46 protein-coding genes (2 of these 46 cut by a window edge) are annotated in these 57,671 nt (G+C 72.1%); 32 read left to right on the top strand and 14 right to left on the bottom strand.

What is annotated here, in order from left to right; genetic code table 11:
- Both sigJ and ACH34R_RS23690 read right to left on the bottom strand, forming a co-directional pair.
- A protein-coding gene (sigJ, locus tag ACH34R_RS23685) for an RNA polymerase sigma factor SigJ (protein ID WP_397563691.1) crosses the window boundary here: on the bottom strand, positions 1 to 64 show its start. It extends 899 nt beyond the left edge of the window; 64 of the gene's 963 nt are visible here — the first part of the coding sequence; it begins with the start codon at positions 62 to 64; its stop codon lies beyond the left edge, outside the window.
- Between the two features lie 369 nt (positions 65 to 433).
- Positions 434 to 1,585 (bottom strand): PucR family transcriptional regulator, encoded by a 1,152-nt coding sequence (locus tag ACH34R_RS23690; protein WP_397563692.1) that lies wholly within the window; start codon positions 1,583 to 1,585, stop codon positions 434 to 436.
- Positions 1,586 to 2,122: 537 nt separating this feature from the next.
- Here ACH34R_RS23690 and ACH34R_RS23695 point away from each other — a divergent pair.
- Positions 2,123 to 3,028 carry a DUF4394 domain-containing protein gene (locus ACH34R_RS23695; protein ID WP_397563693.1) on the top strand — a complete coding sequence of 302 codons (906 nt, stop codon included), beginning with the start codon at positions 2,123 to 2,125 and terminating at the stop codon, positions 3,026 to 3,028.
- A gap of 53 nt (positions 3,029 to 3,081) precedes the next feature.
- On the opposite strand, the gene ACH34R_RS23700 is transcribed toward ACH34R_RS23695, so the two are convergent.
- Positions 3,082 to 3,594 (bottom strand): hypothetical protein, encoded by a 513-nt coding sequence (locus tag ACH34R_RS23700; protein ID WP_397563694.1) that lies wholly within the window; start codon positions 3,592 to 3,594, stop codon positions 3,082 to 3,084.
- 65 nt (positions 3,595 to 3,659) lie between these two features.
- Here ACH34R_RS23700 and ACH34R_RS23705 point away from each other — a divergent pair, with 65 nt between their 5' ends.
- Positions 3,660 to 5,219, top strand: a complete 1,560-nt coding sequence (locus tag ACH34R_RS23705) for a TIGR03086 family metal-binding protein (protein ID WP_397563695.1) — start codon at positions 3,660 to 3,662, stop codon at positions 5,217 to 5,219.
- A gap of 47 nt (positions 5,220 to 5,266) precedes the next feature.
- On the opposite strand, the gene ACH34R_RS23710 is transcribed toward ACH34R_RS23705, so the two are convergent.
- Positions 5,267 to 6,211, bottom strand: a complete 945-nt coding sequence (locus ACH34R_RS23710) for an ABC transporter permease (RefSeq protein ID WP_397563696.1) — start codon at positions 6,209 to 6,211, stop codon at positions 5,267 to 5,269.
- Positions 6,212 to 6,339: 128 nt separating this feature from the next.
- Here ACH34R_RS23710 and ACH34R_RS23715 point away from each other — a divergent pair, with 128 nt between their 5' ends.
- Positions 6,340 to 6,708 (top strand): hypothetical protein, encoded by a 369-nt coding sequence (locus ACH34R_RS23715; RefSeq protein ID WP_397563697.1) that lies wholly within the window; start codon positions 6,340 to 6,342, stop codon positions 6,706 to 6,708.
- A gap of 10 nt (positions 6,709 to 6,718) precedes the next feature.
- Positions 6,719 to 6,904, top strand: coding sequence for a hypothetical protein (locus tag ACH34R_RS23720; RefSeq protein ID WP_397563698.1), 186 nt, complete (start codon positions 6,719 to 6,721; stop codon positions 6,902 to 6,904).
- 9 nt (positions 6,905 to 6,913) lie between these two features.
- Here ACH34R_RS23720 and ACH34R_RS23725 read toward each other — a convergent pair whose 3' ends face one another.
- Entirely contained in the window at positions 6,914 to 7,540 is a 627-nt protein-coding gene (locus ACH34R_RS23725) for a TetR/AcrR family transcriptional regulator (protein WP_397563699.1), read from the bottom strand.
- Between the two features lie 63 nt (positions 7,541 to 7,603).
- Here ACH34R_RS23725 and ACH34R_RS23730 point away from each other — a divergent pair, with 63 nt between their 5' ends.
- From ACH34R_RS23730 to ACH34R_RS23740, 3 genes are read left to right on the top strand one after another with little or no spacing between them, the layout of a single operon-like run.
- Positions 7,604 to 8,254 (top strand): hypothetical protein, encoded by a 651-nt coding sequence (locus ACH34R_RS23730; protein WP_397563700.1) that lies wholly within the window; start codon positions 7,604 to 7,606, stop codon positions 8,252 to 8,254.
- Between the two features lie 15 nt (positions 8,255 to 8,269).
- Entirely contained in the window at positions 8,270 to 9,109 is an 840-nt protein-coding gene (locus tag ACH34R_RS23735) for an NAD(P)H-binding protein (protein WP_397563701.1), read from the top strand.
- Between the two features lie 60 nt (positions 9,110 to 9,169).
- Positions 9,170 to 9,301: a nitroreductase/quinone reductase family protein gene (locus tag ACH34R_RS23740; protein WP_397563702.1), complete on the top strand. Its 132-nt coding sequence runs from the start codon at positions 9,170 to 9,172 to the stop codon at positions 9,299 to 9,301.
- 40 nt (positions 9,302 to 9,341) lie between these two features.
- Here ACH34R_RS23740 and ACH34R_RS23745 read toward each other — a convergent pair whose 3' ends face one another.
- Positions 9,342 to 10,805, bottom strand: coding sequence for an FAD-binding oxidoreductase (locus ACH34R_RS23745; RefSeq protein ID WP_397563703.1), 1,464 nt, complete (start codon positions 10,803 to 10,805; stop codon positions 9,342 to 9,344).
- 297 nt (positions 10,806 to 11,102) lie between these two features.
- Here ACH34R_RS23745 and prcB (ACH34R_RS23750) point away from each other — a divergent pair, with 297 nt between their 5' ends.
- The 7 genes from prcB (ACH34R_RS23750) to prcB (ACH34R_RS23780) all read left to right on the top strand — a co-directional run bounded on the left by prcB (ACH34R_RS23750) (position 11,103) and on the right by prcB (ACH34R_RS23780) (position 37,743).
- Complete coding sequence (gene prcB / locus ACH34R_RS23750; protein WP_397563704.1) at positions 11,103 to 11,939, top strand: proteasome subunit beta; 837 nt, start codon at positions 11,103 to 11,105, stop codon at positions 11,937 to 11,939.
- 534 nt (positions 11,940 to 12,473) lie between these two features.
- A complete protein-coding gene (locus tag ACH34R_RS23755) occupies positions 12,474 to 14,510 on the top strand; it encodes an acyl-CoA dehydrogenase family protein (RefSeq protein ID WP_397563705.1) in 2,037 nt (678 codons plus the stop codon).
- 66 nt (positions 14,511 to 14,576) lie between these two features.
- Positions 14,577 to 22,955 carry an amino acid adenylation domain-containing protein gene (locus ACH34R_RS23760; RefSeq protein WP_397563706.1) on the top strand — a complete coding sequence of 2,793 codons (8,379 nt, stop codon included), beginning with the start codon at positions 14,577 to 14,579 and terminating at the stop codon, positions 22,953 to 22,955.
- Positions 22,952 to 28,849 (top strand): type I polyketide synthase, encoded by a 5,898-nt coding sequence (locus ACH34R_RS23765; protein ID WP_397563707.1) that lies wholly within the window; start codon positions 22,952 to 22,954, stop codon positions 28,847 to 28,849. The genes ACH34R_RS23760 and ACH34R_RS23765 overlap by 4 nt, the downstream gene beginning before the upstream one ends.
- Positions 28,842 to 30,107, top strand: coding sequence for a cytochrome P450 (locus ACH34R_RS23770; RefSeq protein WP_397563708.1), 1,266 nt, complete (start codon positions 28,842 to 28,844; stop codon positions 30,105 to 30,107). The genes ACH34R_RS23765 and ACH34R_RS23770 overlap by 8 nt, the downstream gene beginning before the upstream one ends.
- Entirely contained in the window at positions 30,100 to 36,861 is a 6,762-nt protein-coding gene (locus ACH34R_RS23775) for an SDR family NAD(P)-dependent oxidoreductase (protein ID WP_397563709.1), read from the top strand. Before ACH34R_RS23770 ends, ACH34R_RS23775 begins: the two co-directional genes overlap by 8 nt.
- 45 nt (positions 36,862 to 36,906) lie before the next feature.
- Positions 36,907 to 37,743 (top strand): proteasome subunit beta, encoded by an 837-nt coding sequence (prcB, locus tag ACH34R_RS23780; protein WP_397563710.1) that lies wholly within the window; start codon positions 36,907 to 36,909, stop codon positions 37,741 to 37,743.
- A 133-nt stretch (positions 37,744 to 37,876) separates the two neighbouring features.
- Here the strand turns inward: prcB (ACH34R_RS23780) and ACH34R_RS23785 are convergent, their stop codons facing one another.
- A complete protein-coding gene (locus tag ACH34R_RS23785; protein ID WP_397563711.1) occupies positions 37,877 to 38,101 on the bottom strand; it encodes a hypothetical protein in 225 nt (74 codons plus the stop codon).
- Between the two features lie 134 nt (positions 38,102 to 38,235).
- On the opposite strand from ACH34R_RS23785, the gene ACH34R_RS23790 reads away from it, so the two are divergent.
- Genes ACH34R_RS23790 through ACH34R_RS23800 form a run of 3 tightly spaced genes read left to right on the top strand, consistent with a single transcriptional unit; the run spans position 38,236 to position 40,099 of the window.
- The gene (locus ACH34R_RS23790) at positions 38,236 to 39,360 is read left to right on the top strand and encodes a S1 family peptidase (protein ID WP_397563712.1); all 1,125 of its coding nucleotides are present in this window, start codon (positions 38,236 to 38,238) and stop codon (positions 39,358 to 39,360) included.
- Positions 39,361 to 39,410: 50 nt separating this feature from the next.
- The gene (locus ACH34R_RS23795; protein ID WP_397563713.1) at positions 39,411 to 39,806 is read left to right on the top strand and encodes a hypothetical protein; all 396 of its coding nucleotides are present in this window, start codon (positions 39,411 to 39,413) and stop codon (positions 39,804 to 39,806) included.
- 20 nt (positions 39,807 to 39,826) lie between these two features.
- On the top strand, positions 39,827 to 40,099 hold the full coding sequence (locus ACH34R_RS23800) for a hypothetical protein (protein ID WP_397563714.1): 273 nt from the start codon (positions 39,827 to 39,829) through the stop codon (positions 40,097 to 40,099).
- 7 nt (positions 40,100 to 40,106) lie between these two features.
- Here the strand turns inward: ACH34R_RS23800 and ACH34R_RS23805 are convergent, their stop codons facing one another.
- Positions 40,107 to 41,054: a helix-turn-helix domain-containing protein gene (locus ACH34R_RS23805; protein ID WP_397563715.1), complete on the bottom strand. Its 948-nt coding sequence runs from the start codon at positions 41,052 to 41,054 to the stop codon at positions 40,107 to 40,109.
- Between the two features lie 70 nt (positions 41,055 to 41,124).
- Here ACH34R_RS23805 and ACH34R_RS23810 point away from each other — a divergent pair, with 70 nt between their 5' ends.
- From ACH34R_RS23810 to ACH34R_RS23825, 4 genes are all read left to right on the top strand, one after another.
- The gene (locus tag ACH34R_RS23810) at positions 41,125 to 41,457 is read left to right on the top strand and encodes a cupin domain-containing protein (RefSeq protein WP_397563716.1); all 333 of its coding nucleotides are present in this window, start codon (positions 41,125 to 41,127) and stop codon (positions 41,455 to 41,457) included.
- Between the two features lie 81 nt (positions 41,458 to 41,538).
- A complete protein-coding gene (locus tag ACH34R_RS23815; RefSeq protein ID WP_397563717.1) occupies positions 41,539 to 42,018 on the top strand; it encodes a DUF6789 family protein in 480 nt (159 codons plus the stop codon).
- A 19-nt stretch (positions 42,019 to 42,037) separates the two neighbouring features.
- On the top strand, positions 42,038 to 42,883 hold the full coding sequence (locus ACH34R_RS23820) for a hypothetical protein (protein ID WP_397563718.1): 846 nt from the start codon (positions 42,038 to 42,040) through the stop codon (positions 42,881 to 42,883).
- A 71-nt stretch (positions 42,884 to 42,954) separates the two neighbouring features.
- Positions 42,955 to 43,638, top strand: coding sequence for a pentapeptide repeat-containing protein (locus tag ACH34R_RS23825; protein WP_397563719.1), 684 nt, complete (start codon positions 42,955 to 42,957; stop codon positions 43,636 to 43,638).
- A 20-nt stretch (positions 43,639 to 43,658) separates the two neighbouring features.
- Here ACH34R_RS23825 and ACH34R_RS23830 read toward each other — a convergent pair whose 3' ends face one another.
- The gene (locus ACH34R_RS23830) at positions 43,659 to 44,423 is read right to left on the bottom strand and encodes an ETEC_3214 domain-containing protein (RefSeq protein ID WP_397563720.1); all 765 of its coding nucleotides are present in this window, start codon (positions 44,421 to 44,423) and stop codon (positions 43,659 to 43,661) included.
- Between ACH34R_RS23830 and ACH34R_RS23835 the strand changes: the two genes are divergently transcribed.
- From ACH34R_RS23835 to ACH34R_RS23860, 6 genes are all read left to right on the top strand, one after another.
- Positions 44,416 to 44,661, top strand: coding sequence for a hypothetical protein (locus ACH34R_RS23835; protein ID WP_397563721.1), 246 nt, complete (start codon positions 44,416 to 44,418; stop codon positions 44,659 to 44,661). The two genes, ACH34R_RS23830 and ACH34R_RS23835, sit on opposite strands and share 8 nt — an antisense overlap.
- 459 nt (positions 44,662 to 45,120) lie before the next feature.
- A complete protein-coding gene (locus ACH34R_RS23840) occupies positions 45,121 to 45,261 on the top strand; it encodes a hypothetical protein (RefSeq protein WP_397563722.1) in 141 nt (46 codons plus the stop codon).
- Positions 45,258 to 46,499 (top strand): cation:proton antiporter, encoded by a 1,242-nt coding sequence (locus tag ACH34R_RS23845; protein ID WP_397563723.1) that lies wholly within the window; start codon positions 45,258 to 45,260, stop codon positions 46,497 to 46,499. The genes ACH34R_RS23840 and ACH34R_RS23845 overlap by 4 nt, the downstream gene beginning before the upstream one ends.
- Before the next feature lie 121 nt (positions 46,500 to 46,620).
- Complete coding sequence (locus ACH34R_RS23850; protein ID WP_397563724.1) at positions 46,621 to 46,968, top strand: hypothetical protein; 348 nt, start codon at positions 46,621 to 46,623, stop codon at positions 46,966 to 46,968.
- A gap of 36 nt (positions 46,969 to 47,004) precedes the next feature.
- Positions 47,005 to 47,688 (top strand): SRPBCC family protein, encoded by a 684-nt coding sequence (locus tag ACH34R_RS23855; RefSeq protein ID WP_397563725.1) that lies wholly within the window; start codon positions 47,005 to 47,007, stop codon positions 47,686 to 47,688.
- Between the two features lie 36 nt (positions 47,689 to 47,724).
- A complete protein-coding gene (locus ACH34R_RS23860; RefSeq protein ID WP_397563726.1) occupies positions 47,725 to 48,084 on the top strand; it encodes a hypothetical protein in 360 nt (119 codons plus the stop codon).
- A gap of 94 nt (positions 48,085 to 48,178) precedes the next feature.
- Here the strand turns inward: ACH34R_RS23860 and ACH34R_RS23865 are convergent, their stop codons facing one another.
- Positions 48,179 to 48,643, bottom strand: a complete 465-nt coding sequence (locus ACH34R_RS23865) for a lamin tail domain-containing protein (protein WP_397563727.1) — start codon at positions 48,641 to 48,643, stop codon at positions 48,179 to 48,181.
- Between the two features lie 305 nt (positions 48,644 to 48,948).
- Positions 48,949 to 49,803 carry a choice-of-anchor K domain-containing protein gene (locus tag ACH34R_RS23870; RefSeq protein ID WP_397563728.1) on the bottom strand — a complete coding sequence of 285 codons (855 nt, stop codon included), beginning with the start codon at positions 49,801 to 49,803 and terminating at the stop codon, positions 48,949 to 48,951.
- A 293-nt stretch (positions 49,804 to 50,096) separates the two neighbouring features.
- Here ACH34R_RS23870 and ACH34R_RS23875 point away from each other — a divergent pair, with 293 nt between their 5' ends.
- Positions 50,097 to 50,588 carry a pyridoxamine 5'-phosphate oxidase family protein gene (locus ACH34R_RS23875; RefSeq protein ID WP_397563729.1) on the top strand — a complete coding sequence of 164 codons (492 nt, stop codon included), beginning with the start codon at positions 50,097 to 50,099 and terminating at the stop codon, positions 50,586 to 50,588.
- Between the two features lie 623 nt (positions 50,589 to 51,211).
- On the opposite strand, the gene ACH34R_RS23880 is transcribed toward ACH34R_RS23875, so the two are convergent.
- Both ACH34R_RS23880 and ACH34R_RS23885 read right to left on the bottom strand, forming a co-directional pair.
- On the bottom strand, positions 51,212 to 52,009 hold the full coding sequence (locus tag ACH34R_RS23880) for an SAM-dependent methyltransferase (protein WP_397563730.1): 798 nt from the start codon (positions 52,007 to 52,009) through the stop codon (positions 51,212 to 51,214).
- Positions 52,010 to 52,098: 89 nt separating this feature from the next.
- The gene (locus ACH34R_RS23885; protein ID WP_397563731.1) at positions 52,099 to 53,007 is read right to left on the bottom strand and encodes an NADP-dependent oxidoreductase; all 909 of its coding nucleotides are present in this window, start codon (positions 53,005 to 53,007) and stop codon (positions 52,099 to 52,101) included.
- 135 nt (positions 53,008 to 53,142) lie between these two features.
- Here ACH34R_RS23885 and ACH34R_RS23890 point away from each other — a divergent pair, with 135 nt between their 5' ends.
- Positions 53,143 to 53,583: a winged helix-turn-helix transcriptional regulator gene (locus tag ACH34R_RS23890; protein ID WP_397563732.1), complete on the top strand. Its 441-nt coding sequence runs from the start codon at positions 53,143 to 53,145 to the stop codon at positions 53,581 to 53,583.
- 141 nt (positions 53,584 to 53,724) lie between these two features.
- Positions 53,725 to 55,164: a rifampin monooxygenase gene (rox, locus tag ACH34R_RS23895; protein WP_397563733.1), complete on the top strand. Its 1,440-nt coding sequence runs from the start codon at positions 53,725 to 53,727 to the stop codon at positions 55,162 to 55,164.
- A gap of 140 nt (positions 55,165 to 55,304) precedes the next feature.
- On the opposite strand, the gene ACH34R_RS23900 is transcribed toward rox, so the two are convergent.
- Positions 55,305 to 56,510, bottom strand: coding sequence for an oxygenase MpaB family protein (locus ACH34R_RS23900; RefSeq protein WP_397563734.1), 1,206 nt, complete (start codon positions 56,508 to 56,510; stop codon positions 55,305 to 55,307).
- 148 nt (positions 56,511 to 56,658) lie between these two features.
- Here ACH34R_RS23900 and ACH34R_RS23905 point away from each other — a divergent pair, with 148 nt between their 5' ends.
- Complete coding sequence (locus tag ACH34R_RS23905; protein ID WP_397563735.1) at positions 56,659 to 57,408, top strand: TetR/AcrR family transcriptional regulator; 750 nt, start codon at positions 56,659 to 56,661, stop codon at positions 57,406 to 57,408.
- A gap of 149 nt (positions 57,409 to 57,557) precedes the next feature.
- On the top strand, positions 57,558 to 57,671 hold the beginning of the coding sequence (gene rfbA, locus ACH34R_RS23910) for a glucose-1-phosphate thymidylyltransferase RfbA (RefSeq protein ID WP_397563736.1). The gene runs 762 nt beyond the window's last position; 114 of the gene's 876 nt are visible here — the first part of the coding sequence; its start codon is at positions 57,558 to 57,560; its stop codon lies off the right edge, out of view.

Below are 57,671 nucleotides of genomic sequence, written 5' to 3' on the forward strand. Positions count from 1 at the left end.
TCAGGTCCCTGTTGTTCTCGAAGTGCGCGACCGGCATGACCTCCGCATCCGCCGCTGCGGGCATATCGCCTCCTTGTCGTTCCCTTTGCTTATTTAGACGTTGGCGGCGATGGAGAAGTGACATTTGCACATGCGCACCGCCGCCCCCGCCGGAGCGTCCAGGAGGCGAATGGACGCAGTTGCGCCAAGGCCGGAAGCCGGTTGTGCAGACGATCTATTATGTGTCGTCGTGCCTGGTCAGAATGGGTGCGACAGAGGAGGGTGTACCCCAGTGCATACGCCGCGGCGATGTGGCGATACAATCTGTCGGCGAGCGGCGAGGATGGCAGCGCCGGGCTTTTCTCCCAGAGCGGTATATGACAACCGCCGATCACCGGATCCGGGCATGCCACCACATATTATCCGCCGATTTCACATATTCACTTTCACGTGTTCACGAGCCCTGGGATTCCTGGGCCCAGGCGCCGGACAGCACCCGGGTGATGGTGGTGCTCAGGATGCGGACGCCGCGGACGGTGGAGGGGTCGAGGCCGGACAGGGCGCGTACGCGCTGGAGGCGGTAGTCCAGGGTGCGCGGGTGGATGGTCAGCGCCGCCGCGGTGAGCAGGCGGTTCATGTCGGCGCGGTAGTAGGCGTCCAGGGTGGTCACCAGGTCGGGGCCGGTCGCCAGGCGGCGGGCGATCTCGCGTAGCCAGCGGTCGACCTCGGGGAGCTGGGCGGCGGCCAGTTCGGCGAACACGTCGGCGACTCCGGACAGGGTCCGTGGCGTGGTCTCCAGCGGGGCGACGTGGGCCACGCGGCGGGCCAGCTCCGCCGTACGGGCCAGGTCGCAGGCCGGGCCGGCCGCCGTACCGACCGCGCAGGGCCGGTCCATCCGTTCCACGATCTCGCGGACCAGGCGCAGCAGCCGGTCGCCGCACGAGGCCGTGGGCGGCGACGACCCGGGGGACACCAGTACCGAGCCGTCGTGCGGCACCAGCGCCAGCAGTTCGTCCGGACGCTGCCAGGACAGCGGCACGAGATGTTCCTTGAACACGCTCGCGATCAGCTCGTCCTGCGCCGCGCCGGTACGGCAGAGCGCCTGACCGGGCATCCTGACGATGACCACCAGGTAGTGGTCGTGCAGATCGACGCCCAGGCTGACGGCCAGGCCGGGGGCCGCCGCGTCGCCGGTGAGCAGCAACCGGGCCAGCGCGCGCACCCGCGTGGCCACCGAAAGGCGCAGGTGCCGCTCGTCCATGTGCGCCTGGAGGTAGGCCGCGGTGCCCCGGGTGCCCTGGGTGCCGAACCACGCCATCAGGTGCAGCAGCTCCTGCGCGTCCTGCCCGTCGGCGGCGTCGTAGATCTCCCTGAGCATCTGGTTGGCGTGCAGCGTCAGCACCCGCTGTGCCGTGTTCAGGGAGAAGCCCTGCCGGGCGCGCTGCCGGCCGATGCCCCCGATCAGGGACAGCTCTCCCGCGACCAGCGCCCGGTCCTCGCTGACGCACTCGATGGTGCGCCGCCGGAACCAGACGGCGTAGTCAAGGGTCTCCGCGTACACCCGCGGGTCGCTCGCCGCCTCACGGTAGTCTGCAAGCTCGCGCATATATACGCCCACTTCGGCACGCGCGTTGGCGTCGGACCTTTTCATCAACAAACGCAAAAGATCGCCCATGCTGCATCGGTCTTTCCCGTTCAGGTGAGCGGCTTTTCGCATGCCGCGCACGACCGAATATCCTGTGGACCTTGGACCGAATGCCGCCGGACCGGCAGAGCGCGCCGTCATGGTAACCCGCCGGCCCGGGCAAATAACCCCTGAATCCCGTCAGCATTCGTAACACTGCGCTATTGTCGCAGTAGGGGCGGCGTCGGTGCGCGGATCGGCGATTCGGCGAGTGCGTTTGTGAAAGTGGTATCGATTCCATCGGCAGCTTTGCTCAGCGTCCTGCTTTCGCGGGCGGCGCGGTTGCGGAGAATGACAATGCGCCCGCCCCCGTGGCGGGGTTTTTCCGCAAATATCACGACGACAGTGCCATCATCTCCCAGCCACGCTGTTACCGCTCACAACGTCGGTTATTCCGACGACAAGGGGAGAGCTGCCGGCTGAATCCGTCGCCGGCATGACTCGATGGAGGTCGAATCGATGCACGGACGCATCAAGAGGAGCATCGCCGTACTGATCGCACTGGCGACCACGGTGGCACTCACCGTGGGACCGGCGGGGACCGGTATGGCGGCGAGCAAGAAAGGTTCGACGGCGGTCCCGGAGCTGCGGGCGTACGGGATCACCGGTGACGGCAAGCTGATGGCCACGTTCCTCACCACCGACCCGGGGCGGCTCGACTGGGTCAGGCGGTTCAGCGGGCTGGTCGGCGACACGGCCGCGATCGGGCTCGATTTCCGCCCGAAGGACGGCAAGTTGTACGCCGTCGGCAACAAGGGCGGCATCTACACGATCACCATGCCGACGGGCGACCTGCCGGTGGTCGTCACGAAGGTCTCCCAGCTCACCGTGGGACTGCGCGGCACGTACTTCGGCGTGGACTTCAACCCCGCCGCCGACCGGCTGCGCGTGATCAGCGACGCCGGCCAGAACCTGCGGCACAACCTCGACGCCCACACGACGGACACCGACACCAACCTGAGCACCGGCACCTGCGACCCGGTGGCCACCGGGGTCACCGCCGCCGCCTACACCAACAACGACAACAACGCCGCCACCGCGACCACGCTGTTCGACGTCAACACCGCGACCAACCAGCTCGTCATCCAGTCACCGGCCAACCTCGGCCTGCTGGCCCCGGTCGGCGCCCTCGGCCTGACCGTCAACGTCAACGCGGGCCTGGACGTCTACAGCGACCTGACCGGCGGCAAGACCGTCGCCAACTCCGCCTTCGCCACCTTCATCATCACCAAGGAGGTGAACGGCGTGAAGGAGACGCTCAACACGCTCAACTCGGTCGACCTGCTCACCGGCGCCGCCACCCAGGTCGGTGAGCCGTTCCCGCTGGACATCACCGACATCGCCCTCGCCCCCGACACCCACTGACGACCCTTCCACCCACAGCACGATGAGCCCGCCCCGGCCCCGCCGGGGCGGGCTCACCCCGTCGGGCCGAGGTTCCAGGCGGCCGGCAGGGGCGCCGCGCAGGCGGCGCAGGCGAAGTGGTCGTCCTTCACGATGTTGTGCTGCCCGCACCGGGGGCAGCGGCGGAAGACGATGGGGCGGGTGAAGCCGCCGGGGTGCTCCAGGCCCGCGCGGTCCAGCGCCGCCGCGACCGCCGGCCACGAGGTGACATCGGGGCAGTAACCGGTGGATTGGTTGCCGACCTCGCACACCGACCAGCGCCCGCCGTCCCGGGCGAACTCGATCTCGCCCGCACTGAGCACGGGGCCGCCCGCGGCACAGACGAGGTGTTCGCTGCGCCGGGGGGCCAGACGCAGCGCCCCGCCGGTGTCGATGACGAACGTGAACGGCTCGTCCCGCTCATCCGCGGGCTGCTCCGCAAGCCAGGCGGCGAGATCGTCCGCCGAGGTGATCTCGCGTCCCGGCCGGCCGGGCCGGACCCGGTCGAGCAACTCGGCGGGGCCGACATAGGGGTAGCGCCGATCCACACGCCGATTCTGCCGTACGGCCCGGCGCTTGACTCTCCCAAGGTGGGAGACCTGAGACTGGTCGGGTGCGTGACGAGGGGATTCGCCTGCTGAGCATCGGTGAGCTGGCGGCACGGACCGGTATGCCGGTGAAGCTGATCCGGCACTGGTCCGACATCGGCGTGGTACCGCCCGCCGGTCGTACGCCGAGCGGGTACCGCCGGTACACCGAGGAGGCGGTGGCGCGGCTGCGGCTGGCGCGGGCGTTGCGCGATCTCGGCATGGACATGGCCGCGATCCGCGACGTCGTCACCAGCCAGCGCGGCCTGCGCGAGGTCGCCGCGCGCCACGCCGACGCGATCGAGGCCCGGATCCGCACACTCCGGTTGCAGCAGGCGGTGCTGCGATCGGTCACCGACCGAAGGACCGATATTGAGGAGCTCTCCACGATGACCGAACTGGCACGGATGTCGGCCACCGAACGTACCGCCATCGTCCACGACTTCATGGCCCGGACGATGGGGGATGTCGAGCCGTCCGCCTACCGGGACGGCCTGCTGGCCGTCCTGCCCGACCTCCCCGACCGGCCGACCCCCGAGCAGGCGGCGGCCTGGATCGAACTCGGCGAACTGCTACGCGATCCGGCACTGGGCGCGGCGATACGCCGCATCGCGGAGTACGCCGCCACGATCGCGCCCGAGGACCCCGGCGATGAGCGGGGCGTGGGTGCTGAGGAACGGGTCACCGACCTGTGGACCCGGCTGGCCGGGGAGGCGATGGCCGCCGGGATCGCCGCGGACTCGCCGGCCGCCGCCCCGATCGTGGCCGAGATCGTCGCCGCCTGGCTGCCCACGCAAGGGGACGGCGGCACCGACGGGGCGCAGGCGCGGGGGCGGTTGCTGGCGCAGTTGGAGGCCGTCGCCGACCCGCGCGCGGAGCGGTACTGGCAGCTCATGTGCGTCATCAACGGCATGCCGGTGCGCCCGAGCGTCAAGGCGGAGGGCGAGTGGCTGATGACCGCGCTGCGGGCGAACCCCGAGCCGGGGGCGCGCGACGCCGGCCTGGCCGAAGTACTCGAAACGCCGGGCGCGCTGGAACCGGCCGCGCTGCTGGAGGCGTGCGCCCGTGTACTGGCCGAGGTCGGCGCGCTCGTCGCGGCCGTCACGCCCGCCCAGATGGACGACCCGACCCCCTGCGCGGGCTGGAACGTCCGCGCCCTGCTCAACCACCTCACGTACGAGAACCTGTTGTGGACCGGCCTCGCCCAGGGCGTCCCGCGTGCCGACCATGACGCCGACCACATCGGTGACGACCACGTCGGCGCGTTCCGGGCCGCCGCGGCCGGGACGCTGGCGGCGTTCCGGCGGCCGGGGATGCTGGAGGAGCGGTACGGGCCCGCGCCGGGCTGGCGGCTGGTCGAGCAGGTGGTGATCGAGATGCTGGTACACGGCTGGGACCTGGCCAGCGCGACCGGCGCGTCCACCGACCTGGTCCCGGACGTGGCCGAGGCGATGCTGCCCGCGGTGCGCGCCATCTACGGCGACCTCCCCCGTACTCCCGGCGGCTCCTTCGCCCCCGCCCAGGAGCCGCTGCCCGGCGCCACCCCCGCCGACCGGCTGGCCGCCTACCTCGGCCGCCGTCCCTGACCCGCGCAGCGGTTCGCCGTACCCCTGCCGGGGCCGGGCCGGCCCGGTCAGCCGCGCCCGTACCTCTCCTCGGCCGACCAGAAGTACCACACGCCCCCCGCACAGCCGATCAACGCCCAGGCGGCGCAGATCAGCCAGGTGGTGGCGGCCGGGCCGGTGTCCGACATGAGAAGGCCGCGCATCAGCTCGATGTACGCGGCGGCCGGGTTGGCGTACATGAGGTCGGCCACCCACTGCGGGAGATGCGCCCCGGACCACTCTCCGTCAGGCGCGGGATGGCCGACCACCTTGTCCTGGATGGAAAAGAATATCCCCGACAGATAAAGCCAGGTGCGCGTGATGAACGGCATGAGCTGATTGAGGTCGCGCACCTGGGTGCCCAGCCGGGCGGCGATGAGGGCGGCTCCCGCGTTGAAAAGGGTTTGCAGGAACAACGCGACCGGTATGAGCAGCCAGTGCGCCGAAGGCCGCTCGCCGTCCAGCAGGACGATGGGCAGCAATACCAGCATCGACCAGAAGAACTGCTGGAGTTCCTGGAGGGTATAGGCGATCGGAAGGACCGCCCGGGGGAAATGCAGGGCGCGGATGAGCGAGAGGTTGGCGCTGACGGATTTCCCGCCCGCGGCCACCGCGCGCTGCGTGTAGGTGAAGACGAACATCCCGGTGACCAGGAACGCGACGTAGTTGTCCACTCCCGCTCCGCCGCCCAGGATCAGGCCGAACATCACGAAATAGACCGCCGCGTTCAGCAACGGGGTGATGACCTGCCAGAGCCGGCCGATCACCGTGCCGCTGTATTTGGAGGTGTTCCGCGCGTCGGCATAGGCCGAGATGAACCGGCGGCGGTCCCATAATCGTCTCAGGTAAACGGTCATCCGGGGGCGGGCCGCGCTGCGCCGCAGGCCGTGGCGGGTGGCGAGGGCGGCGAGTTCCCCGGGTGCGTATCGGCGTGGATCGTAAGTCCGTTCCGCCGTGGATTCGTTGCCCGACATGATGGAAACGGTACGCTCGCCGGTTTCACGCCGCTCATCGCCGCCGGGTACGGTCGGCGCTGTGATCAGGGTGCTGCCGGCCGACGACGAGGCGATGATCCGGGCCGGGGTGCGCGCGATCCTGGGCGGTGGCCGTCGCGTCGATGTGGCTGTCGGACGATCCCACCGCCGAGACCCTTGAGGTCACGGTCACCAACGGCCCGGCCTCCGGCGAGGCCGGCGGGGCCACTCTGGCGGGGTACGGGCTGGTGGGCCTGGACGAGCGGGTACGCCGGGCGGGCGGCACCCTGGAGGCCGGTCCTGTGGGGGACGCCTTCAGGTTGCGGGCCCGGCTGCCGGTGAACGCGTCACGGGACGCTCCGCGGGAGACCTCCACGCGGCAGGCCCTGGTGGCGGCCCGGCGGCGGCTGCGCCGTGGTCCGGTTGCCACCTTCTGGGCCCCGGGCGTGCTCGGCGTCGTCCTGGTCGCGGTGTTCCTGCCGCGCGGCGGAACCTAGCGAGCAGGTCATGGGCGGCGTCGGGTTCGTGCTGATGCTGATCATTCTCAACGTCGCCTACGTCCGTGCCGGACTCCCGGTGCCGACGTCGGGGCGGTCCATGGAGGAGAGCCGCTGCGCGTTCGCGGGCCTGGTGGCCGCGTTCGGCTGGGGTGCCGGGATCGTCTCCTACGGCATCGCCTTGCCGGGCATCTGATCCCGCCGGTCAAGGGCTCAGCAGTTCGCGGGCCAGCGCCTCGCTCCACCACCGCTCGATCCGGTCGGGCGACCAGGAACGTTCGGTGTGGAGGGTGGTGTAGACGTCGATGCTGCACAGGGCGGCATAGATGTCGACGGCGGTGGGGACGTCCAGGCCGGGCCGGAGCGTGCCGTCCGGCCAGGTGGCGAACACCTGGGCGCGGTGCTCGCCGACCTGTCGCCGGCCCGTCAGGTAGAAATCCGCGAAATCGGGCTCGGTACGGCCCGCGTCGCGTATCAGCGCGATGAGATCGCCCGCGCGCTCGAAAAGCCGCCGGTCGTAGCCGGCCATCACGGCCAGGTGCCGCCGGGGGTCGGTGGTGGCTTCCAGTTCGTCGACCGTCTGGGGCAGGCCCGCGGCCAGGTCCGCGGCGTCGGCCAGCGCCCAGACCAGGCCCGCCTTGTTCTGGTACGCCGCGTACACGGTCGGAACGGCGACCCCCGCCTCCCGGGCGACGTCGCGCACGGTGGTCGCCGCCCATCCCTGTGACATGAACAGCCGGCGCGCGGCGTCGGCGATCTCCGCTCGCGTCTGCTTCGCCTGCGTCACGCGGCGCAGTGAGTTGTAGGGCCGCCGCCCCGTCTCGTCCTCCATGATTGCACCCTGTCCATCCGTGCCTTATATTCAATATATGCACCGTAAACTCAACTGGTCATCGTGACCATCACCAGTCTGGCGGGTGTCGCGGGCATCGGATTCGTCCTGCTCGCGATCGTCGTCAACGTCCTCTACGTGCGCGCCGGGCTCCCGCAACCCACCTCCGGCCGATCCCTGGACGCGGTCACCGACGCGCTGGCCGGCGCCGGCCGGCGGATCAAGGCGCCGTCGGTCTTCGCCCCGGTCACCTGGTTGTTCACCACGCTGTTCGCCGCGGGGCTGCTCGCCGCGCTGTGGCGCGGCCAAGGCGCCGGCAACGCCTGGGCCCTGGTCGGCTTCGCCGGCGTCCTCATGCAGAACGCCACCTTCATGGTGGTCGAGTCACTGCGCTTCGGGGCGGCCGAGGCCGCCCGGCACCAGCCCGGCTCGGTGGCCGGGCTGTGGGCGTTCGGCAATGTGTTGTTCGGGTTCAACCAGGTCTTCCTGGCCATCGCGGTACTCGGTTTCACCGCCGCCGGAGTGAGCCTCGCGTTCATCCCGGCCTGGCACGCGTGGCTGGGCTGGATCAGCGCGGCCCTGCTGTTCGTCTCCTCCATGGCCGCCCCGTACAACGCCGACCACACCAACCGCATCGCGGTGACCGGCCTGCTCGGCTGGCTCGGCTGGGCCGCATGGATCGTCGTCTACAGCATCGCCCTGATGGGCATCTGAGGAAGGAGCGAGCACATGATACTCGTGACCGGGGCGACCGGCCGGATAGGCGGCCGGGTCGTTCGGGAACTGACCGCGGCGGGCGCGGCCGTGCGGGCGCTGACCAGGCGTCCCGGCGACGTCCGGCTGCCTGGCGGCGCGGTGGCCGTGCGCGGCGACCTGCGGGTGGCGGAGTCCGTCGCGCCCGCGTTCGAGGGTGTGGAGGTGGCCCATCTGTGCCCCGTGCCCGGGTGGCCCGTCGCCGACCTGCTGGCGTACGCGCGCAAGGCCGGCGTACGCCGGATCGTCCTGCTGTCCTCGGCGTCGCTCCCCGGTGGGCCCGGCCTGATCGAGCGGCAGCACAGAGCCAACGAGGACGCCGTACGCGCCTCCGGCATGCCCTGGACGTTCGTCCGGCCGACCGCGTTCATGGCCAACGACCTGTCATGGGCGTCCACGATTCGTGCCGAGGGCACGGTGTACGACGCCTTCCCCGACGCCTCGCTGGCACCGGTCGACGAACACGACGTCGCCGCGGTCGCCGCCGCCGCGTTGCTGGACGACGACCGCGCGGGCCACACGTACGAACTGTCCGGGCCGGAACCGCTGACCACCGTCGATCGGGTCGCGATCCTCGGTGAGGTTCTCGGGCGGCCTCTGCGTCTCACCGTGCCGTCTCCGCAGGAGTTCCGTACCACCCTCGCCGCCGCCCACCCGCCCGCTGTCGCGGACGCCATGATCGACGTCCTGGCCGCCGCCACCGGCACGACCGCCCCGATCCTCCCAGGGATACAGCAGGTCACCGGCCGCCCACCGGGCGGCTATGCCGAATGGGCCGCACGACACTCCGGCCACTTCCGCCGGAAAGACGCGTGACATGCCGGCGGGCCGTACCGTGCGGGCCGGATCACCCGGGCGGGCAACGCGATCGTCGGCGTGCTCATCCGTGCGGGCCTGATCCCCCGTGGCCATCTCCTGACCACCTGGGGCCGCAAGAGTGTACGCCTGCGCACCCAGCCGGTGGCGGTCGTCGAACACGGGGGCAGGCGCTGGCTGGTCGCCCCCTAAGGGGCGGTCTCCTGGGTGCTCAACCGACGAAAGTCAGGGGTCAGGGCCGGATGCCCAAGGTGTGGGTGAAGATGTCGCGTGGGTCCCAGTGGGACTTGGCTCTCTGGAGGCGTGGGTAGTTGTCCTTGTAGTAGAGCCGGTGCCAGGGGACTCCCGACGTGTTGTGCGCCGGGTCGGCGAGGTCGTTGTCCGGGTAGTTGATGTACGCGCCGTCGCGTGGGTCCGGTACGCCGCCGGTGTCCCGGTACACGTCGCGGTACAGGTCGCGCAGCCAGTTGTCGTAGCGTTCGTCCACGGCGGGGTCGTTCCAGGTGGACATGAACAGCACTCGCATGATCGCGTCGCGGTGCCCGTGGGCGGTGGCGGTCGGCGGAACGGTGTTGATCTTCCCGCCGTAGCTGGCGAACCCCACCGAGCCGATGATCAGCTCCGGGTCGCGTTCTGCGGTCAGGTGCCGGTAGATGGCCTGGACCTGGCTCTCGTCGTAGCGTTTGCGCAGGTAGCCCGACTTGGCCTTGAGCCGGTAGAGCTTGGAGGCGTTGGGGCCGGACAGCGCGGCGGTGAGCCACGGCTTGCGTTCGCGGACCACGTTGATCGGGGTGCCGACGCCCGCGCCGAGCGCGGTGAGGTAGTCCTCGACGAGCCGTTCGGCGTCGGGGCCGTGGGCCTGTCCCACGGTGAGGTTGACGTCCGTCGCGCGGCGGGCGACGGTGAGGTCGCAGTAGAGCGCGGTGCCCGGCGCGCCGGGGGCGCTGTTGCGCTCGCACCACTCGCCGTGGTTGCGGATCAGCCGGGCGAACTTCTCCTCGTCCATGTTCAGGCCCTGCCACGGCCAGGTGCAGGAGAAGTCGATGGTCGAGGCGGGGGCCTTGGGCAACAGGCCGGACGGGTCGGTACCGCGGGCTCCGGGAGTGCGTAACCAGAAGCGGGTGACGATGCCGAAGTTTCCGCCGCCGCCACCGGTGTGCGCCCACCAGAGTTCGCGTTCCGCGCCGGTGCTGTCCCGGGTGGCCACGACGGCGCTCGCCCGGCCCGCGCCGTCCACCACCACGACCTCGATGCCGTAGAGGTGGTCCACCACGAGGCCGTGCGTCCGGGAGAGCACGCCGTACCCGCCGCCGGTGAAGTGGCCGCCGGCCCCCACCTTGGGGCACCAGCCGGCCGGGATGGTGACGCCCCAGCCGAGGAAGAGCCGCCGGTAGACCTGCTCCAGGTCCGCGCCGCCCTCCACGGCGAACGCGTTGCGCTCGGGGTCGTAGTAGACCTGGGTCATCCCGGAAAGGTCGATGAGCACCCGGATGGACGGGTCGTCCACCCAGTTCTCCAGGCAGTGGCCGCCGCTGCGGACCGCCACCCGCCTGCCGTCCCTGACCGCCTCCTGGACGGCCTGCACGACCTGCTCGGTCGAGCCCACCACGCGTACGTAGTCGGGACTGCCCACGTAGCGCTTGTGCCCACGGCGTACCAGATCTTGATATCGGGAGTCATCGGGATCGACCGTCACCGGCCCGAGCGGGGGTACGCAGCCCCGTCCCGACGGTGGGGCCTTGGATTCGGGTGCCAGGAGATCGGCCCCCGCCCCGGCCGCCGCCCCCGTCACCGATAACGCCGCTGCCTGGAGAACCTGCCGGCGAGCCGGCATGCGCACCACTTCCTCCCATGATCAGTACGTATGACCGGACAGTCATGATCAGAACGTCTAGTCGAACAGTTTGATAAATCGGCGGCGGGCGACGCAAGTGAGGGCCGGGTGTTAGGGTCCTGGAGGAGGAAGATACGACACGGAGACGGGGGCGGCTTCATGCGCGACGACTCACAGCCTTTCCAGGGTTTGTTCTCTCCGGCCGGCACTTCTTCTTTCACCGACTTCGCCGCTTCGGCGGCCCCGGCGCTGGTGCCGTGGGAGCGCCGGCCGCCGGCCGTTTCGGTCGCGGACCAGATTCCGCACTCCACCACGATCATCGCGGCGACCTGCGCGGGCGGCGTGGTGATGGCGGCCGACCGGCGGGGCACCTCCGGCAACATGATCGTGGAGCGCAACGCCGAGAAGGTCTACCGGGTCGATGACTTCTCCTGCGTGGGCGCGGCCGGCGCGGGCAGCATCGGCATGGAGCTGACCCGGCTGTACGGCGTGGAGCTCGAACACTACGAGAAGGCGGAGGGCCGGGCCCTGTCCGTGGAGGGCAAGGCCAACCGGCTGGCGGCCATGATCCGGGGCAACCTGGGGATGGCGATGCAGGGCATGGTGGTCGTCCCGATCCTGGCGGCCTACGACGACGAGCGGGGCATCGGCCGGATCTTCACCTACGACGTCGCGGGCGGGCCGTACGAAAGCTGGCAGTTCCACGCGATCGGCTCGGGTTCGATCTTCGCCAGGGGCGCGCTGAAGAAGCTGTACCGCGACGACGCCGCGCCGGAAGAAGCGGTGCTCACCTGCGTGCAGGCGTTGTACGACGCCGCCGAGGACGACGCGGCCACCGGCGGCCCCGACGTCGCCCGCCGCACCTACCCGCGGATCGCCGTCATCACCGCAGAGGGCTTCCACCAGCTCTCCGACGACGAGGTCGAGGTCCACGTCCGGGCGATGCTCGACGCCCGCATGACCCGCCCCGACGGCCCGGCCGCGTCCCTCACCTGATCTTCTTCTGAGGCCCCACATCAGCCCCTCGGTCCGGCGTACGCCCCGGGGGGCTTCGGCCTGCCCTGGGCCCGGCCGTCCCCGCTGAACCGATTGTTTTTGGGTATGCCCGAAACTCGGTTCTCATGTCCAAAAATACAATGCCCCTAATGCGTTTTCAGGGGCGGCCGGAATCCGGGGACGGTGGTGGTCGCCGCATTGGGCGCGACCGGCCGGGGCGGAAACGGACGCCGGGTCGAATACTCACCGTTGTCGTCCGTATCAGAGAGATGCGACCTGCCATCTTGCGCGGGGTGGTAAGGGGTTGACGATGCTTTGCGGAAAATGTTTCCATGACTGCGCGGGTCAGCCCACCTGACCGGCGACGGGGCATGTTCGGGGAACCGATGAATCGAGCCTGGCCGTCGCCGGCCGATCTTCATACTCTCCAACCGCATGAGGAGTGCCGTGCCCGGCGTGCGCAATCTCTTTCATGACCCGGAAGTCGCTGGATTCCTTGAAGGTCTGTATTTAGGTAAGTTTCTGTGGCATTTAGTGGAACATTTCCCCCAGCAGGAGCCGGTGGACCGGAAAGCCGGTGACGAGGTTCTGGCGGATCTCGACGCCCTGCTCCGCAGCCGGGTCGATCCGACCGAGGTGGACCTCACCGGCCGGCTTCCCGAGGGGCTGCTGGACGAGCTGCGCACCCGGGGGTTCATGTGCCTTCAGGCGCCCAGGGAACTGGGCGGCCACGGGCTGTCCTGCTACAACACCTACCGCGTGGTACGGCTGGCGGCGAGCTGGTCGGTGCCCGTCGCGCTGGTCATCGCCATCCAGAACGCGGTGGGCGTGGGCGCGCTGCTCCCGGCGCTGCCTCCCGGCCCGCTCAGCGACCTGGTACGCGCGCAGGTCGCGGGCGGCGTGCTGTCCGGTTCGGCGGACACCGAGCCGGAGGGCGCGGCGAACGCCCGGCGGAACACCAGCGCCCGCCCGACGGATGATGGCACGGCGTACCTGATCAGCGGCGAGAAGATCCACATCGGCAACGGCCCGATCGCCGAGATGATCACGATCTCGGCGGCCGTGCGCGGCGAGCCGGGGGAGCCCGCGCGCCTGTTCTTCACGCCGACCGGTGGGCCGGGGTTCGAGGTCAGGTCGGAGCACGAGTTCATGGGGGTCAAGGGTTTCCCCAACGCCGCGTTGACGTTCACCGACCTGCGCGTGCCGCGCGAGCACATGTTCGTGGAACAGCGGCAGGATTCCACCGTGCGCATCACCGGCGAGCTGACCAAGCTCGTGTCCCGGGGCAGGCTGTACCTGATCGTGGCGCCCTCGGCGGCGATCGCGAAGTTGTGCCTGGAATGGTCGCGCGACTTCATCTCCCGCCGGAAGATCGACGGGCGCGAACTCGGCGAATATGACGAAATACAGCGAATGATGGCCGACTCCCTCGCCGAGGTTTTCGCCATCGACGCGATCAGCGAGTGGAGCCTGCTGTGCGAGGACCAGCCGCGCGAGATCAATGTGCGGTTCGAGCAGAACGTGGCCAAGAACATCGGCTCGGTCACCTGCTGGCGGATCATTGATCGCACGATGTCACTGCTCGCGGGCGAGGGATATGAGACCGCGCGGAGCAAGGAACGCCGGGGCGCGCGACCGCTGCCACTCGAACGTTTCTTCCGCGACGCACGGAATTTCCGGATATCCGGGGGGATCGATTTCCAGATCGACAACTGGACGGCACAGCTCGCCATCTTCAGTTACTACTACCCGGAGCCGTACGCCGAGGAGCCGGCCGACGGCCCCGACCCGGAATGCGCCGATCTGAACGCCCGCAACCAGGACCACCTGCGCTTCGCGGCCCGCGAGACCCGCCGTTTCGGCCGCGTCTGCCGCCGCCTGGCGGCGGCCCGGCCCGCGGCCGAGCTGTTCCAGCGCGAACACCTGATGATCGCGCTGAACCAGATCGTGGACGAGGTCCTCACCATGTCACTGACCCTCGCGCGTGCCGCCCGCTGGTCCAGAGACGGCCACGAGGACGGCCAGGCCCTGGCCGACATCTTCTGCACCCGCGCCCGCCACCGCCTCGCCGCCCTCTGGCACGAGGTGGAGGCCCAGGACGGACCCGAACCCGACTACTCGCAGGTGAGCACCGCCTGGCTCAGCCACACCCCCGCCCATGGCCACAACGCCGACACGCTCACCCCCGCCGATGCCGATGCCGACGACCATGGCCACGATGGCGGAGGCCACGGGGGCGGCGGGCGCCACGGCAACGGGCCCGGTCACGCCGGTGACCGCGACTACGCCGATGACAATCGCCACGGAGCCAGCGACGCCCCCGCCCCCGCCTCCGTCCATGCCGACACTTCCGGCCCCGCCTATGCCTCCAGCCACCGTGACGGCCACGGCGGCGGCCGGTGCTTTGACGGCCTGCTCGACGGCATCATCACCGACGTGCCCCCCGCCGCCGGCCGTACGGCCGAGGCCGGAACGGCAGGCCGCGGGACCGTCGGCCGGGAGATTGCCGCGCGGACGTCGGGCGGTGGGGCTCCGGCCGTGCGTGGTGAGGGCGGGGTGCCGGACGGGTGAGGTGGGGGCGGACGGCCACCGGATGTTGACCGAACGCTGACGACGACTACACGGGGGACTGCACTCATGAGTGTTGAGGCGACGGCCACGCCCGCTACCACGACGGAGGCGTCCGAGGTTCCTCTGTCGGTCGCGCAGGAAGCCATCTGGATCTACTGGCAGGTCGCCCCGGACGATCCCGCCTACACCGTCTGCCTCCCGCTCCTGCTGGAGGGCGAGTTGGAGGAGGCGCGGCTGCGGCGGGCCGTGGCCAGGCTCGGGGAGTTGCATCCCGCGTTGCGGGGCAGGGTCGTGCCGACCCCGCAGGGGCCGAGCCTGCGCTGGGCGGACGCGCCGCCGATCCCGGTCGTCGAGCGTACGGTGACCGGCCCGGCCGAGGAAGCGGTACGCGAGCGCGCCGCCGTACCGTTCGACCTGCGGCGCGGGCCGCTGCTGCGGGTGGAGGTACTGCACGGGCCCGGGTACCGGGTCGTCCTGTTCGCCGGGCACCACATCGTCCTGGACGCGACGGCGTGCGGCCTGCTGCTCGCCGAGCTGTCCCGGCTCTACGCCGGGCACGACCTCGCCCCGCCCGGCGACGCGGCCGTCCTCGCCGCGTTCGCCCGCCGCCAGCGCGAGCTGTCAGAGGGCCCAGAAGGCGAGCCGCACCGCCGCTTCTGGCGCGAACACCTGGGCCCCGACGTGCCACCCCTCCTCCTCCCGCCTGTCACCGAAGAGCCCCCGGGGGTTGCCGGGAAGTCCTCGGGTGTCGTCAGGGAACGGGTCTATGCCGTGTTGCACCGAGCGGTGGATTCGGGGCTGGTCTCGCGCGTTGAGGAGGTGGCAGATGAGCTCGGCGTACACCGGCTGGTGCCCTTCTATGCCGCCTGCTGCATCCTGATCAGCCACTACACCGGCCGCCCCGACCTGGTGCTCGGTACCACCTACCATGGCCGCCGCGATCCCCTCGTGCAGGACCGGGTGGGCTTCTTCGCCAACACCCTGCCGCTGCGCCACCGCCTGTCCCGGGACCTGACCTACCGCGAGGTGGTTCAGCGGCTGCACCGTGATCTGGTCGGTGCGACGGCGTACGGGGACCTGCCGATGCCGGTCATTCTCAGGGAGGCCGGGCTCGGTGGCGAGGCCGCACGCAAGAGCGCCAACCAGGTGGTGTTCGGCTACTGGGCCGCGCCGCCGGCCGACGTGATCGACATTCTGCGGGTCCCGCTGCGCGGGTCGTCGGGGACCGCCACCCTGCGGATGCTGCCGACGGAGGACGTCGCCGACTACGCGCTGACCGTCTTCCTCCGCGAGGACTCCGCCGGCGCCACCATGAGCTGGCGTGATCCGGGCGGCGTGGTCGGCCCCGCGATGCTCGCCCGGCTCGCCGACGACTATCCGGTGATCCTGGACCGGCTGCTGGCCGCGCCGGACGAGCCGCTGTCGGCCCCGGTGCCCGCGTTCACCGCGTACGTCGATCGGCTGCGCGGCGACGACCCCCCGCCGCCGGCCGTCACCGATACGGGCACGAGCGGGTTCGAGCTGCCCGGCGGCCTGGCCGACGCCGCGCGCGGGCTCGGCGTCACCGTCGAGGGCATGCTCCTCGCCGCGGTCGCCGGGGTGCTGCGCCGCCACACGGCGGGTCCCCGGCTGAGCGTGCTGCTGCCGGAACGCCCGGCGGACCCGGTACCCATGCGTCTGGAACCGGAGGCGACGTTCGCCAGGTTCGCCCGGAACGTCCACGCGGAACTGGCCGTCGCCCGCGCCCTTCGCCTCCCCCCACCCGACGACCTGCGGCGGCTGCTCGGCGACCACGACCCGCACGGCGCGGCCCTCGTCTCCTTCGGCGGCAGCGAGCCGCCCGAGGACGGCCCCCCGCTGCGCTTCACGTTCGATCTGGAAGGCAGGTCAGGACATGTCCCGGCCGCCTTCGCCGGGCACCTGGCCCGGTTCCTTGCCTCCGTGATCGCCGACCCCGCCCAGGCCGTCGAGGACGTCGAGGTGCTGTCGCCGGACGAGTGCCGGGAGCAGACGACCGGCTGGAACGACACCATGACCGGCTACCCGCAGGTGAGCCTGCCGGAGCTGCTGCGCGACCGGATGCGCGCCGCCCCGCACGCGGTCGCGCTGACCCACGGCCGGGACCAGGTGACCTACGGCGAGCTGCTTGAACGCGTCGAGGCGCTGGCCCGCGGGCTGGTGGCCCGTGGCGTACGGCCGGGGGACCTGGTCGGCCTGCTGGTGCGGCGCGGGATCGGGCAGGTCGAGGCGATCTTGGCGGTGCTGTTCGCCGGAGCCGCGTACGTACCGATCGACGTGACCACCCCGGCGTCCCGGCGCGCGTTCATCCTCGCCGACTGCGGCGCGAAACTGCTGGTCACCGACGATGAACAGGTGGAAACGGCCGTCACCCTCGCCGAGCTGCCGGACACAGAAGCCGCCCTGCCCGGCATCGCCCCCGACGCCCCCGCCTACTGCATCTACACCTCGGGCACCACCGGACGCCCGAAGGGCGTGCTGGTCACGCACCGCAACGTGGTCCGGCTGATCGTCAACGACCGCCCGCCGTTCGCGTTCGGCCCGGACGACGTGTGGACCCTGTTCCACTCCTACGCCTTCGACTTCTCGGTCTGGGAGCTGTTCGGCTGCCTCGCGTACGGCGGCAGGCTGGTGATCGTCGGGGCCGAGCAGGCCAGGGACACCGAACAGTACCTCGCGCTGCTGCGCGCCGAACGCGTCACCGTGCTCAACCAGACCCCCAGCGCGTTCGCCCACCTGCTCGCCGTCGCCCCCGAGGCGCGGCTGGACCACCTCCGGTACGTGATCTTCGGCGGCGAACGCCTGCGCCCGCGCATGCTCGCCGGCTTCGCCCGCCGCCACCCCGGGGTGGAGCTGGTCAACATGTACGGGATCACCGAGACCACGGTCCATGTCACCGTCCATCGCATCACCGATCAGGACATCGCGGACGACCGCAGCAATATCGGCGTGCCGATCCCGACCACCACCGTCTACCTGCTCGACGAGCGGCTGCGGCTGCTGCCCGCCGGGGCGGTGGGGGAGATCTGCGTCGGCGGTCTCGGCGTGTCGCCCGGGTACCTCAACCGGCCGGAGCTGACCGCCGAGCGGTTCGTGCCCGACCCGTTCGGCCCCGGCCTGCTGTACCGCAGCGGCGACCTCGCCCGGCGGCTCCCTGACGGCACGCTGGAGGCCCTGGGCCGGGCCGACGGCCAGGTCAAGGTACGCGGCCACCGGATCGAGACCGGCGAGATCGAGTCGTGCCTGCGCGAGCACCCCGCCGTCGCCGGGGCGGCGGTGCTGCTGGAGGCGGACCGCCTGGTCGCGTACGTCCGTCCGGCCGGAGGGCGTGTCGGCGCGGCCGGCCTGCGCGAACACGTCCGCGCGGCGCTGCCCGGCTACATGGTCCCGGCGGCGTTTCACGAGGTCGCCGCCTTCCCGCTGACCGTCAACGGCAAGCTGGACCGCGCGGCCCTGCGCGCGGCGGCCACGCCGCTCGGCACCACCGGCGACGCAGCGGAGGGCACCGCGGGCGAGGTCGCCCGGCTGTGGGCCGACCTGCTCGGCGTGCCCGAGCCCGGCCCCGGCGACTCCTTCTTCGACCTCGGCGGCCACTCCCTGCACGCCACCCAGGTCATCGGCGCGGTCCGTGAGCGCATGGGCGTCGAACTCCCGCTGCGCGTGCTCTTCGAGCGGCCCCGGCTGGGCGACTTCGCCCGCGCCCTGGACGAGTACCGAGCCGACGACCCCGAGGAAGCGGAAGACGACGGCGATCAGGTGCCGCCGTCCGGCATCCAGCGGCAGATCTGGCTGGCCGAGCGGGTCGCCCCCGACGACGGGCTGTACCAGGTCCCCATCGTCCTGCGGGTGCGCGGCGACCTGGACCCCGCCCGGCTCGCCGACGCGCTGGCCCGCGTGATCGCCCGCCACGAGGTGCTGCGCACCCGCTTCACCGAACGCGACGGCGAACTGTGGCAGGTGGTCGGCCAGGGCTGGCGGCCCGAGATCGAGCGACACGACCTGCGCGGCCTGGCCGCCGGGGCCCAGGAGCGCCGCATCCGCGCGATCGTCGCCGACGGCGTGGACCCCGGGTCCGGACGCCCGCTCAAGGCCGCGCTCGCCGGCCTCGGCGACGGCGAGCACCTGCTCATCCTGCGCCTGCACCACCTGGTCTGGGACGAGGGGTCCACCCCGGTGTTCCTGCGCGACCTGCGGCGCTGCTACGACTCCCCGGAGGAGGCCGCGCCACCGGCCCCTTCGACGCCGCTCGCGGGCGACACCCTGCGCCGGGTCGCGGACGTGTGGGCCGCCCTGCTCGGCGTACCGGACCCCGGCCCGGACGACTCCTTCTTCGACCTCGGCGGGCATTCGCTGCTCGGCGCGCGCATGCTCGCCCGGGTGCGGGCCGCCTTCGGGATCAAGGTGCCGCTGCGGACGCTCTTCGAGTCGCCCAAACTGGGCGACTTCGCCGCCGCGATCGAACGCGGGCTCGCCGCCCCCCGAGCGCCGGAAGAGGCGATCCCCGACGCCGACTGGCTGCCCACCTCCGGTTTCCAGGAGCGCATCTGGTTCGCCGAGCGCCTGGAACCGGACACCGCCGTCTACCACGTCCCGCACGCCTGGCGGATCTCCGGGCGGCTGGACCCCGCCCGGCTCGCCGACGCGCTGGCCCAGGTGATCGCCCGCCACGAGATCCTGCGCACCCGCTTCGCCGAGCGGGACGGGCGGCTGTGGCGGGCGGCCGGGGAGCCGTGGCGTCCGCCGGTGGAGTACCACGACCTGCGCTCGTTGCCTGCCGAGGCGGGCGAGGCGGAGGCCGCCCGGCTGCGGGAGGAGGCCGTGCGGACGCCGTTCGCGCTGTCGGCGGGCCGGCCGCTGCGGGTCCTGCTGCTCGACCTGCCCGGCGGCGAACAGCTTCTCTTCCTGTGCGTCCATCATCTGGTGTGGGACGGGCAGTCGGCGCTGCCGTTCCTGCGCGATCTCGCCGCGTGCTACGACGGCCGCCCACCGGCCGGGCCGCCGGCGCGGTACGACGACGTGGTGGCGCGGCTCGCGGCCGGGCGGGACGGCGAGGGGCCGGAGTACTGGGCGGGGGCGCTGGCGGGCGCGCCGCCGTACCCGGACGTCACGCCGCCGATCCCGGCCGAGCCGCACGGCGTGGTGACCGTCCCGCTGCGCCCCGACCTGGCGGACCGGCTGCGCGAGTCGCAGCGGGCGCGCGGCGCGAGCCGGTTCATGATCTTCGCGGCGGCGCTGGCGGCGACGCTGCACCGCCGTACCGGCCGCTCGGAGCTGACCGTCGGCACCCCGGTCGCGCTGCGCGACGATCCGCGCGCCCGGTCCGTCGTCGGGCCGTGCCTCAACTCCGTCGTGCTGGTCTCCCGGGCCCTGCCCTCCGACACGCTGGGCCAGGTCCTGCTGCGGACCCGCGACGCCGTACTCGACGCGGTCGCCCACCACGACGTGCCGTTCGAGGCCGTGGTCGAACGGCTCAACCCACCGCGCAGGCCCGGCTGGACTCCGTACCTGGACGTCACCCTCAACCTCAACGTCGTCCCCGGCGAATGGCCCGCGCTCGGCGGGCTGCAGGCGACCGCCGAGCCGATGGACTGGATCTGGCGGCACGAGCAGAAGTTCGGGCTGACCTTCACCGTCACCGACCGGGGCGACCGGCTGGAGGCCGTGCTGTCCTACCGCGGCGACCGCTACCGGCGCGCGGAGGCCGAGTGGCTGGCGGGCGCGCTCGGCCGGACCCTCGACGCCTTCGGCGACCTGCTGGACCGCCCGCTCGCGGCGATCGAGCCGGACATGGTCCGCCAGGCCCCGCCCGCCGCCCGGTACCGCGACTTCGTCGCCGCCGAGGCCGCCGCCAGGGACGACGCGGCCGGGCTGGGGTACTGGGCGCGGGTGCTCGACGGCGCCCCGCCGTACCTGGACCTGGCCACGCCCGTCGAGCCCGCCCCGCACGGCATGGTGCCGGTCGAGCTGCCGCCCCGGCTCGCCGACCGGCTGCGCGACCTGACCGCGACGCGGGCGGTCACGCCCTTCCAGGTGCTGGCCGCCGCGCTCGCCGCCGCCCTGCACGCCTGGACCGGCAGGCCGGACGTCACCTTCGGCACCCCGATGGCCAACCGGGACCGCGAGGAGTTCGCCGACTTGGTGGGCCCGCTGCTGAACACCGCCGTGGTCCGCTCCCGGCGGGACACCGGGACGACACTCGGCGGACTGCTCGCCGCCGTGCGGGACGCGCTGCTGGACGCGCACGAGCACGCCGCCGTGCCGTTCGAGGCGGTGGTGGACCGGCTCAACCCGCCCCGGCTGCCCGGGCGCACGCCGTACGTGGACGCCATGCTGTCGGTCGAGACCGGACAGCAGCCGATCCGGCTGGGCGAGGCCCGGCTGGAGCTGGACGCCGGTCATGAGGACGCGGCGGTGTCCGCCAAGTTTCCGCTGACCGTCCACTTCCGGCAGGAGGGCGGGCACTTCACCGGCCGGGTCGCCTACCGGGGCGACCAGGTGGCGGCGGCCGACGCCGCGACCCTGGCGGGGCTGATCGGGCGGCTGGTCAGGCGGTTCACCGAGGACCTGGACCGGCCGCTTTCCGGCTCGGTACTGCTGGACGCGGCCGAGCGGGCCCGCCTCGGGATGTTCGAGCACGGGCCTCGGTCCGCGCCGCCGACCACCGTGCCCACGCTGCTCGCCGAGCAGCTCGCCCGCCGCCCGGACGCCCCAGCCGTTGGTTCGCTCACCTATCGTGAGCTGGACGAACGGGCACGGGCGCTGGCCGGGCGGCTGCGCCCGCTGGTCCGCGGGCCGCTGCCGGTGGCCGCCCTGTACGCGCCGCGCGGCGCGGACTTCGTGGTCGGCATGCTGGCGGCCTGGTACGCGGGCTGCGCGTTCTGCCCGATCGATCCGGATCATCCCGACCAGCGGGCCGGGTTCGTGCTGCGCGACACCGGCGCGGTCGCCCTGCTGGCCGCCGGGTCCCCACCTGACACGGACATCCCGGTGCTCGACATCGCGGCGGCCGGCCGCTCCGCCGGATCGTTCGAGCCGGTCACGCCCGATCCGGCCGCGCCCGCGTACGTCATCTACACCTCCGGCAGCACCGGCACCCCCAAGGGCGTGGTGGTCGGCCACGGCAACCTGGCCCACCTGGTGCGGTGGTACATCGACGCCTTCGAGGTCGGCCCCGGCGACCGCGGCGCGCACCTGTCCAGCGTCGGGTTCGACGCCTCGCAGTGGGAGGTGTGGCCCTACCTGGCGGCGGGCGCGCGGGTCGTGCCGCACGAGCGGCCGGTGGTGATCTCCGACGTGGCGGGCTGGCTCGCCGAGCGGGAGATCACCGTGTGCTTCCTGGCCACGCCGCTGGCCGAGGTGGTGTGGGCCGATCCGGTCCCGCTGCCCGCGCTGCGCTGGATGCTGTACGGCGCGGCCCCGCTGACCAGACGTCCGCCCGCCGGCCTGAGCTATGAGGTGTGCAACAACTACGGTCCGACCGAGTGCACGGTCGCCGTGGCGTCACTGCCCGGCCCGCCGCCCGCCGCGGGGCCGCTCAACGTCGTCGGCCGCCCGATCACCGGGGCGTCCATTTACGTGCTCGACGAGGCGGGCGGCCGGTGCCCGGCCGGGGTGCCCGGAGAGATCCACATCGGCGGCGACGGGGTGGCCATCGGCTACCTCGGCAGGCCAGGACAGACCGAGGAGCGGTTCGTCCGTGACGCGCGGACGGGTCAGCGCCTCTACCGCACCGGCGACCGCGGGCGCTGGCTGCCGGACGGCACGCTGGAGTACCTGGGGCGGCTGGACCGGCAGCTCAAGGTACGCGGGCACCGGGTCGAGCCGCGCGAGGTCGAGGCGCACTTGCTGGCCGACCCGCTGGTCGGACGGGCGTTCGTGACCGGCGACGCGGCGCGGCTGCTCGCCTACCTGGTGCCGGACCGCGGCGGCGAGCGCCCCGACGGCCGGGCCGTGCTCGCCCGGCTCGCCGAACGCGTCCCGCGCCACCTCGTGCCGGACCGCGTGGTGTGGCTGGACGACCTGCCGACCACCCCCAACGGCAAGGTGGACGTGGACAAGCTGCCCGCCCCCGCCCGCGAATCCGAGGGAGCCGCCACGGCCGAGCCGGGCACCGACCTGGAACGACGGGTCGCGCGGGTCTGGGCGGCGGTGCTCGACCTGGAGCGGGTCGGCGTCGATGACAACTTCTTCGACGCCGGAGGCAACTCGATGCTGCTCGCCCGGCTGCACGCCCGGCTCCAGCAGGAGCTGGACGCCGGGCTTTCGATGCGCCTGCTGTTCCAGTATCCGACCGTGCGGTCCTTCGCCCAGGCGTACGCCGGGGCGGCCCCACCGGCCCGCGATGACGACGACGGCTCGATCCGTGACCGGGCCGCGCGCGCCCGGCGCTACCGCACCACACGCCCCCGGAGGGATGCAGAGCGATGATGATCGAGAACGCGGTCGCCGTCGTCGGGATGTCGTGCCGGTTCCCCGGGGCCGCCGACACCGCCGAGTTCTGGGCGAACCTGCGCGCCGGACGCGACACGATCAGCAGGTTCACCGACCGTGAGCTGCGCGCCGCCGGGGTGGACCCGCGCGCGGACGGCTCCGGCCGGGTCCCGGCGGGCGGTACCGTCCCCGGCGGCGAGACCTTCGACTGGCGCTACTTCGGCTACAGCCTCGGCGAGGCCGCCACCATCGACCCGCAGCAGCGGGTCTTCCTGGAATGCTCCGCCGCCGCGCTCGACGACGCCGGCATCGACCCGCATCGCTACAAGGGCTGGATCGGCGTCTTCGCCGGGTGCGACCTGGCGAGCTGGGAACTGGACATCGGCGCGGCCGACCCGACCGGCCAGATCATCGGCAGGGAGAAGGACTTCCTGGCCACCCGGGTGGCCTACAAGCTGGGGCTGCGCGGCCCGGCGATCACCTTGCAGACCGCCTGTTCCACGTCGCTGGTCGCGGTACACGAGGCGCGGCTGAAGCTGCTCGGCCACGAGTGCGACGTCGCGCTCGCCGGTGGCGTGTCGCTGCGGCTGCCGCAGACCGGCGGCTACCGCCACACCGAGGGCGGCATCCTCTCGCCGGACGGCCACTGCCGGCCGTTCGACGCGGCGGCGGCGGGCACCGTGCCGAGCGGCGGCGTGGGCGTCGTGGTGCTGCGCCGGCTGGAGGACGCGCTGGCCGACGGCGACCGGATCATGGCGGTGCTGCGCGGCGCGGCGGTCAACAACGACGGCGCGGACAAACCCGGCTACACCACCCCGTCGATCTGGGGCCAGCGCGACGTCATCCGGTTCGCCCACCAGGACGCCGGGGTGGAGCCCGGCGAGATCGGGTACGTGGAGGCGCACGGTACCGGTACCCGGGTCGGCGACCCGATCGAGATCGCCGCGCTGACCGCCGCATTCGGGGACGACGCGGGGACCTGCCGGCTCGGCGCGGTGAAGAGCAACATCGGGCACACCGGCGCGGCGGCCGGGGTGGCCGGGCTGATCAAGACCGTGCTCCAGCTCGCCCACGGCGAACTGGTGCCGACGGCCCACTTCCGGCAGGCGAACCCGGAGATCCGGCTGGAGTCCACGCCGTTCCGGATCTGCCGGGACCACGAGCCGTGGCGGTCGGAAGGGCCGCGGCTCGCGGGGGTCAGCTCGTTCGGCATCGGCGGGACCAACGCGCACGTCGTCCTTCAGGAGGCGCCCGCCGTACGGCGCGGCGCGCAGCCGGACCGGCCGCGGATCTTCCCGATCTCGGCCGCCGACCCCGACGCCCTGACCAGGCTGCGCACCGCGCTCGCCGACCGGGTCACGGACGAGGCGGACGCGCCGCCGCTCGGCGACGTGGCGTTCACCCTCACCGAGGGCCGGCGGACGCTGCCGCACCGGCTGGCCGTACTGGCCGAGGACCGCGCCGGGCTGGCCGCCGCGCTGCGGGACGAGACCGGCGCGCAGGCCACGGACGAGCCGGGCGCGATCCTCGCCTTCCCCGGGCAGGGCGTGCTGCACCAGGGGGCGGGGCGGGCGGCGCACCTGCTGCTGCCGGAGTTCCGGACGTCCTTCGACGAGATCAGTGAGCTGGTGGCGGGCCGGTTCGGCGTCGATCTGGGGGCGCTGCTCGCGGGCTCCGCGCCGCTGACGGACACGGTGTTCGCGCAGCTCGCCCAGTTCGCGCTCGGGTACGCCCTCGGCGCGCAGGTCAGGGCGTGGGGCGTGCGGCCGGTCGCGATGATCGGCAACAGCGTGGGCGAGTACGTGGCCGCGGCGCTGGCGGGCGTGTGGGAACTGCCGGACGCGCTGAGCGTCATCCACGGGCGCGGGCGCGCGATGCGGGCCGCGCCGCACGGGCGGATGCTCGCGATACCGAGGCGGCACGCCGACCTGTGCGAGGGCCTTGCGGGCGTCACGGTCGCCGTCGATGCCCCGCACCAGCTCGTATTGTCCGGGCCGGCCGAGCGGATCGAGGCGCTGCACGAGTCCTGGCGGGCGCGCGGGGTGAGCGGCAAGCTCCTGGAGACCGCGCACGCCTTCCACTCGCCGCTGATGGACCGGGCGGCGGACGAACTTCGCGAGGCCGTCGCGGCGGTGCCCGCCCGGCCGCCGCGCGTGCCGTTCGTCTCCAACCTGACCGGTACGTGGGTCGGCGACGACCAGGTGGGCGACCCGGACTACTGGACCGCGCACCTGCTCGGCACCGTCCGGCTCACCGAGGGCCTGGCGGCGGTGCTGAGCCGCGACGACGCGGACCTGCTCATCGAACTCGGCCCGGGAAGCAGTACGATCCGCGCGGCCCGGCGGCACGCGCTGTGGAACGAGCGGCGTACGGCCCTGCCGTCCCTGGGCCGTTCGGCCGACACCGAACGCGCCGACGTGCTGCGCCTGACCGCCGGGCTGTGGGAACGCGGCGCGGACGTCGGCCTCGCCGCCTTCCTGGACCCTGAGGGGCGGCGCTGCGCGCTGCCCGCCTACCCGTTCGCCCCGCTCCGCTGCGACCGCCCCCGCCCTCGCCGCCGACCGGACGCCGCGCCCCCCACCGGCTCCCCGCTGACCGCCCCGGCCTGGGAGGAGACCCGCGACCGCCTCGACCTCACCACGGGCGTGGCGGCGGCCGACCCCGCCCTCGCCGCCATGTTCGGCGTCCCGCACCTGCCCGGCCTTACGGCCACGGGCGGGCCTGACGCCGGTGCCGGCCCTGCCGGTGGGCCTGATGCGTCGGCCACACCCGCGGACCGGCCCGGCCTCGCGGTGCCGGTCTCGACCGTGCTGGCGATGGTGCCGGATGAAGACATCCTCGCGCGGCTGGACGGGCTGGCGGAGGGCGCGACCGGGGCGATGCTGGTGGTGGCCGGGTACGGCCTGGCCGACCCGCTCGGTACCGGACCGTCGCACCCCGCCGCCGCCGAACTCGCCGCCTGGGTCGCCGCGCGCGGGCGTACCGGCGTCCAGGCCGCGGTGGTGGACCTCGGCCCGGGAGACCCGCCCGCCCACCTGCCGCTGCTCCGGCCGGGCGTGACGTACGGCAGGCGAGGCCGCCGCTGGTGGGCCCTGCTGCCCCGGCCCGTGCCCCTCGACCCGCCCACCGAGGACACCGGCGGACCGGCCGCGCTGCTGGTCGCCGACGTTCCCGCCGGGCGGGCCATCGCCGCCGACCTGGCGAGCGCCGGTGTCCGCGTGGTCGGCAGCGTCACCGACGGCCCGCGCCCCGCCGAACTCGTGCCCCAGGCGGTCGCGGGCGACGCGCCCTGGCGTCCGGCGGACTCCCGCCTGTCCGCGCGCCCCGACCTGATCGCCGCGCTGAACCGGTACGCGGGCGGCCTGATGGGCCGCTTCCTGCTCGACCGGGCCGCCACCCGGCTGACGTTCACCCCCGGCGAGCTGCGCCGCCGTCTCGACCCCGGGGACCGCATCCCGCGCATGGCGGAGTTCATGATCCGCTCGGCGGTCGAGGACGGGTTCCTGCACGAGGGGCCGGACGGCCACCGGGTGGCCGCAGGCGCCCCTGACCTGGTCGCCGCCGCGCTCGACGCCCGCCGGGAGCTGGCGGAGGTCGCGGGCGGGGTCCGCATGCTCGACCGGATCGCCGACGCCCTGCCGTACGTCTTCGACGGCGAACGCGAGCCGGTCGCCGTCCTGTGGCCCGACGGCGACGAGAGCATGCTCCGCGCCCACCTGGGCGACTGCCAGGTCGAGATCTACGACGGGGCGGCGTGCCTGGCCGCGCTGCGCCGTTCGGTGCGCGACATCCACGCCCGCTGGGGCGGCGGCCCGCTGCGCATCCTGGAGATCGGCGCGGGACACGGCGGGTTCACCTGGCCGCTGATCGACGACTGGCCCGGCCGGGAGAACGTCGACTACCACTTCACCGACATCAGCACGCTGCTGGTGCGCCGCGCCGCCAAACGGGCCGCCGACCGCGACATCACGGGCATGCGCTTTTCCACCTTCGACATCACCCGCGACCCGATCGCCCAGGGCCTGCCCGCGGGCGGCTTCGACCTGGTGATCGCCTACAACGTGATCCACGTCGCGCCGTCCGTGCACGCCGCGCTGCGCCGGATCGGCGGGCTGCTCAGCCCGGCGGGCATGCTGGCCATGGTCGAGGTCACCCAGGTGGACCGCTGGAGTCACCTGCTGTGGGGGCTGGCCCCCGGCTGGTGGGCCTTCGACGACGACCTGCGCCGGGACTCGATCCACCTCGACGCCCCGACCTGGGAACGGGTGCTGCACGAGTCCGGAATGCCGCGCGTCGCCCTCGTCCCGGGCGACCCCGAGTTCGACCACACCCTGATCCTCGCCGCCCCCGGCCACCGCCCGGCCCCCGAAGACGCCGACGGCGACCCGCCCACGGCCGGAACGCCTCCCACGGCGACCGCGGCCTTCGGCGCGGGGGTGGAGGTGGCAGATACCGGCGCCGGGACGGTCGCCGTCGCCGATGCCCTGGTCTACCTGGTGACCGGCGGGGACATGGCGGCGGCGGGGCGGCGGTGGGCGGAGCTGCGGGCTCACGGCACGTCGAGGGCCGTGGTCGTCAGCGTGGACGGTACCGATGCCGCCGCCGAGCACGCGCGAGCCGCACTCGACCCACCCGAAGCGGACGAACCACCCGCCTGGCACCACGTACGCGTCCCCCGCCTCGGCCCGCCGGAGATCGCCGCGCTGCCCGCGCTGCTGCGGTCCCCGCTCCCCGGGACGGCCCGGCTGGACGCCGCCGCCCTGCCCCCGGAGATCATCGAGGAGACCCCCGACCCGCAGGTGCCGACCCCTGTCGCCTCGGCCGACGGCCCGCTCGCCGCGCTGTGGTGCGAGGAACTGGGCGTCGCCCGGGCGCGCGACACCGACGACTTCTTCGCGCTGGGCGGCGAGTCGCTGGCGGCCGTCCACCTGCTGGCCCGGGTCCGCGACACGTTCGGGGTCAGCGTGCCGATGCCGGAGTTCGCCCGCCGCCCGACGTACGGCAGGCTGGCCGAACTGGTCGGCGAACAGACACCCGCCACCGTGGAGGCGACCGACCGCCCGCCCAACCTGATGGTGCTGGCCGAGCGCGGCACCGGCGACCCGATCTTCCTGGCCGCGCCGGCCGCCGGGAGTTCGCTGTGTTACCGGCACGTCGCCGCGCTCATCGACGACCGCCCGGTGTACGGCCTGGAGGCCCCCGGCCTGCACGACGGCGGCGTCTCACCGGCCCGGCTGGCCGACATCGCCGCCGCGCACGTCGCGCTGGTCAAGCGGGTGCGCCCGCGCGGGCCGTACCTGCTCGGCGGCTGGTCCTTCGGCGCGATGGTGGCGCACGAGATGGCCCGGATCCTGGCCCGGCAGGGCGAGACGGTGCGACTGCTGCTCGCCATCGACGGCTTCCTGCCCGACACGCGCGGCCGGGCGGTGGCCACCCGGCCGTCCTGGCTGCTGCGCGGCCTGTGGTTCCAGGGCCAGGCCCTGCTCGGGCTCGGCGGCCCGCGCCGGGAACTCAACCTGCACGGGCTCGCCCGCGACGGCGGCAGGGTGCACCGGATCGGCGAGGTCACCCAGGGCGGCCGTGCCGTCGGCGATCTCATCCCCGACTACGCCGGCGTCCACAACCGCAACATCACCGCCATGCTCCGGCACGTACCGCGCCCCGCGCCGTGCCCCGTCGTGGTGTTCAAGACCAGGGCCGACGCCGGGCTGCGCGCCCGGCTGCGCGCCCACCTGGCGCCGCTGTATCCGCGCGGCGTCGAGGTCGTGCCGGTGCCCGGCGACCACTGGACCGTACTCGACCAGCGGCACGCCAAGATCCTCGCCGACCGCATCCGGGCCGCCCTGCCGGCGGCCGTGCCGCCCGACGCAGAAGGAGAGACCGGTGAGTGACGCGTCCACCGTGACGACGTTCCCCTCCGACTTCAACCGCGACCCCTTCCCGCTGCTGCGCGACCTCCGGGAGTCCGGCCCGGTGGTCCAGGTGTCCCTGCCCGACGGCCTGGGCATCACCCGCTGGCTGATCACCCGGTACGACGACGCCGTGGCCGCGCTGGGCGACCCCCGGCTGAGCAACGGCATCGACGCCCCGCTGCGCGACATCGACGACCCGGCCTCGCTGCCGCCGCGCGTCCAGGTGCTGCTGCGCACCTCCGAACTGCTCGGCCGGGCGATGGCCAACATGGACCCGCCCGGCCACACCCGCCTGCGCAAGCTCGCGGTGCCCGCGTTCAACGCCAGGCGCATGGAGGGGCTGCGCCCCAGGGTCAGGCAGATCACCGGCGAACTGCTCGGCACGGTGGCCGGCCGGCCGGAGTTCGACCTGGTGGAGACGCTGGCCATGCCGTTGCCGGTGCGCGTGGTCTGCGAACTGCTCGGCGTACCGGCCCGCGACGGCCAGGTCTTCCGGGACGCCTCCAAGGTGCTGGCGGGCTACCTGCCCGACGACGAGACGGCCCTGGCCAGCATCCGCGACCTGGACGCCTTCGAGAAGCACATCCGCGCCCTGATCGCCGAACGGCGCGCCCGCCCGGCCGACGACCTGCTCAGCGACCTGATCCAGGCGCGGGCGGACGGCCGGCGGCTCACCGACGAGGAACTGGTGGCCATGGCCGGGCTGCTGATCTTCGCCGGCCACGAGACCACCGTCCAGATGATCTGCAACGCGATGATCGCCCTGCTCGGCGACCCGGACCAGCTCGCCGCGGTCCGCGCGGACCACGGGCTGCTGCCCGCGGTCGTGGAGGAGACCCTGCGCTTCGACGGCCCCGCCAACCCGGGCCTGATGCGGTACGCGACCGAGGACGTGGAGATCGGCGGGGTGCTGATCCCGCGCGGGGCCTGCGTCATCGTGGCCACCGCCGCGGCGAACCGCGACCCGCGGGTGTTCCGCGACCCCGACCGTTTCGACATCACCCGCGCCTTCCCCGCGCCGCACCTCGCCTTCGGCCATGGCATCCACTACTGCCTGGGGGCGCGGATGGCCAAGATCGAGGGCGAGATCGCGATCGGCGCGCTGCTCGACAGGTATCCCGGCCTGCGCCTCGGGTGCGCCGTCGAGGAGCTTCGCTGGCGTCCAGGGCTGCTGCGCGCCACGGTCGAACTGCCCCTCCAGGCGGGGCCTTCCCAGAAAGGGAGTGCGCATGAGTGAGACCGTGCCGTGGGTGGTTTCTGGCCCGGACGCGGGTGCGCTGCGGGATCGGGCGCGGCGGCTGGCGGGGTTCGTGGCGGGGGATTCGTCGCTTGGTGTCGCGGATGTGGGGGTGTCGCTGGCGGGGGCGCGTCCGGTGTTCGCGCATCGCGCGGTGGTCGTCGGTGGCGATCGGGCCGAGTTGCTGGCCGGGCTGGAGGCGGTCACCTCTGACGCGCGGGCCGGTGACGTGGGCAAGGTCGCGTGGGTCTTCCCAGGTCAGGGCGCGCAGTGGCAGGGGATGGGCCGGGAGTTGATGGCCACCGACCGGGTGTTCCGGCAGGCGGTGCAGGAGTGCGCGGCGGCGTTCGGGCCGTTCGTGGACTGGTCTCTGGCCGACGTGCTCGCGGGCCGCGCCGATGAGTCGTGGCTGGAACGGGTGGACGTCGTGCAGCCCGCGCTGTTCGCGATGATGGTCGGGCTGGCGCGGGTGTGGCGCGCGCACGGCGTCGAGCCGGACGCGGTGATCGGCCACTCGCTGGGGGAGACGGCGGCGGCGTACGTCGCCGGGGCGCTGTCCCTTTCGGACGCGGCGCGCGTGACCACCCTGTGGGCCAAGGCCCAGGCCCGGCTCTCCGGGCAGGGCGCGATGGCCGCGATCACGACCCCGGTGGACCGGGTGCCGGAGCTGCTGCGGCCGTACGGGGCGCGGATCATCCTGGCCGGGGTCAATGGCGGCTCCTCGATGCTCGTGTCCGGCGAGACCGGCGCGATCGAGGAACTGCTCGCGGCGTGCGCCGCCGAGGGGCTGTGGGCCCGCCGGGTGCCGGTGGACTTCGCCGCCCACTCGCCGTACGTCGAGGCCGTGCGCGAGGAGATCCTGGGCTCGCTGGCCCCGATCAGGCCGCGTCCCGGCGCGATCCCGCTGTACTCCTCGGTGACCGGCGACCTCCTGGACACGCGGGAGATGGACGCCGGGTACTGGTACGCCAACCTGCGCCGCACGGTCCGCTTCCATGACGCGACGCTGGCGCTGCTGCGGCACGGGTTCGGCGCGTTCGTCGAGCTGAGCCCGCACCCGATGCTGACCGGCGGCATCGAGCAGAGCGCGGAGGCGGCGGGCCGCACGCCCGGCGAGGTGGCCGTGACCGGCTCGCTGCGCCGCGGCGACGGCGGGCGGGCCAGGCTGCTGACCTCCATGGGGGAGGCGTACGTCCGGGGCGTGGACGTGGACTGGACGGCGGCGTTCACCGGGCTCGGCGGGCGGATGGTGGAACTGCCCGAACCCGCCCTCGCCAATGACGGGCACAGCGCGGTCGAACGGCACAGCGCGGTCCTGGACCTGGTCAAGGCGCAGGTGGCCGCCCTGCTCGACGACGGCACGGGACCGGGCGGGGTGCCGTCCGACGCGGCCTTCCAGGACCTGGGGATCGACTCGGTCCTCGCGGTACGGCTGCGCGACCGGCTCGCCAAGGCCGCCGCCCTGCCGCTGCCCGCCACCCTGGTCTTCGACCACCCGACGCCCACGGCGGTCGCCGACCTGCTGCTCTCCCTGCTGCCGTCGCCGGAGGCCCCCGCCGCGCCCGCCGTACCGGCCGCCGAGGCCGCGCCGGACGACGACCCGATCGCCATCGTCGGCATGGGCTGCCGGTTCCCCGGCGACGTACGCTCCCCCGAAGACCTGTGGGACCTGGTGATCTCCGGCCGCGACGCGATCAGTGACTTCCCCGCCACCCGCGGCTGGGACCTGGACCGCCTGTTCAGCACCGACCCGGACCGGCCGAACACCAGCCTCGCGCGCAAAGGCGGGTTCCTCGCCGACGCGGAACTGTTCGACGCCGAGTTCTTCGGGATCAGCCCGCGCGAGGCCGCCGCGATGGACCCCCAGCAGCGGCTGCTGCTGGAGACCGCGTGGGAGGCGCTGGAGCGGGCCGGCATCGTCCCGGCGACCCTGCGCGGCAGCCGTACCGGGGTGTACGCGGGCGTGATGACCCAGGACTACGGCCCGCCGCTGTACGCCGCGCCCGCCGACGTGGAGGGCTACCTGCTGACCGGCAACGTCGCCAGCGTCGCCTCCGGGCGGATCTCCTACACCCTCGGCCTCGTCGGACCGGCGATCAGCGTGGACGCGGCGTGCGCGTCGTCCCTGGTGGCGCTGCACCTGGCCGCCGACTCGCTGCGCCGGGGGGAGTGCTCGCTGGCGCTGACCGGCGGCGCGACGGTGATGGCCAACCCGGGGATATTCGTGGAGTTCAGCAGGCTGCGCGCGCTGGCCCCCGACGGGCGCTGCAAGCCGTTCTCCGCCGCGGCGGACGGTACGAGCTGGTCCGAGGGCGTGGGCATGCTGCTGCTCGAACGGCTGTCGGACGCCCGCAGGAACGGGCACCCCGTGCTGGCGCTGATCCGCGGCAGCGCGGTCAACCAGGACGGCGCCAGCAACGGGCTCACCGCGCCGCACGGCCCGTCCCAGGAGGCGGTGATCCGCCAGGCGCTGCACGGCGCGCGGCTGCACCCCGGCGACGTGGACGTGGTCGAGGCGCACGGCACCGGGACCACACTGGGCGACCCGATCGAGGCCGGGGCCCTGCTCTCCGCCTACGGTCAGGACCGGCCCGCCGCCCGCCCGCTGCTGGTCGGCTCGCTGAAGTCGAACATCGGCCACCCGCAGATCGCCGCGGGCGTGGCCGGGATCATCAAGACGGTGCAGGCCATGCGGCACGGCATCGTCCCGGGGACACTGCACGTCGGCGAACCGTCGCCGCATGTGGACTGGAACGCGGGCGCGGTACGCGTCGTCACCGAGGCGACGCCCTGGCCCAGGGTGGACCGGCCGCGCCGCGCGGCGGTGTCCGCGTTCGGGATCAGCGGGACCAACGCCCACGTGATCCTGGAGGAGGCCCCGCCGCCGGAGCCCCCGGCCGGCCCGCCCTCCGTATCGGTGGACGTCGTGCCGTGGGTGGTGTCCGGCCGGGACGCGGGCGCGCTGCGGGACCAGGCGCGGCGGCTGGCGAGGTTCGTTTCGCGGGATCCGTCGCTTCGGGTGGCGGACGTGGGGGTGTCGCTGGCGGGGGCGCGTTCGATCTTCGCCCACCGCGCGGTGGTGGTGGGTGGGGACCGGGCGGAGCTGCTGGCCGGGCTGGAGGAGCTAACCTCCGGTGGGGTGGCCGGTGATGTGGGCAAGGTGGTGTGGGTCTTCCCCGGTCAGGGCGCGCAGTGGCAGGGGATGGGCCGGGAGCTGGCGGCCTCCTCCACGGTGTTCCGGGAGGCGGTGGAGGAGTGTGCTGCGGCGTTCGGGCCGTTCGTGGACTGGTCCCTGATGGACGTACTGGCCGGTCGGACCGATGAGTCGTGGCTGGAACGGGTGGACGTCGTGCAGCCCGCGCTGTTCGCGATGATGGTCGCGCTGTCGCAGGTATGGCGTTCCCATGGCGTCGAGCCGGACGCGGTCATCGGCCACTCCCAGGGCGAGATCGCCGCCGCGTACGTCGCCGGGGCGCTGTCCCTTCCGGACGCCGCCCGGGTCGTGGCGCTGCGCAGCCGGGCGCTGGTCCGGCTGGCCGGGACCGGCGGGATGGCCGCGATCACCCACCCGGTGGCCGAAGTGGACCGGCTGGTCGCCCGGTACGACGGGCGGCTGTCGGTCGCGGCCGTCAACGGCCCGGCCGCCGCCGTGGTCGCGGGCGAGGCCGGCGCGCTGGAGGACCTGCTGGCCGAGTGCGAGGCCCAGGAGATCCACGCCCGCAAGATCGCCGTGGACTACGCCTCGCATTCGAGGGCCGTGGAGTCGATCCGCGACGAGCTGCTGCTGGACCTCGCGCCGATCGATCCGCGCGCCTCCCAGGTACCGCTGCACTCCACCGTGACCGGTGACGTCCTGGACACGCGGAAGATGGACGCGGGCTACTGGTACGACAACCTGCGGCACACGGTCCGCTACGCCGACACCGTGCGCGCGCTGATCCGCGCGGGCCACCGCGCGTTCATCGAGCTGAGCCCGCACCCGGTGCTCACCCTCGGCACCCAGCAGACCGCCGAGAGCGCCGGGGCCGACGTGGTGACGGCCGGTTCGCTGCGCAAGGGCGAGGGCGGCGCGCGGCGGCTGCTGACCTCGATGGCGGAGGTCTTCGCGCGCGGCGTCGAGGTGGACTGGACGCCCGCGTTCGGGGCCGGGGCCCGGCGGGTGGACCTGCCGACGTACCCGTTCCGGCGGGAACGCCACTGGCTGCGCGACACCCACCCGAACGCGGGGGCCCCGGTCGCGGCGGTACACCCCTTCGCCGACAGCGCGGTCGAACTCGCGGGCGGGCACGGGTGGCTGTGCGCCGGCCGCCTGTCGCTCGCCGCGCACCCGTGGCTGTCCGGCCACACGCTGCTGGACACCGCGGTGTTCCCCGGTACCGGCTTCGTGGAACTGGCCCTGCTCGCCCGCGACCGCACCGGCGCGGGCCAGGTCGAGGAGCTGACCCTTCAGGTCCCGCTGGTGATCCCGGAGGACGGCGTTCTGGAACTCCAGATGCTGGCCGGTGCCGCCGACGGGTCCGGCAGGCGGACGCTCAACGTGTACTCCCGCCCCGACGGCGAGGACACCTGGACCCACCACGCCACCGGCGTGCTCGGGCCCGGCGACGCCGCGCCCCCCGCGCCGGAGTTCTGGCCGCCGCCGGACGCGGTACCGGTGGCCATCGGCGACCATTACCGGCGGCAGGCCGAGCGCGGCATCGGCTACGGGCCGGAGTTCCAGGGGCTGCGGGCGGTGTGGCGGCGCGGGGAGGAGGTGTTCGCCGAGGTCCGGCTGCCGGACGGGCTGCCCAGGGGCTTCGGCGTCCACCCCGCGCTGCTCGACGCGGCCCTCCAGGCGGTGGCGGCGGGCGGGCTGCTCGACGGCGGCGACCCGCGCGGGCGGCTGCCGTTCTCGTGGAGCGGGGTGCGGCGGTACGGGGCGGGCGGCGCGTCCGCGCTGCGGGTGCGGCTGACCCGCACCGGGCCGGACGCCATCGCCCTCACCGCGGCAGACGACGGCGGCGCACCGGTCGTGTCCGTCGATTCGCTGGTGCTGCGGCCCATGTCGCCCGAGCAGATCCGCGACGCGCGCGGCGTCCACAAGGACGGCCTGTTCCGCGTGGACTGGGTACCGGCCCCCGCCGCCGCCCCCGCCACCGGGACCTGCGCGATCATCGACGCCGACCCCCTCGGGCTGGAGAAGACGCTCACCGCGGCCGGGCTGACCTGCCGCAATCATCCCTCGCTGCCGGCTCTGGCCGAGGACGGCCCGGTCCCTGATGTGGTGCTGGTGACGTGCCTGTCCGATTCACTCCCGGCGATGGCTCCCGCCGTACGGCAGACCACGGGACGGGCGCTGGCGTTCGTGCGCGACTGGCTGGCGCTGGACCGGTTCGCCGCCTCCCGCCTGGTGTTCGTCACCCGGGGCGCGGTCGCGGCGGACGACGGCGACGACGTACCGGACCTCGCCGCCGCCCCCGTCTGGGGGCTGGTGCGGTCGGCGCAGTCGGAGGCCCCCGGCCGGTTCACGCTGGTGGACGTGGACGACGGCGGGGCGCTCCCCGCCGCGCTCGCCTCCCCGGAACCCCAGCTCGCCGTACGCCGGGGGACGGTGCTCGTGCCGCGCCTGGCCGCCGTGCCCGCTTCCGCTGATGGACCGGCATGGGACCCGGACGGCACGGTACTGGTCACCGGCGGCATGGGCACGCTGGGCGCGGCCCTCGCCCGGCACCTGGTCACCCGGCACGGGGTGCGCCGGCTCGTGCTCGCCGGGCGGCGCGGCGGCGGTACGCCCGAGGCCGCCGAGCTGGACGCGGAGCTGACCGCCCTCGGCGCGCACGTCACCCGGGCCGCCTGCGACGTGAGCGACCGGGACGCGCTGGCCCGCCTGCTGGCCGGCATCCCCGCCGAGCACCCGCTGACCGGGATCGTGCACGCCGCGGGCGTACTCGACGACGGTGTCGTCACCTCGCTCACCCCCGAACGCCTGGACCGGGTGTTCGGGCCGAAGGTGGACGCGGCGCTCAACCTGCACGAGCTGGCGGGGGACCTGCCGCACTTCGTGCTGTACTCGTCCTTCGCGGGCACCTTCGGCACGTCCGGGCAGGCGAACTACGCGGCGGCCAACGCGTTCCTGGACGCCCTGGCCCACCGGCGGCGGCGGTCCGGCCGGGCGGCCGTGTCGATCGCCTGGGGCCTTTGGGCACAGGCCAGCGGCCTGACCGGCCACCTGGGCGAGCGTGACCTGGCCCGGCTGGCGGCCTGGGGCCTGGCCCCGATGCCGTCGGAGCGCGCGCTCGCGCTGTTCGACGCGGCGAGCGCGGGGGACGCGGCGCACGCCGTCGCGGTACGGCTGGACACCATGGCCCTGCGCTCCCAGGCCGCGAACGGTCCTGTCGCGCCACTGCTGCGCGGCCTGGTCCGCGCTCCCCGGCGGACAGAGCCGGGCACGCCGGGCACGCCGGGCACCCCGGGGGCGACCTTGGCGAAGCGGGTGGCCGAGGCGTCCGGCGGCGAACGCGAACGCCTCCTGCTGGACGCGGTACTGGCCCAGGTCGCCGCGGTACTGGGGCACGCCTCGCCCGAACGGGTGGACCCCGGCCGGTCGCTGCGCGAGCTGGGCTTCGACTCGCTGACCGGCGTCGAACTGCGCAACAAGCTGAACGCGGTGACCGGGCTGCGGCTCCCGGCCACGCTGGTGTTCGAGCACCCGACGCCGGTACGGCTCGCCCGGTTCCTGGACGGCAGGCTGTCTGGTGGCGGCGGCGCGGGCTAGCATCGGGGAGGCGGGTGCCGCAGGAGGCGAGGGAGTGCGCTTGTGATGATGGGTCCTGGAGTGGAAGAGCCGTCGTTCTTCTCCCACCACACGTCCTCGTTCCTCGACCTGATGGAGTCCCATCGGGCCGGGCTGCTGCCATGGAACCGCGTTGACGAGCCGTCCGGCGAGGCCCTGGAGATCCCGCACGGCACGACCGTCCTGGCCGCCGCCTTTCCCGGCGGCGTGGTCATGGCGGGCGACCGCCGCGCGACGGCCGGCAACATGATCGTCAACCGGGAGCTGGAGAAGGTCGCGGTGGCGGACGAGTTCTCGCTGATCGCCTACGCGGGGGCGGTCGGCATGGCGGTGGAGCTGATCCGGTTGTTCCGCTTCGAGTTGCAGCACTACGAGAAGGTGCAGGGCCGCACGCTGTCCACGAACGGCAAGGCCAACCGGCTCGCCTCGATGGTCCGGGCCAACCTCCCGGCCGCGGCGCTGGGCATGGTCGCCCTGCCGCTGTACGCGGCCTACGACGAGTCCGAGGGCCGCGGCCGTATCTTCAGCTACGACGTCGGCGGCGGCCCGTACGAGGAACGCGAGTTCCACGCCCTCGGCTCAGGCTCCGTCTTCGCCCGCGGCGCTCTGAAGAAGCTCTACCGGCCCGACCTCACCGAGGCCGAGCTGGCCCGGGTATGCGTCGAGGCCCTGTACGACGCGGCCGACGACGACACCGCCACCGGCGGCCCCGACACCTTCAGAAACATCTACCCTGTCCTGACCGTCGCCACGGCAGAGGGCGCCCGCCGCTACTCCGACGAAGAATCCGCCACCCTAGCCCGCGCCGTAGTCGACACGCGCATGACCCACCCCCACGGCCTCACCGCCCCCACTCTCGGCTAATCGCCGTTTCGTCTGCGACGGTGCAGGTTTGCCGCCTGCCCGGTACGCCCTTCCGAGGACGCCGCCACTGTCGCCCGCGCCGTAGTCGACACGCGCATGACTCACCCCATGGCCTCACCGCCCCCACCAGCGACTAATCGCCGTTTCGTCGTCGGCGGCGCAGGTTTGCCAACTGTGCGGTGCGGCCCCACAGAATCGCGCTGAAGGCCGCGCTCATCCATCCCGCGAGTATCCAGATGCCGAAATAGCAGGCGCCGCCGATCGGCGCGGTCGTGAACGGGTGGCTTATCATCCGCCTGCGTACTCGCCCGGCGAGGGCGGCGCACATGTCGATCATCTTCGACAGGCCGCCGAGCATCACCTCGACTGTTTTCAATTTCCTCGTCTTTGTTTCGGCGGCGCGGTCATATCATCGCGAGATAACGTAATTGGTAGCTCCTTTTCGCCGTGCCCCGCCTTAACGTTACGGCACGGCCACGGGAGGAGACCGCCATGCCCCGAACCCCTCTGTCGATCGCGGGCGCGGTGCTCGCGGTCGGCGTGCTCGCGCTCAGCGCCGCCCCCGCCCCCGCCTCGGCGCAGCCGGCGCCCGGCCTGATCGACGCGTTGCGGCGCGATCTCGGGCTGAGCGCGGCGCAGGCGTCCGACCGGGTGATCAACGAGCAGCGGGCCAGGGACATCGAGCCGGCGTTGCGCGGCGGGCTGGGGGACCGGTTCGGCGGTTCGTGGCTGACGCCGTCCGGGACGCTGGTGGTGGCCACGACCCACGCGGGCGACGTGCCCGCCATCGCCGCGCGCGGCGCTCAGCCCAAGGTGGTGGCCCGCCCGCTGGCCCGGCTCGACGCGATCAAGGCCGCGCTGGACGTGGCCGACGGCCGGGAGAAGGTCGCGGCCTGGTACGTGGACGTGGTGACCAACAGCGTCGTCGTACTCGCCGCCGACCCGGCCGCGGCCGAGGCGTTCGTACGTGGCAGCGGCGTGGACGCCTCCGCCGTACGCGTGGAGCGCAGCGCCGAGCGGCCCGCCCCGTACGCCGACATCCGCGGCGGCGACGAGATCTACGTGGACGGCAAGGGCCGCTGCCTGGTCGGCTTCTCGGTACGGCAGGGCGCCAAGCAGGGCTTCGTCACCGCCGGCCACTGCGGAGCCAATGGCGCCCTGGTCCGCACCCACCCGGGCGGCCCGGCGATCGGCAAGTTCGAGTCGGCGTCCTTCCCCCGCAACGACTACGCCTGGGCGTCGCTCTACCCGGGCTGGAACGCCATCGGCTACATCAAGGGCGGCCCCAGCGGGCAGTCCCCGATCCGGGGCGCCACGGAGTCCTACGCGGGCGCGTCGGTGTGCAGCTACAGCCCGGTCAGCGGCTGGCGCTGCGGCGTGATTCAGCAGCTCAACACCAGCGTCACCTACCCCGAGGGCACCGTCACCGGCCTCACCCGCACCTCCGTGTGCAGCGAGCCCGGCTCATCCGGCGCCCCGTTCGTCTCCGGTGACCAGGCCCAGGGCGTACTCTCCGGCGGCTCCGGCAACTGCGCCACCGGCGGCACCACCTACTTCCAGCCCATCAAAGGGGCCCTGACCGCCTTCCAGCTCACCCTGGTCACCGCCCCCCGCTGAGGAGCCCCCTCCTGCAAAGGCACATCAGAACCTCCGCCGCCGCGTCATTCGTGATCGCACTGGCGAGCGCGCTGGTCGTCGTGCTGCCTGGTACGGCACATGCCGTCACCTTCTGGAGTACGACCGGAAAGACCGGCGTACACGCCCAGGGAGAAGTTCACTGGCGACCGGCCAGCGTCTCCATCACCGGATATGTCAAGGACACCCGCTGCGGCGACAAACGCGCGGCACTACTCCAGTTCGTCTTCCGCCAGCCAGGCGGCGGTTCTGGGAATGACGACTGGGAGAGTTTCCACACCCTGAGCAAACCGTGTAAGACGACCGTGCATATCACCGGTCTGAGCGGTATCAGCCGCGATCGGTACTTCAAGATCGAGGTCCGGGAGTGCCTCGCCACCAGTTACCAGGAAGAGTGCGCGGAATTGGAGACCCTCGCAAATCTTTAGAGGTCCGTCCAGGCGAGGTCGTGGGCACGATCTGCTACGCCATGGCGGACAACCCCAAAAGCGGCAATCAGGGCACGGTGGCTCGCGACGGCGTCGTCGTGGACTCCGACACGACTCCCGGCGGCGGCAACCCCGGGGGACACCTGACGGCCGAGCAGATCCTCACCGAGTTCCTTTACCAGGGCGAGGCCCTGGCGTACTCCTGCGCCGCGGCGGGCCTGCGGCCGGTCGACGCGCGGGCCGTGTCTGGCCCGCCGGACCAGTGGTTGCGGCTACCGGAAGGCGACCGCTGAAGCGGCCTCACGGCCTGGCCCGGAATGATCGGCGGTAGGCGCCGGGGGTCGTGCCCAGGGCGGTGAGGAAGCGTCTGCGCAGGTTGGTGGCCGAGGAGAGGCCGACGCGCCGGGCGATGGCGTCCAACGGCAGATCGGACGACTCCAGCAGGTCCCGCGCCGTGGCGATCCGCTGGGCGAGCAGCCACTGCCCGGGGCTGGTACCGAGCTGGTCGGCGAACCGCCGGGCCAGGGTGCGCTCCGAGAGGCCCGCGTGCGCGGCCATGGCCCCGACGGTCACCTGCTCGCCGAGCCGCCCGGTGATCCACTCCAGCAGCGGCGCTAGCGTGCCGTCGATCTGCCGGGGGTGCGGCGGCGTCGCGTACTGCGCCTGCCCGCCCTCGCGGTGCGGCGGCATGACCATGGTCCGCGCGATGTGCGCCGCGTACCGCGCCCCCTGGTCCCTGCGCACGAGGTGGATGCACAGGTCGAGGCCCGCCCCGGCGCCGGCGCTGGTGGCGAGGTCGCCATGGTCGACGTACAGCACGTCCGGGTCCACCTGGACGTGCGGGAAGCGCGCGGCCAGCTCGTCCGTCAGCGCCCAGTGCGTGGTGGCCCGCCGTCCGTCCAGCAGGCCGGCGTACGCCAGCGCGAACGCCCCGGAACAGATGCTGACCACCCGCGCCCCCCGAGCATGCGCGCGGCGCAGCGCCCCGGCGACCGCGGCCGAGGGCGCCTCGTCCGTGGGCAGCCAGCTCGGCACGATCACGGTGTCCGCCCGGTCGAGCGCGTCCAGCCCGTCCGCCACGTACAGGCCGTACCCGGCCCGCGTCGAAACCGCCCCGGGACGCTCGGCGCACACGCCGAAGACGTACCGCGTCACGAGCCCCGGCCGCTCGACCCCGAACACCTGGGACGCGAAGGCCAGCTCGAAGGTCGATTGCGCCGGGCGGACCAGCGCGGTCACGCGATGCATGGCAGGAAAGTACCGCACGATGTCATTCCAGACACTCGGCCCACCCGCCCCCGCCCGCCACGCTGGTCCCATGACGACACAACCCGACTTCCCCGGCTACGCGTGGGCCACCGCCTCCGACGCCCCGTCCCGCGAACTCTTCCCCGGCATCCGCCTGCGCTCCCTGTGGAAGGGCGACAACGGCGCCCACGCCCACGTCCTGGAAATGGACCCGAACACGCACTGGCAGGGAGTGGACGTCCACACCCCGGGCCCCGAGGAGGTCTTCGTCCTCTCCGGCACCTTCAACGACGGCACCCGCGACTACCCGCCCGGCACCTTCATTCACGCCCCGACCGGCTCCTCCCACATCCCCCAGACCACAACGGGCTGCACCCTCTTCCTCTTCTACCCCGAAGGCTGACCGACCCTGACCCTGACCCTGCCCCTGAGCGGGGGCGTGGGCGGGGATTGGTGTGGCGGTCTGTGGGTACTCCGCGCGAGCATGAGGTGGTTTGTGGGGGTGGCGGCGAAGGGGGCGGTGGGTGGGTTGGTCGCGACGGGGGCGATGAGTGTGTTGATGCTGGCGGGGGGCCGGGCCGGGCTGATGGGGGACCAGCCGCCCAAGCGGATCGCCCGGGCCGCGATGGCGGGTGATCGGCATTCCCCGAAGCGGGGGGAGCGGGTCGTCGGGATGCTCGCGCACGCCGGTTTCGGCGCGTCCTGTGGCGCGCTGTACGGGCTGTTCTGCCGGGGGCGACCCGCGCCGGTCCTGCCCGCGCTCGCGTACGCCCTCGGCATCTGGCTCGTGAGCTACCAGGGATGGGTACCGAAGCTCGGCATCCTCCCCCCGATCTCCGGCGACCGTCCGGGCCGGCCGGTGGTGATGGCGGCCGGCCATGTCGTGTACGGGCTGGTGCTGGCGCGCTGCCTGAACCGGCTCAATCGCGCACGGGGCGGCGATCCCACGACGATCCGCCGGTAGTGGCGGGCAGAGTGGTGGGGTGGACGTTTTCCGGGGTTTCGTGTGGCGGTATGCCGCCGGGGGGTCGTTTCCCGAAGATGTGCCCGCCGTCGCGGCCGAGGCGTTGGCCCGGGGCGTCGATTCGCCGTCGTTGCGGGAACTGGCCGGGCTGAACCGGCGCTCGGATTCGGCGGAGATCTGTGAGCTGTATCGGGCCGCGCTCGCGGAATTGGGCATTGAGGTGCCCGGGGAGCGGGAAGCGGTCCGGTGGGTGCTGCGTGGGCTGGCGGAAGGGCTGGTCGCCGGTGGGGCGGCGGTCGCGGAGGTCGCTCGTGAAGTGCCGTGCGGTGAGGTCTGGATGACGCGGCCGGAATATGAATTCGCTCATCTGGCCTACTACCGCGAGGAATCGGATGACGGTGCTCGCTATGAGCGCGATCTTCAGGACGCGGCCAGGGCGCTTCTCGACGAAGCCGGGTTTGGGCAACATTTGCCGCCGGCCGGAGGTGCGGCGCAGCGAAAGCACGGTAGGGGAACGGGGAGGGGAAAGGAGTTCACGATGGCCCAGCGACATGAGATCAGGTCGACCAAGGAGCACGAGAATCACCCGGGAGAGACCCTCGTCACCACCGAGCACGACGTGATCAGCAATTGGGCGAGGGAACGCGGCGCGGAGCCCGCCACGGTGCCCGGCACCGAGCGTGACGGCCGGCCGGGCGTACTGCGTCTGGACTTCCCCGGGTACGGCGGCCAGCGGCTCAAGCACCTGGACTGGGACGAATGGTTCCGTACCTTCGACGAGCGCGGCCTGCGGTTCATCTACCAGGAGCACCTCAAAGACGGCAAGCCCAGCAACTTCTTCCGGCTGGAGAACCCCAACGAGTAGGCCCCGTTTTCCCGGGATCGCATGCGGGCATCGCGGCCACCGGACGGCGGACCGGTCGTAGGGTTGCCGCTATGCCCCGACCTACTCAGCGCGCCACGTCCAAGCGGATGCGGGAACCGGCCGCTCCCCGGCTCGCCGCCTCGCTCACCGTCGCCCACCTTCCCGAACACGACCTGGAAGACGACGGCGGCTACCGGTCGCTGGAGTTCCGGAATCTGGACCTGTCGGCCCGGCGGGTGGAGGGGGCCGACTTCGAGGGGTGCAGGTTCGTCGGCACGAAGCTGGCGGGCGGGCGGATGAGGCAGGCCGGGTTCAGTGATGTGGAACTGGTCCAGTGCGATGTGTCGAACCTGAAGGCCGGCGTGTCGGGGATGCACCGGGCCCGCGTGCAGGACAGCCGGATGACCGGTACGGCCTGGACGGAGAGCACTTTTCGCGAAGTCGTGTTCGACACCTGCCGGGCGGAGCTGGCCGGGTTCAGGTTCTCGACCTTCAAGCACGTCGTCTTCCGTGACTGCGCCCTGGTGGAGGCGGATTTCCAGGACGCCGAGCTGGCCAACGTGCGGTTCGAGGGGTGTGATCTGAGCGGGGCGGAGTTCTCCAACGCGCGGATGAACCAGACGAAATTCAGCGACTGCGTCCTGCTCGGGGTCCGGGGCGTGGGCAGCTTCCGGGGCGCGACCATCGGCGGCCGGGACGCCCAGGGCCTCGTGTACGCCCTGGCCGGGGCGATGGGGATCACCATCGAGGACTGATCCCGGCGGGCCGGCTTGGGTCAGTCGCCGGCGTCCGGCAGGGGGTAGGTGCGCACGGTCACCCGGTCCACGCCGAGCTGTGCCGGGTACAGCTCCTTGATGGCCTGATCGTTCCCCCCGGCGTACGGCGACGTTTCCATATAGGTGTTGACGGTGGACGCGGCCAGCAGTTCCCGCATTTTGGGGCCGGGGTCCTTCTTCTGCTCCTTCTGCTCGAATTCTTCACCTTCCGGGCTGATTCTCCAGTTGGTCCAGTCGTTCAGCAGATCGCGCTCACCCTTGGCCGGGTGCCACGGGCATGCGTCGTTCAGGCCCCATCCGTAGGTTTTGTAGCCGGACGGGTTGCCTTGATAGAGGAACTGATACACGTAGCTGTTCGCGGTCGCGCCGGCGATGAAGGACTCCGTCGTCGCCTCAGCGTTTACCTGGATGGCGGGGAAAGGGGTTTTGTTCAGCGTTATCGTGCTCGGCGGTGAGGTCTTTGTCGTGAAGGTGGGCTGGAAGTCCCGGGCGCAGGAGGTGACGGAATAGGCGAGTACCACGTCCGTCTCATCGGAGATGATGTGCGCCCAGTAGCCCCGTCCGGCGAAAGTGCTCTGAGTGAGCCTGCGCTTCGATTCCGGGACGATGGTCCGGAAGATCGGGTCGCCGAGCCTCTTCCTGAACATCTCCATGCTGAAGCCCGCCTGTAGTCCGGTGAGCTTGGCGTACTCGCTCTCCCGCCAGTTGAAGGTCTCCGTGTACCACTCGCGGACGCCGTTGAACGATGAGCCGATCGTGATCACCGACGACAGGAGGAGGGCGGCGAAGACGACGATGACGACGAAAAGGTTATGTCTCGTCCAGGATTCGAAACGGCTGCCGACGGACCGTGGGGCACCCGGCTCGCTCGGTTCGCTCGGCTCGCTTGCTTCGTCCGGCTCCGCCGCGCTCGCCGAAGCGGCGTCGGCAGGCCGGGCGGTGTTGCCTGATTTTCTGAGCATTGGCGAGATGGGCACCCTTTGCGCGACGCGTGCTGATTGATCCGTCACCGGATATTGTGCCCGGCACGGTGAGCGGGCGCAGCACAATGCCGAAAGCAGTGCCGATCATACCTGCCTCCACCAGGAAGCCGGACTTGAAAGGCATCCGAATCGTCCGGCGATGGTCTACCCGATGACGACTGATAAAACGCGCATTGCCGTGGTGGAATCGGGTTCGCGGCAGTAGGGGCGCTGGTCGATGACGGGTCGCTGTCGTCGCCGGCAGCCGTACCGTCACATATGCGTTGCAGGATCTCACGCCGGACGCGTCCGGCCGGTGGTCAGGGACGCGCGGCTGCTGGGAGCCCATCAAATGGGCGACGGATATCACATAAGTCGGCGCCGCCGTGGCCGCGGACCTGGCCAGGCGTACGGATGGTCGGCGACCCTGAGGCCATTACCGAAGGCCCTGTCGCGCGTATCGCCCACAACGACCCTGGTCGAACCACCGAGGAGCGCCATGAGTGAGCAGGTGAGCGACAGGCCGCCGCGCGTCGACCACGTCCCGGGCGGTCGGCCGCAGGTTCACCCGGTCGAGGACGAGGCGGTCGGCCAGGGGGACTCCGGCACCCCGGGCGTCCGGGGCGAGGCCGGAGGGTGACGAGCCGGCAGGTCGTTCTTCTCCTGCTCGACCTTGCCCTGATCATCGGCGTGGCCCGGTCGCTCGGGGCGGTCGCGGAGCGGCTGGGGCAGCCGCCGGTGATCGGTGAGGTGCTGGCCGGCGTACTCGTCGGGCCCAGCCTGTTCGGGGCGGGCTTCTCGGAGGCCGTGTTCCCCGGCGACATCAGGCCGTTTCTGGCGGCGCTGGGCAACGTCGGTGTGGCGATGTTCATGTTCGTGGTCGGGCTGGAGCTGGATCGGACCCTGCTCCGCGGCCGGGGCCCGGTCGCGGTGACGGTCTCGCTGAGTTCCCTCCTGGTCCCGTTCACCCTGGGCGCGGCGCTGGCCGCGCTGGGGCTGTCCCGCCATCAGCCCGGCGGGAACGAAGCGGGGTTCGTACTGTTCATCGGCGCGGCCATGGCGGTCACGGCGTTCCCGGTGCTGGCGCGGATCTTGACCGACCGGCGGATGCACCGGACCGAGCTGGGCGGGCTCGCGCTCACCTGCGCCGCGATCGGCGACGTGCTGGCGTGGTCGCTGCTGGTCGTGGTGGTGGTGCTGTCCGGCGGCGGCGGTGGGGAGCTGTGGCTGATCACGCTGCTTCCGGTGTACGCGGCGCTGATGTTCTGGGGCGTACGGCCGCTGCTGCGCCGGTTCCTCGCCGCGACGTCCTCGCGCGGGCCGGTCCCGCTGACCGTCACGCTGGCGGGCGTGCTCGTCTCCGGGGCGGTCACCGAGTGGATCGGGCTGCACTTCCTGTTCGGCGCGTTCCTGTTCGGGGCCGTGGTCCCGAGGGACGGTACCGAGCGGCTGCGCGAGGAGATCTTCGCGCGGGTGGGGGAGTTCAACGCCACGCTGCTGTTGCCGGTGTTCTTCGTCGTCGCCGGGCTCAACGTGGACCTGTCGGGGATCGGTACGGCCGGGCTGGTGGAACTCCTGCTGGTACTGCTGGTCGCGATCGCCGGGAAGTTCGGCGGCGCGTTCGCCGGGGCCCGGCTGCACCGGCTGCCGGTCAGGCAGTCCGCGGCGCTGGCCACGCTGATGAACACCCGCGGGCTGACCGAGCTGATCATCCTGAGCGTCGGGCTGCGGCTCGGGGTGCTGGACCGGCAGCTCTATTCGATCATGGTGGTGATGGCCGTTGTGACAACCGCGATGGCCGGGCCCCTGCTGCGCGTGATCTACCCGCAGCGCCTGATCGAGATCGAGCGCGACCATCGCTACGCCTTGAAGGGATAGTTAGAAGGTATCGCAAACCTTATTGACTCGCTCGTGCTGTTGCAGTTATAACTTCTAACGAACGCATGAGCTTCTAGGGCATGCGTTCAGGAATCCGGAAGAGCCGGCCGAAGGGAACGCCATGACCACCACACCCATACCGCTCACCCCCGCGAGCCGGGCCACGCCGCTCGCGGTGACGATCGCCTCCTGGGCGGTCCCCGTAATGATCGTCGGGCAGTTCGCCATGCTGGCGAGCGTCCCGGTCGCGGTCGCGCTGGTCGGCGCGCTCGTCCGCGTCCGCGACCGGGCGGTCCGGGCGGCGGCCGTGCTCCTCGCCGCGACGTACGCGATCCCGCTCACCATCTGGCTGGCCCGGCCCGACGGCGCGCCCAGCCTGTCCAAGGACATGCACCCCGGCCTCGCGGCCCTGATCGTCGCCGCGTCCGCCGTGCTCATCGTCACCGTTCACCGTTCCGGCCGCCGCTGAACCAGGCAGCCCGGCCCGCCCACGAAAGGAACCCCCATGTTCAGCGATGCCCGATCGACCACCCCTGCTCGGCGGCCCCGGACCGGCGTGCGCGCCGCCGCCGCCCTCACGATCTCCCTCGCCGCCGTCGCCGGCCTGCTCACGACCGGTGTCCCGGCCGCCAACGCCGCCCAGGCCGGCGGCCGTGGCCTCCGGTGCCAGGGGGAGGGCGTCGATCCCGCCGCGCGCATCCGGTACGGGGCCGACGTCGTGATCAAAGCGCCGCTGCGTACGGTCTTCGCGTTGCAGGCCGACGTGGAACGCTGGCCCGCCTGGCAGGCGCCCGTGCTCAGCGCGAAACGCCTGGACTCCGGCCCGCTGCGGGCGGGTTCGCGGTTCCGCTGGACCACCCCGGCACCGGCCACCGCCACGACCCCCGCCACCACGCTGCGCATCACCTCCACCGTGCGGCGGCTCCAGCGCGACGCCTGCATCGCGTGGAGCGGCCCGGCGGTCGGCAAGGGGGTGCGCATCGACCAGGGCGTCCATGTGTGGACCTTCACCAAGGTCAAGGGAGGTGTCCGGGTGCGTACCGAGGAGACCTGGACCGGTGACCAGGTCGAGGCGGACGTCCCCACCGCCACCAAGCTCCTCGGCATGGGCCTCGAAGCCTGGCTGCACGACCTGAAGACCGTCGCCGAAGCCCGCGCCGCCGACCCCCACGCCACCCCTGCCACCTGACCACCCCGCCCCGCCCCGCGGCGCCATGATTGATTCGTGAGCTACGACCTCGCCGTACTCGGTATGCGCGGGCCCGTCGATGTCGAGGCGGCTCGTCAGATGCTCGACCGTTGCCGGTCGGGCGGCGACCACGCGGAAGGCGACCTGGACGAGCGGATCGTCGCCTTCTATGAGGAGTTACGGGCGCACTTCCCCGACCACCCTCCTGATGCCACGAACGGCCCCTGGATGTCGACGCCGTTGGACATCGGCATCGATCATGTGATCATGTGCATGAGCTACTCGGAGCGGAGCGCCCCCGCCATTGAAAAGATCATGGAGCTGGCGGCGCTGCACGACCTGGTCGTCTACGACCCGCAGTTCGTGGAAGTGCTCGTGCCGGTGCCGAATGACTGACCGACCCCGCGCCGTCCGTCTGTGGGCGGCGCGGGGTGGTGGGGCGGGGAAGCCGAGTGGGGTGAGCATAGCTCGTGGGGGCGACAGAAACGGCTCAGCAGATGACGTAGTCCCGGCGGGTGCTGTCGTAGCTACAGGAGTCGAGCAGTTTGCCGGTGTTGCTGCGCAGGGTCGCGGTGTCGGCGTCGTTGTTCCACACGTACTGCTTGCGGCCCCAGTAGTGGGTGGACGTGCCGCTCCGGCCGCTTCCGGTGCGGATGGTGATCGACTTGCCGCCCTTGATCACCGTTCCCGCCGGGAACCGGTACTTGTAGCCGGTCTCGTCGTGGACGATCCAGCCGCCGATCTTCCTCATGGTCCGTGTCACGTTCTTGATGACCACGTACTCGCCGTTCAGGCTGCTGTTGGAACGGCGGTCCACGCCCGGCGAGTCGTAGTACACCTTCACGACCTGGACCGCGGGGGCGGCGGCGGCAGCCTGCGCGGGGGCCGCGATCAGGGGCAGGGCGACGGCGGCGGCGGTGCCTAACACGCCGGCCGCGGCGCGGGAAAGACGCATCTGGATCTCCTGTACATCCAAGGGCTCTTGACGGAGAGAAGACGCGGCATCACGACATGTCGTTTACGGGAAGAACGACCTGGTTGGCGGCTCGGTGAACCTTTCGCCGGTTTTGCGGGAGGTCTCCGGCACCGCGATCACACAGGCGAAGAGCAATTACTACCGGGACGGCAATCGGGAAAGGGCGCTGTAAGGTGATACGGCGGCCTGACCGGCGAGCTGACCCGCACACGAAGAGCAAGGCGGCTCCCCGAAAGCCGCCTTGCTCTTTTGTGCCGCTCAGCGCATTATCTGATTTACGACCGTCAGGGGGCCTTGCTCCCGTAGCCGTACTCCGAGACGACGTTGTCGCCGGTGTCCTTCAGCTTGGCGGAGTCGCCCTTGTCGTTCCAGATGGGGCGCTTGCTGCCGTAGACGAAGCCACCCCATTCGGGATGCACTTCGTTGGTGTAGACGCGGATGCGCTGCCCCGGTTGCAGGACCGTGCCAGGGGGGAACACGAAGTCCTGGCCGGCGTCGTCCGCGCCGAGCGTCCAGCCGGAGATGTTGCCGGCCACCGTGCCCCGGTTGACGATTTCCACGTACTCGTCGGCCTGGGTGTACTTCACCTCGCCCTTGTTGCGGACCGTCGTGATGTGCACGTCGGGCCGCCCGGCGTGGGCGAAGATGGCCACCACGTCGGCGCTGTTGGCGCCGTTCTCCGGGCTGATGAACTGCCGGACGACCTGCCCGCCCTGCTTGAACCCGCTGATGACCACGCCGTACTGCTCCCCGTCGATGGTCACGGTCTGCGGGGAGACGAACGTCGGCAGGTCCACGATGTCATCGGGGGCCGGGCCGGTGTTCGGCGTCTCGTTGTGGTGGAAACGGAAGGTGAAGTCGGCTTCGGTGCCGTCCTCGAAGGCCACCCGTACCGCCAGGTCCACATCGAACTGCGGCTGCGGCATCGCCTGGATGGGGAAGTTCTCGTGGGTGAAGGTGCCCAGCGTGAATTCGGTGCCGTCGGTGCGCACCTGGACGCCGCCGCCCTGGAAGACGTAGCCGCTCTTGCCGCCGCCTGCGGGAATGCCCCAGGTGACGTGCGCGGTCCCCAATCCGTCGAGGTTGGGCGGGGTGGTGCTCATCGACGGCCAAGAACCGGAAGTAGTGGCGGTGCTCATCGAACCTCCTGCGTCAGTGATCAGTGGATCAGAAAAATGGAGGTGCTTGTCTTGATATTGGTTACACGATGATCAGGGTGGTTTGTCAAGTGTTTGTCCGCGCCTTGACAAAAACATCTGGTAAGCGGATTACGGGCCGCATCGGCATCTCGAAATATGTCCTGATCAGATGGAGTCCGGCCGTTTCTGAATATTATTCACATGTTGCTCGCGCCCCTCCGGGAAGGCAGAACTGTCGGTCCCCTGTGACAGGTTGGATCTGACATACGACGATCACGCGAAGGAGGGGCCGCATGGCCGGCTGGGGTGAGTTCGCCGAATCGGCGCCGGAGTTCGCCGCCCGGACCCGGGAGTCGTTCGAGTCGCACAAGCACAAGACCATCGCGACGCTGCGGAAGGACGGTTCGCCGCGGATCAGCGGCATCGAGGCCGACATCGTCGGCGCCGACCTGTGGTTCGGGTCGATGCCCGGCGCGTTGAAGGCCCGCGACCTGCAGCGCGACCCGCGCTTCGCGCTGCACGGCCCGCCGGTGCTGCTCGACGCCGACGACCCGGCCACCACGGTGGGTGACGTGAAACTGTCCGGGCGCGCGGTCGAGATCACCGACCCGGAGCGGATCGCGTCGATGCTGACCGCGCGCGGCATCGCCCCCGACGCTTTCGAGGGGGCGCACTTCTTCACGGCCGACATCCACGAGGTGGTCGTCATCCGCATCGAGGGCGACGAGATGGTCATCGACCTCTGGCGGCCCGGCCGTCCACTACACCGCGTGCGGCGGACATAGGTACACGCCCCTGGCGACATCGCAGGAGCCGCGCTTCGGACGGGCGGCCGAGCGGTCGCGGCCGTCGAAGCCGCCGTAGAGCCAGGCCACCCGTCGGCTCCAACGGCAGGCCGGTCGATCGCCCGACGCCGCCGGGCAGGCCCGCCCGCCGAGGGCGCCGGCCTCGGCGGTGGTCGGTCTTATGGCTTGCGGCGGGCTCGCCGGTTGAGGGCGTCGGCTCCGACGTGGTGGGTCTTACGGCTTGCGGCGGGCTCGCCGGTTGAGGGCGTCGGCCTCGGCGGTGGTGGGTCTTATGGCTTGCGGCGGGCTCGCCGGTTGAGGGCGTCGGCTCCGGTGTGGTGGGTCTTATGGCTTGCGGCGGGCTCGCCGGTTGAGGGCGTCGGCCTCGGCGGTGGTGGGTCTTATGGCTTGCGGCGGGCTCGCCGGTTGAGGGTGCCGGCTCCGGTGTGGTGGGTCTTATGGCTTGCGGCGGGCTCGCCGGTTGAGGGCGTCGGCTCCGGTGTGGTGGGTCTTATGGCTTGCGGCGGGCTCGCCGGTTGAGGGTGCCGGTCCCGGTGGTGGTGGGTCTTATGGCTTGCGGCGGGCTCGCCGGTTGAGGGTGCCGGTCCCGGTGGTGGTGGGTCTTATGGCTTGCGGCCGATGCCGCCCAGTACCGGGATCGGTGCCGGTGGGTCGCTGTCGTGGGGGAAGGGCGCGGAATCGTCCGGAGTGCGCGCGGTGTCCGGGAGGATGTGGTTGATCGGCTGCACCTTCTCCACCGGGCTTGTGCCGGTGAAGAACGCGGCGAGCTGCTCGTCGTCCCGGAAGACCGGCCGGGCGCCGGGGACGGCGTAGTCCTGCTTGACGATCTTCTCCAGCCGGGGCTGCCGTTCGACGTGCGAGATCACCAGGTACGACCCGGAGGGCAGGGCGTCCACCAGCCGTCGCACGATGCCGTGGACGCCCGTGTCGTCAGGGAAGAAGTGCAGGATCGCGATCATCATGAGCGCGATGGGCCGGTCGAAGTCCAGGGTCTCGGCCGCGCGCCGCAGGATGAGGTCGGGGTCGCGCAGGTCGGCCTCCACCATGGCGGTGCCCGGGTTGGTGCTGAGCAGGGCGCGCCCGTGGGCGATCACCACCGGGTCGCTGTCCACATAGACGACCTTGGCCTGCGGGGCGAGCGCCTGCGCCACCTCGTGTACGTTCTCCTGGGTCGGCAGGCCGCAGCCGATGTCGAGGAACTGGTGGACCCGATGATGGCCCACCAGCCGCCGCACCGACCGGACCAGGAAGCGTCGGTTCTCCCACGCCAGCATCCGGACATGGGGCGCCTTGGCCATGATCGCGTCGCCCACGGCCCGGTCCGCGGCGAGATTGTCCTTACCGCCGAGAACGTAGTCGTAGACGCGCGCGATGTTCGCCTCGTTCGTACCGATCGTCATAACGAGCTCCGTCCAGGGGGCGGGAACGCAGGCTGCCAAGTGCCTCTAGTTTGACGTGTAACGGCCCCGGGCGCTGGAGGAGCCACGCACTAGGGCTGAAGCACGTACTTTCCGCGCACCCCGCCCTTGGCGACCGCGCGGTGGGCGGAGGCGACCTCGCCGAGCGGTACGACGGCGTGTACCCGCGCCGGGAGGCGGCCCTCCGCGGCGGCGGCGAGCAGCCCGGCGAGCCGTGCGCCGTCGGGACGAACCGACACCACGCGGACGGTGATGCCGCGCTGCCGCGCCGGCACCGTGTGCGGCTTCACCCCGATGAACAGGCCGCCGTCCCGGACCAGCGCGATGCCCTCGTCCTGGAACGCGGCGGCGTCGGCCACCGCGTCCCACCTGGGGGTCGCCCGCGTGGTGAACTCCGCGCCGAGGCCGCGTACGAACTCCTCGTCCTGGGCCCTGGCCAGCCCGGTGACCCGCCAGCCGCGCTCTTGGGCGAGCGGGACGACGTAGCCCCCGACCGCGCCCGCCGCGCCGGTGACCAGCAGGCTCCGGCCTTCGCCCGCGCCGAGGAGGTCGACGAGCTGGGCCGCGGTCAGCGAGTTGAGCGGGACGGTGGCCGCCGCGGTGAGTTCCATGCCGTCCGGTACGGGCGCGATGTCGTCCACGGGGACGACCACCTGCTCGGCGTAGGCGCCGAAGTCGCGATCCACGCCGCCGACCACCCCCGCGACCCGGGTGCCGGCCGGCAGCTCGACGCCGGGGCCGGTCGCGGTCACGGTACCGGCGAAGTCCCAGCCCAGGCCGGTGTGGTGGGGCTGGTTGATCGCCCCGAGCGCGTGGAACGCCCCGGCGACGACTCCCAGATCGACCGGGTTGATCGCGGCTCCGGCGATCTGGACCCGGACCTGCCCCGGTCCCGGCTCGGTGACGGGCACATCGATGATCTCGATGGAGCCGGGACCGCCGGGAGTGCGGACGACCGCGGTACGGAAAGTGGTGGACATATCGCCTCCTATGGAGAAAACCGATCTATGGCAGAGCCGAAGCTGCTACACCACCATGGATGGGGTTACTCTCCAGGGGGAAGTACGCACCTGGAAGTGCGTATGGCACCGCGAGGTAGGAAGGGAGGCCACCCGATGCCGACCACGACTGCGGCACAGCAGCGGGAGAAGGCCAAGCGGGAGTACGACGCGTTCATGGCGAACTGCCCCAGCCGCCGGCTGCTGGACCGGATCTCCGACAAGTGGGTGTCGCTGGTCCTGGCCGCGCTCGGCGGCGACGGCCCGCACCCCGGCACCGACCAGGTCGGCGAGGAGCGGACGATGCGCTACTCCGAGCTGTCCCGCCGGCTGGCCGGGGTCAGCCAGAAGATGCTCACCCAGACCCTGCGCGCCCTCGAACGCGACGGCCTGCTCACCCGCACGGTGACGCCGACCGTCCCGGTCACGGTCACCTACGAGCTGACCGACCTCGGACGATCCCTCTACCACGTGATGCGCCTGATCAAGGTCTGGGCGGAGACCCACATGGACGAGGTGCTGGCCAACCGGGAGGAGTACGACGCCCGCGGCGCCTAGCCCGCCGACCGGCCGCGCGATGCGAACGCGCCGACCCCGCCACTTTCAACCTATAGCGCACCCGGGGGCTTGCGGCAAGACCCCGGTCGTGCCGCAGAATCGTCGGCCGGAAGGCGACGATCTCAGGGGACGGGGCGGTTCATGTTCGATGTGATCATTGCCGGTGGCGGGCCGACCGGCCTGATGCTGGCGGCCGAGCTGCGCCTGCACGGCGTGCGCGTGGTGGTGCTGGAGAAGGACGCGGAGCCGCCCCCGTACGTCCGCTCGCTCGGCCTGCACGTACGCAGCCTTGAGGTGATGGACCAGCGCGGGATGCTGGAACGGTTCCTCGCGCACGGCACCCGGTACCCGCTCAGCGGCGGCTTCGCGGGCATCACCAAGTCCGCGCCCGGCGGGCTGGACACCGCGCACCCCTACCTCCTCGGCATCCCGCAGACCATCACCGATCGCCTGCTGGCCGAGCGGGCCGCCGAGCTGGGGGCCGAGATCCGGCGCGGCCACGAGCTGACCGGGCTGAGCCAGGACGACGACGGGGTGACCGCCGAGGTCGCCGGCGGCACGCGGTTGCGCTGCCGCTACCTGGTCGGCTGCGACGGCGGCCGGAGTACGGTGCGCAGGCTGCTCGGCATCGGCTTCCCCGGGGAGCCGACCAAGGTCGAGACGCTGCTCGGCGAGATGGAACTGACCGAGGCCCCGGAGGAGATCGCCGCCGTCGTCACGCGGGTCCGGGCCACCCAACTGCGGTTCGGGGCCATGCCGCTCGGCGACGGCGTGTACCGGGTCGGCGTGCCCGCCGAGGGGGTGGCGAAGGACCGTACGGTTCCGCCGACCATCGAGGAGTTCCGGCGGCGGCTGCGGGCGACCGCGGGCACCGACTTCGGCGCGCGCTCGCCGCGCTGGCTGTCCCGGTTCGGCGACGCCACCCGGCTGGCCGAGCGCTACCGGTCCGGGCGGGTGCTGCTGGCCGGGGACGCGGCGCACATCCACCCGCCGACCGGCGGTCAGGGGCTCAACCTCGGCGTCCAGGACGCCTTCAACCTGGGCTGGAAGCTCGCCGCCGAGATCGCCGGCTGGGCCCCTGCCGACCTGCTGGACGGCTACGCCACCGAACGCCGCCCGGTGGCCGCCGCCGTCCTGGACAACACCCGCGCCCAGATGGAACTGCTGTCCACCGAACCGGGGCCGCAGGCGGTACGCAGGCTGCTGGCCGAACTCATGGACTTCGAGGCGGTGAACCGGCACCTGATCGAGAAGATCACCGCGATCGGCCTCCGCTACGACTTCGGCGCGGCCGAGGACGATCATGACCTGGTCGGGCGGCGGCTGCGGGACGTGACGCTGAAGCGGGGCCGCCTGTACGAGCTGACCCGCACCGGTCGCGGGCTGCTCCTCGACCAGACCGGCCGCCTCTCGGTCGCGGGCTGGGCGGATCGCGTCGATCACGTCATCGACGTCAGCGAGGAACTCGACGCGCCCGCCGTACTGCTCCGCCCGGACGGCCACGTCGCCTGGACCGGCGACACCCGGCACGACCTGCTCGCCCACCTGCCCCGCTGGTTCGGTCCCGCCACGACGACCTGACCAGGCCGATGCGACTCCGCAGGTGCGGGATCAGGACGCGCCGACGGGCGAAGGGCGCCGTGCCCGCCGCCGCCATGCCGCCGCGACCGCCCCGGCGCGCGGCCGGCGCGGTCTCGACAGTGCCCGCTTTCGTGATCGGCTCAGTCGTCGGGCAGGCCGCTCTGGACGTGCTGCTGGTAGGTGGTGCCGTCCGGGGCGGCGGACGCCGCCTGGAGCACCGCCGCGCGGATGGCGACGTTCTCCTCGATGGCGCGGGCGGCGACGGCGGGGTCGCCGATCTGGAGGCGCCGGGCGTCCCTGTTGGCCTGCCGGGTCAGCGTCAGGAACGGCATCGCCGCCGATTCGGGGATGCCGAGCTGCTCGGACAGCTCGTCGCCGTAGGCGCTGCGGAGGATGGCGTGGACGAGCCGGGTGAGGTCGGCGGATGACATGAGCGGCTGCGGGTGGGCGGCCAGGGTCCGCACCTGGGCCTCGATCATGGCGGCGGTCAGGGCGCGGGAGTTGTCGTCCGGCGCGTGCTTGGTCACGTCGAACAGGTGCATCAGCTCCGCGGCGCCCTCGTGACCGGTGACGTCGCGGTAGAAGCTCTCGTCTTCGAGCCCGAGCAGGTAGCCGATGTAGTGCCAGTACTCGTACATGCCGTGCTGCTCGGCCTCGGTCAGCTCGAAGCCGAGCGCGGCGATGGCCTGGTAGCTGATCAGGGCGAAGTCCAGCCAGGTGCGGGCCACATCGACCTGGTTGACCGGGACGCCCCACTCGGCGGTGTCCCATCCGCGCTTGAGCGCGCCGTGCCGCATCCGCGCGTGCAGCAGCCGGACCTGGGCGGTGGCCAGATAGCCGGGGGCGCCGCGCAGCAGCCCGCCGGGCATGGTGGCCTGCGCCGTCCACATGCCGGTCTCGGCCAGCCGCCGGGGGGCCATCGTCGTCAGCCTGCCCGTCTGGACCAGCAGCCTGGCGATGGCGGGCGACGAATAGGTGTGCACCAGGGCGGTGGCCATCGCCGACAGCTCGAACCACAGCAGCGGAACCGACAGCGCCGCGGTCTCACCGCGCCGGATCATCTCGGGGTCCGCCCACTCAGGCACGGTCTCCATCTGCCGCAGGAACGCGGCGATGGCCGGGGGAGCGTCGGTCAGGCTCGCCAGGCCGTCGGCGAGGCCGGCGTTGAGCGCGCGGCGGCCCTCCTTGCCCAGCGCGTCCAGCTCGGCGATGACGGCGTCCGCGAGCGGATCGCCCACCCCGAGCAGTCGCACCATGCGGTCGGCCTTCTCGCCGTGCCGCTCGCGCGCGCGGTCCAGATCGACCACACGGCCGGGAACCTGCACGCCCTGGTCGGTTTGCGTCATGAGTCCGCTCCGTTCGTGCTCTTTGGGATGACTACCTTCTTGATCATTCTCTTGAAATGAGAGTACTGTCAATATGATATGAGTCGCAGCCCAAGTGGCGCTACGATGACGCCTGATCCACCCGTCCGCCCACCTGGGGAGGAGCCGCATGGCCGCGGAGCACGCACAGGGTTCGACGCCCGCGCAGCGGCGCAGGGACCGTCAGCGCCAACTGATCATTCGCGAGGCGGCGCTGCTGTTCGAGGAGAACGGCGGCGAGGAGGGCGGCGGCTTCGAGAAGACCACCGCCGAGGCCATCGCCGAGCGCTCGGACATCTCGGTGAGCACCTTCTTCCGGTACTTCAAGACCAAGGCCGACGTCATCTACCTGGACCTCGGCAACGCCATCCCCGACCACATGGACCGGGTCGCGGCGAAACTGGCCCAGGGGCACGGCCTGGCCGAGGCGTGGGTGGCGGGCACGCTCGACGCCCTCGACCGGTTCGCCGCCGACGAGTACAACAGGGCGCGCATCCTGCGCGCGGTCCGCTCACCCAACTTCCACACCCCCCGGGCCATGTGGACGATCCGCTGGACCGACTCGCTCACCGAACTGCTGCGCGCCCACCTGCCCGAGGGCGAGGACCGCGACTTCCGGGCGCGGACCACGGCGGCGGTGTGGCTGAACACCATGTGGACGGCCATCGAACAGTGGGCGTCGGTGGGCCTGGACCGGCCGCTGGCGCCGATCCTGCGAAACGCCCTCGCCCAGGCCGCCACCGTCGCGGCCCGAGCCCGCGACGCCGTACCGTCCGACGACCGAACGACCACCGACTGCGACCGACCACCGGCTGACCACCGACTGACCGATGAACGACTGAGAAGCGACCGCTCCGAAGGCGGGTGGCACCTCGCATAAGGGTCGTTCATCGCGCGTAGGGGTCCGGTGGCACGCCGGTTGCGGCCCGACCCCTAATGTGCCCCCTCTCCGTCGCCGCCGATCTTGCCGCTCCCCTGCGGGGCTGCTTAGCGTGAGGTGCTTCCACGGAGGAGAGAAGGTAATTGGCCGTGAAAGGAATCGTCCTCGCCGGAGGTCGGGGAACGCGGCTGCACCCGATCACCGTCGCGGTTTCCAAACAACTGCTCCCGGTGAGCGACAAGCCGATGATTTACTACCCGATT

It is taken from the genome of Spongiactinospora sp. 9N601, from assembly GCF_044326295.1.
GTDB classification, from domain to species: domain Bacteria; phylum Actinomycetota; class Actinomycetes; order Streptosporangiales; family Streptosporangiaceae; genus Spongiactinospora; species Spongiactinospora gelatinilytica.

Coding starts and splice junctions, on each gene's coding strand:
- ACH34R_RS23880 (WP_397563730.1), bottom strand. CDS start 52,009: ATGACGATCGGTACGAACGAGGCGAACATCGCGCGCGTCTACGACTAC.
- ACH34R_RS23840 (WP_397563722.1), top strand. CDS start 45,121: ATGAGTGAGCAGGTGAGCGACAGGCCGCCGCGCGTCGACCACGTCCCG.
- ACH34R_RS23870 (WP_397563728.1), bottom strand. CDS start 49,803: ATGAGCACCGCCACTACTTCCGGTTCTTGGCCGTCGATGAGCACCACC.
- ACH34R_RS23855 (WP_397563725.1), top strand. CDS start 47,005: ATGTTCAGCGATGCCCGATCGACCACCCCTGCTCGGCGGCCCCGGACC.
- ACH34R_RS23695 (WP_397563693.1), top strand. CDS start 2,123: ATGCACGGACGCATCAAGAGGAGCATCGCCGTACTGATCGCACTGGCG.
- ACH34R_RS23890 (WP_397563732.1), top strand. CDS start 53,143: ATGCCGACCACGACTGCGGCACAGCAGCGGGAGAAGGCCAAGCGGGAG.
- ACH34R_RS23900 (WP_397563734.1), bottom strand. CDS start 56,510: ATGACGCAAACCGACCAGGGCGTGCAGGTTCCCGGCCGTGTGGTCGAT.
- ACH34R_RS23815 (WP_397563717.1), top strand. CDS start 41,539: ATGAGGTGGTTTGTGGGGGTGGCGGCGAAGGGGGCGGTGGGTGGGTTG.
- ACH34R_RS23805 (WP_397563715.1), bottom strand. CDS start 41,054: ATGCATCGCGTGACCGCGCTGGTCCGCCCGGCGCAATCGACCTTCGAG.
- ACH34R_RS23765 (WP_397563707.1), top strand. CDS start 22,952: ATGATGATCGAGAACGCGGTCGCCGTCGTCGGGATGTCGTGCCGGTTC.
- ACH34R_RS23690 (WP_397563692.1), bottom strand. CDS start 1,585: ATGCGCGAGCTTGCAGACTACCGTGAGGCGGCGAGCGACCCGCGGGTG.
- ACH34R_RS23760 (WP_397563706.1), top strand. CDS start 14,577: ATGAGTGTTGAGGCGACGGCCACGCCCGCTACCACGACGGAGGCGTCC.
- ACH34R_RS23785 (WP_397563711.1), bottom strand. CDS start 38,101: ATGCTCGGCGGCCTGTCGAAGATGATCGACATGTGCGCCGCCCTCGCC.
- ACH34R_RS23850 (WP_397563724.1), top strand. CDS start 46,621: ATGACCACCACACCCATACCGCTCACCCCCGCGAGCCGGGCCACGCCG.
- ACH34R_RS23710 (WP_397563696.1), bottom strand. CDS start 6,211: ATGTCGGGCAACGAATCCACGGCGGAACGGACTTACGATCCACGCCGA.
- ACH34R_RS23905 (WP_397563735.1), top strand. CDS start 56,659: ATGGCCGCGGAGCACGCACAGGGTTCGACGCCCGCGCAGCGGCGCAGG.
- ACH34R_RS23810 (WP_397563716.1), top strand. CDS start 41,125: ATGACGACACAACCCGACTTCCCCGGCTACGCGTGGGCCACCGCCTCC.
- ACH34R_RS23725 (WP_397563699.1), bottom strand. CDS start 7,540: ATGGAGGACGAGACGGGGCGGCGGCCCTACAACTCACTGCGCCGCGTG.
- ACH34R_RS23885 (WP_397563731.1), bottom strand. CDS start 53,007: ATGTCCACCACTTTCCGTACCGCGGTCGTCCGCACTCCCGGCGGTCCC.
- prcB (WP_397563704.1), top strand. CDS start 11,103: ATGCGCGACGACTCACAGCCTTTCCAGGGTTTGTTCTCTCCGGCCGGC.
- ACH34R_RS23875 (WP_397563729.1), top strand. CDS start 50,097: ATGGCCGGCTGGGGTGAGTTCGCCGAATCGGCGCCGGAGTTCGCCGCC.
- prcB (WP_397563710.1), top strand. CDS start 36,907: ATGATGGGTCCTGGAGTGGAAGAGCCGTCGTTCTTCTCCCACCACACG.
- ACH34R_RS23865 (WP_397563727.1), bottom strand. CDS start 48,643: ATGCGTCTTTCCCGCGCCGCGGCCGGCGTGTTAGGCACCGCCGCCGCC.
- ACH34R_RS23790 (WP_397563712.1), top strand. CDS start 38,236: ATGCCCCGAACCCCTCTGTCGATCGCGGGCGCGGTGCTCGCGGTCGGC.
- rox (WP_397563733.1), top strand. CDS start 53,725: ATGTTCGATGTGATCATTGCCGGTGGCGGGCCGACCGGCCTGATGCTG.
- ACH34R_RS23720 (WP_397563698.1), top strand. CDS start 6,719: ATGGGCGGCGTCGGGTTCGTGCTGATGCTGATCATTCTCAACGTCGCC.
- ACH34R_RS23775 (WP_397563709.1), top strand. CDS start 30,100: ATGAGTGAGACCGTGCCGTGGGTGGTTTCTGGCCCGGACGCGGGTGCG.
- ACH34R_RS23825 (WP_397563719.1), top strand. CDS start 42,955: ATGCCCCGACCTACTCAGCGCGCCACGTCCAAGCGGATGCGGGAACCG.
- ACH34R_RS23735 (WP_397563701.1), top strand. CDS start 8,270: ATGATACTCGTGACCGGGGCGACCGGCCGGATAGGCGGCCGGGTCGTT.